We start from the raw sequence: 57671 nt of genomic DNA, 5'->3' as shown, positions 1-57671 counted from the left end.
AACGGAAAATACGGCTTTATTGATGGCAGCTTAGCCAATTATTCTCTCACTCCTTGGTTGGGTTTGTCGGGTAACCTGCGTTTTGCCGAAGTGTCGGACGATTTTGATGACATTCCCCGCGGCATCAAAAACCGTGATGGTAATGCCGATCTTGGTATCACCGTGGGTACGGTTGGCGCACGTCTCACCTACCTACAAGATGTCACCAATGTTCACGACGGTTATGAGATTCAACTCCACCTTGGTCGCGCTTTTGATACCCCGTTTGATCAGTGGGTGCTCTCCCCTTATGTTGAAGTGGATTACCGATCCAAAAAACTCTCGCAGCATCTTTACAACGTCTCTGCGCAAGAATCTGCCGCGTCTGGTTTAGCGCAATTTGATGCTGATGAGACTTGGGTTTACAAGGCAGGTTTGATTTCACTCTACGACATCACCGAGCAGTGGCTAGCCATTGCCAAAGTGGAGTTTGAACACCACGATTCGAATAGCCCGCTGATTCAAAACGACCTTGCTTGGCAAATCAGCTTAGGCGGGGCGTATAAGTTTTAATAACTCAAATTCCCACAAAACTCCCCTCTAGGGAATAACCAAAGCGCTCGAACAACGAGCGCTTTTTATTTTCAACGAACAGCAATAAGTAAGAATAAGCGAGCCAAATCAAACACAAGCATTAATTAACATATACGTATGAGTTCACGTTTATACTGCAGTGAGTACAGACGCCCTATTGTAAGATCCTCTCTTTATCCACAAGCCTTTTAACAAGGCCTTGACCTTTTTGAGTTTTAGGTGACTTACATGTTTAGACCATTGATTAGCCTCGCTTTTCTAGCAACATTAACAGGCTGTGTTTCCACGCCTTATGTTGAACCCACTGGAGAAAATGTCTCTACCATCAAGTTTCACAACCAAGGTCGCGGCAACGCGGAAGTTTTTATCTACAAAGAAGCGGCTCAGTGCACTGGCAAACAAAAGGCTGCTGAGGTAGAAAAAATGGCCTACAAAAACGTCACCGTGTTATCAGACACTCCACAAAGTTTCTCATTTGGTTTTGGCTTCTCCGACTATGTGAGTCAAAAATCCTGTTCAATCACAGGTACGTTCACACCAAAGGCCAAAACGGATTACGAAGTGCTTATAGTCTCCTCTTATGGCGGATGTGTCGTCTACTTGTATGAAATACAAAATGGCCAAAAAGTACCCGCACAAGGAGAACAGCGAGAATATTCCGCACCAGTTGCGGGGGACAGCTGGTGTGAGTAGTAAAGCGCGTGTATCAATAAGCGATGGGGAGAAAACATGATCAAACTTTGGCAAATCGTGCTAGCCGCACTCGCGTTAACCGGCTGTGCTGCAACCGGCACTACTCCGCAAGATACCACCACGGAAAACAACGCGCCTTCAGATGCAGCACCTGTAGAAAGCTCACCTGTAACCGAGGAAACCGATGCCTATTTCGTTCTGGGTAACGTCACGAGTATTTACGACATCAAACTCTCCCTTGGCAGCGTTGATTTCGAGACCGGACGTTTTACAGAGGATTGGTTTTCTTCGTTGTGGTATCGCTACACGGAAGACAGGCGTTATATCGTGGGTAAAGCGAAGCCGGGCAGTTTCATTGCCATCACTTCGACAAAAGCCACCGATGCATCGGGCACACATTTGGGCACCTTTACCCCTTGTAACCAAACCTTGGTCTTTCGCTTACCTTATTTGGGTCCTGATTTCTACGTCATTGATGTCAACTACCATTGGCACAATACCTCCATTTCTCCCGTCTATTCTGATGGGATAGAAGAGGCGAAAAAAGCTTTCGGTGTTCAGTATCTAGAGCAAGCCCCTTACCGCCAGTTAGATGCCGATTTATACAAAGACTGTGAAACGCTTAGTGCAGACCCGACAATTTTGACTCGACCATTTTAACCCGTTCACTTATGCACTTTTCTGTCGAAAACCCAACTTCATGTTGGGTTTTGTATTTTTAGTTCAAACGCTTAGACTTGAAGGAAACGTGAAACTCATTTTTTCAGGAGCGAATTGTGAGAAAAATTCTACTGTTGGCACTTTCAATCACGCTGAGTGGCTGCCTTGGTATGCCAGAAACCGTTAAACCCGTCGACGAGTTCAACCTACAAAATTATTTGGGGAAATGGTACGAAATCGCCCGCCTCGACCACTCTTTTGAAGAAGGCTTAACTCAAGTTACCGCCGAATACACCTTAAAAGACGATGGCGGTGTCGCAGTTCTTAACAAAGGCTTTTTGGCCGATGAAAACCAATGGAAAGAAGCCGAAGGAAAAGCCTACTTCGTCAATACCGATTCTGAAGGTTACTTGAAAGTTTCGTTCTTTGGCCCGTTTTACGGATCTTACGTGGTGTTTGCACTCGACAAAACCGACTACCAGTACGCCTTTGTCTCTGGCCCTAACACCGACTATTTATGGCTTTTAGCACGAACCCCAACCGTCGACCAATCGCTCATCGATACTTTCGTCTCCATGACCAAAGAACGGGGATTTGATACCGAGCGCCTAATCTTTGTTGAGCAAAAATAACGCCAGAGATAAGAACGCTTAACGATCACGCTTTCTCTAGGAGGCGCTCTTCAAGCTCGTCATTCTGGACAGCGAGGTACGAGCGTGATGCAGAATCCATTGCGCAGAGCGCGCTGGAAATTCATTGAGAAAACCGCAGCTCTAGCGCTCGTCGACAAATGGATTCCTAGTCACGCCTAGGCTTGCTGGAATGACAGGCGGTGAGCTCTGTGTTTATCGGCCTCTTCACAGACAACAGCTGCTTAAAGTGCTCCCCCCAAACACCGCTCTCTACGCTCGTCATTCTGGATAGCGAGGTACGAGCGTGATGCAGAATCCATCCCGCAGAGTGCGCCGGAAGTTTGTTGAGAAAACCATAGTGTCAGCGCTCATTACAAGACGGTCTAAACCTCCAGTCATTTATAAATTTTTCCTCTATATATCAAACCATTAACTAGCAATAAAAGTGTGACAATAACCACTTAAAGCGTAATGACTTTATTGAGTATTATGCTAGTATTTGCGCATTAAGTTAGCATTCATTGTGAAACCTAAAACACAATTGCAAAGGTTAGATAAACACAGTGATTGCTAGAAGTAATTATGTTCTCGCTGCCAAACATTGAGGTCGACCGAGTTTTACGTATTTTGGTGCTCTAAGCATTGCGCATTGTTTCATAATACTTCCTTCCGTACGGAGGACATATGGATCAAATCAAAGTTACCAATGCGATTGTTACATTTCTTCTAGGTCTCGTTATTGCGGTAACGGTTTCAGGAGGAGCCTTTCTTACTACAGCCATTAAGTATCCTTTTGACTTTATATTTATTGGATTAGGTGGCTTTTTAGCGTTTGGAGTATCTCATTTCTCGGTCAAATATATGCAGAGAGGCTTTTGGAAAGAGTCTGTATTGATGTACTTACTCTACTATTATGGCTCGTTTGGCTTATTTTCGGATGGCCATGCTGCAGGGTGGGCCCACAGCGAAGGGATCTTAGAAAAGTTAGTGATGTCACAAATGTATATTTTGATATCAGTATTTTCGTTGTTTATTCCACTTTTGTTTATTGCTTTGACAATTACTCATACCTTTTGGCTTTACTCTGAAGTGAAAAAAGCGCGAACATAACGAGGCGTTTAAGTGGGATTCATGCCGCGTGGCATTTTTTGTATGCGGTTGGTTTTGGTGGTGAAAGTGGTCTGCGGAAGGTTGGTTTAGGCGGCATTCACCCCCTTAACGCAGGGTTAGAATATTTCATTAACATTCGTTGCTTATAAAACTAAAAATTCTCGCTGATGATTTTTTGACGTTAGTCGAGATTTGTTGAAAAAGTATGCTTTTATATTGAAAAACTCACTGACCATATAAAAATAACTGCTATTAAATCGTAATTTTTGGAGTTGGCGTGAGGTTTAAATTAATTATTTTTATCTGTTTCCCATTTATTCTTCTAGGGTGTGACAATCACCTATTTTCACAGTTTTTCCGCAATCCGCACATTGTAGACATGTTTAGCACAAAGAAAATTAAATCTGTGGAGTGGTCAAAATTTAATGTTGATGTTACTTCTTTGAATCGAAATCAAATGATAAGGTTGATTTTTGACGGAAGTGAACCAGAGAATTTAACTTTTTCAACAGAAATGATTGCATCAGATTCAGCGTATGATAAGGATGTATTTGTATCGTCTAAATGGCCAAATTTTGAAATTGAAATCGAAATAGTAGCTACCTCTAATGAGGGAAAAAAATACCAATTTCGGCCAAAGGGACAATCTACGGGTATATTGTTCTTTCCTGAAAGCGACATAGATTTAATGGGCCTAAAATTTACCACAATTGATATTAGGTCTAATGTCTCGTTGGATAATGTCAATGCTACATGGATCTCGTATACATCTAAGTAGGGGAATAAAATGTCAACTAAAGTTATCACACTTGGGCAACTCCAAAAAGGTGATGTCATCCTATCGACAACAAATGAAGCAGTTTCAAAGGTCGTAAAATTGGCAACAATTTCAAATTACAGTCATGCTCGACTTTATGTGGGTGGTGAGCATATTATTGAAGCTATTGATCCCGAAGTAGTCAAAGTCAAATTAGTCGATGTTATGAAAGGCGATCTTTATACAATCGTATATAGATACCCTGGCCTATCTGAAGCTCAAAAAAATAAGATTATGACCTATGCCAGAAAACAAATTGGTAAAAAATACAATCTTTCAGGTGCTATTGGTTCGAGTGGTGCTGGTAGAGCAGCAGTGGGAGTGCTACCAACAATGGCTAACCTAATTTCACCAGAGAGCGACTTTTATTGTTCTGAGCTAGTAGCATTTTCTTATAAAAAGGCAGGAGTACCATTGGAGTGGTTTTCAAGCCAAACAACACCGAAAGATCTAGCAAATAACTCCAAGCTCATATATGTAGGCCATCTCAAAGTGTCAGGTATGAATGCTCCCTAAAGGCAAGGAGTGATTCGCAACGCTTGGCAGTTTCGCTTCGCCCCCCCCTTAACGTGGCGTTATGCGAAATGTCTCTCAAGTTTTAGATATACTACTGCCGTAGGTATATATAATCTTGATACTCTAATGGTACATATTTGTTTGAGATGAACATAACTGACGATAAGGAATAATCAATGCCATTGGCAGAAAATGTAAAACAAGAGGTTTCTAAGAAAATAGAGCAATATGAAGGGCGCTCTAATCACTTATACTTGGATACAAAAGGAAAAGTCACAGTTGGTGTGGGGCACCTTATTTCGAGCCGAAATGCTATAGCAACAGTAAGACTATATAAAACCAAAAACAACTTGCCTTCTCAAATTGCAACTATGGTTGAAAAACAAGTAGAATACGATAATGTCACCAAACTCCCATATGGCATGAGATATGGAGCGAGCAGTTTTAAATCTCATACAACATTAGTTATGAAAGAGATTGATATCAATAGTCAGAGAGATAATCACATTAATATCTTTTACTCTGAACTAAGCAGTATTTATAAAAAATCCAATGGTTATACAGCTGACTTTGATAATTTGCATAAAAATATACAATTAGCTTTGTTTGATATGATTTTTAATCTTGGTGCAACTAAGCTTGTTAATGTTTTTAAAAAATTCAACAGTGCGTTAAAAGATGGAGATTGGCAAAAAGCAGCAGCTGAATCTAATCGGCCAGATGTAAATTCAGCACGCAATCAGTACGTTAAACAGTTACTGAATTCTGTGCCCGTGCCAAAAACTAAACCTTTAGAAGCTCCCAAGTCTACGTCCTGATTATTATGAAATCATTATTAACTATTTCTTTGTTTTCTATGTCTTTGTTAGCATGCACGACTAATACAAACATGTTTGAAAAATACTTTTTCATGAGTATTTCCCAGGTTTTTTGTTTTCAAAAACATCAGATACAGTTATTGGTTTGAATGGTTATGAGTATGCATTACTTACAAATGAAAATTTAGTAGTGAAAACATGCGAGCAGGCAGGACAAATTGATATTGCTACTGTTGCTGACTATGATTATTATCGGTTCAAACTTCTTTTGACTTCATGTATCGCAATAGATAAATTTTCTACTGCTGTAGCCTCTCAAGGCAATAATTTCCCTCAAGATATTGATTCTGAATTCATCTACCAACTTCCAGCGACTATTACGCCATTTGTTAATTATAGTGATTTTTTAAGAAAGCAAGGTGAATCATTTCTTTCTTATGATGAAAAACTAAAGTTACTATAGAAAATGAGAATACTTTCAAATTATTGACGGCACGGGATGAAGTGTATCTTACCTTGCTCGCTCGTGGAGATTTTACTCAGGATGGCTATGAAGATTTACTTATTCAGTCAGAATGGTATGCACGAGATGCTTATGGAAAACATGTTGATCTAGTTATACTCAGTAAGAAAAACATTTATGGTTATGTTGAGATTGCTTGGAGACTCAATGAGTTATAGTATTTTTAATACTCTTCATAAGATGCATATTGAATACAAGATGTATCTTAACAATTCACACGCAAACAGGAGACTATGGTGTCAGCCACGACATCGAGACACAAGCACCATTTTTAATAGAAGCTATTATCAGCACTCCTTATTCGGCGGTTGTTATACACACTAATGTCGACGTTATCAACGCATCTGACACTGGCTCTATAACCCAGTTTGTTTATGAAGCTGAAGTTATTGAGACGCTTCGCGGCAAACAACATAAACAGATTCGATATACACTCTATGTTGAACAAGATGAGGATGTGATTTTAGATACCACTCCCATCATCATTACCCTGTGTTCTGACAATGATGAATATTACTGGCCAGGAGTAGATGCACAATTTAGCGGTGCCAGCTCCTTCGTTCAGGCAGCCAAAAACAATGCGTCACAAGTGGACAAGCATCAATCTCATTTTGCTTTCTGTGGCGTCAACTGATGGTTTTCGCCTTTATAAATACAAAAAGCGCCCCTTTCGGAGCGCTTTCGTTGTTTTTGGCTAGAGCCGATTATTCCCAATCAAGAATCACTTTGCCTGACATGCCGCTGCGCATTATGTCGAAGCCTTGCTGGAAGTCATCCACTTTGAAGTGGTGAGTGATGATTGGTGTTAGGTCAAGGCCAGATTGAATCAAGCTTGCCATCTTGTACCAAGTTTCAAACATTTCACGGCCATAGATACCTTTGATCACCAAGCCTTTGAAAATCACTTGGTTCCAATCGATACCCATGTCTGATGGTGGAATGCCAAGCAGTGCAATGCGGCCACCGTGGTTCATGGTTTTCAGCATTGAGTTGAATGCGGATGGGTTGCCCGACATCTCTAGGCCCACATCGAAGCCTTCTGTCATACCTAGCTCTGCCATCACATCGTCAAGCTTCTGCTCGGCAACGTTCACCGCGCGAGTCACGCCCATTTTGCGTGCTAGGTCGAGACGGTATTCGTTCACATCGGTGATCACGACGTGGCGCGCACCAACGTGCTTCGCAACCGCTGCCGCCATGATGCCGATTGGGCCAGCGCCGGTGATCAGTACATCTTCACCAACCAGATCGAACGACAGCGCAGTGTGTACTGCGTTGCCAAACGGGTCGAAGATAGACGCAAGATCATCAGAGATGTTTGCTGGGATCTTAAAGGCGTTGAACGCAGGGATCACAAGGTATTCAGAGAAACAACCTGTGCGGTTTACGCCCACACCAATGGTGTTGCGGCACAAGTGCGTGCGGCCGCCACGGCAGTTACGACAGTGGCCACACGTGATGTGACCTTCGCCAGAAACGCGGTCGCCGATTTCAAAACCACGGACTTCTTGGCCAATACCAACCACTTCACCCACGTATTCATGACCAACCACCATAGGAACTGGGATGGTTTTTTGTGACCATTCGTCCCAGTTGTAGATGTGTACGTCGGTACCACAAATCGCGGTTTTCTTAATTTTGATCAGCAGATCGTTGTGGCCAAGAACAGGCTTGTCCACTTCGGTCATCCAAATGCCTTCTTCTGGCTTTAGCTTTGATAGTGCTTTGATTTTCATAATTTAGCCTTAAATAAAGGTACTAGGTACTAGGTACTAGGTACTAGGTACTAGGTACTAGGTACTAGGTACTAGGTACTAGGTACTAGGTACTAGGTACTAGAATCCTAGATGATACCCATGTCTTTGCCCACTTCGATGAAGGCATCAATCGCGCGGTCTAGTTGCTCGCGTGAGTGCGCTGCAGACATTTGCGTACGAATACGCGCTTGGCCTTTTGGCACTACAGGGAAAGAGAAACCAATGACGTAGATGCCTTTTGCAAGCGCACGCTCAGCAAACTCTGCGGCCACTTTGGCATCGCCTAGCATGATTGGAATAATGGCGTGATCGGCACCACCCATGGTGAAGCCAGCCGCTTCCATACGGGTGCGGAAGTGCGCTGCGTTTTCCCATAGGCGCTCACGTAGATCGCCACTTTCTTGTAGCAAATCCAATACGCGAATTGAGGCTGCAACAATCGCTGGTGCCACTGAGTTTGAGAATAGGTATGGACGAGAACGCTGACGTAGCCAGTCGATCACTTCTGCTTTTGCGGATGTGTAACCGCCTGATGCGCCACCCATTGCTTTACCAAGTGTGCCAGTGATGATGTCGATGCGATCCATCACGTTATGGTACTCGTGCGTACCAGCGCCGTTTTTGCCCATAAAGCCGACCGCGTGAGAGTCATCTACCATCACAAGCGCGTTGTATTTATCCGCAAGGTCACAAATTGCTGGTAGGTTCGCAACCACACCATCCATTGAGAACACGCCGTCGGTGACGATCAACTTGTGGCGAGCGCCAGCCGCATCTGCTGCGATCAATTGCTCTTCTAGCTCAGCCATGTTGTTGTTTGAGTAGCGGAAACGCATTGCTTTACATAGGCGTACACCATCGATGATAGAAGCGTGGTTCAGTGCGTCAGAGATGATTGCGTCTTCTTTGTCCAGCAAGGTTTCAAATAGGCCCGCGTTGGCATCGAAACAAGAGGTGTATAGGATGGTGTCTTCTTTACCTAGGAACTGAGAAAGCTTTTGCTCTAGCTCTTTGTGGATGTCTTGTGTACCACAGATAAAGCGCACAGACGCCATACCAAAACCGTGGCCGTCCATGCCCTCTTTTGCCGCTTCAATCAGCGCAGGGTGGTTCGCCAAACCTAGGTAGTTGTTGGCACAGAAGTTCAGCACTTCTTCGCCACTGGCAATCTTAACGGCTGCTTGCTGGTGAGAAGTAATAATACGTTCAGATTTGTAGAGACCTTCCGCTTTCACATCTTCAAGTTGATCGCGAATTTGCTGGTAAAATGCAGACGACATGGAGAATTTCCTTCCAGTTTGATTGGCCAACCTTGAGGTCGGCTGATTATAGGGCAGCCTTTATGTGACAAGGGTCACAGGCGAATACGCGTTATTACTTTCAAGTGTAATCCATGGCAGAGAAAACGATTATCCCAGTATTTGGAAAAGCATTAGTGAATTTCAAGCACAAATGAAATTTATCCCCCTCCCCCATTCCATCCTAAAAAGAAAACGGAAGCACTTGGCTTCCGTTTTCATTGTTAACGCTAAGAGATGTTAGGCTCTGTTGACCTAAAAATTAAAGCGTTGCATGCCTGCTCCTGGTGCGAGCATTTTCTCGGCGATGTACTTGTGCACTGCCGTGGTGGGATGCGTCACGCCCCAGAACACGTATTTGTCTGAGCTGTGAGTGGCACAATCGTTGGTCAAGCTGTGGCTGTATAGGTAATCTGCAGAAGAGGCACGATTGATGTTCAAACAGGCGTCGCTGGCATTTACAAAACCATGTTGCTGTGGGTTTTGCGTCAGTTGTTCAAACAGGCCATGTGTATCGTAGAGGGTAATGTTGTAACCCTGAATGATGTAGAAGGCTGCTTGCGCTTTGATGAACTCATTAAACTCGACGATCTTCGCGCGCACTTTCTCTATTTCCGCTTGGGTGGAGTACTTGAACTGTGGCGCTTTGGTTGCGTCGGGTAAGGTCATCAGCATGATGTTCTTCGCCCCTGCGTCAGTGAGTTTGATTAGCGCGGTGCTGAAATCGGTTTTCACATCCACCACTTCGCGGTTGTAGTTCATGAAGTCGTTCAAGCCAAATTCCAGAGTGAACAAGGTGTTTTCTGGCTTGTAGTTTTTCGCCATTTTGGCGTACGTGAGGTAAGAAAGTACCTGATCTTTCACGCCAGTTAGCGCCACGTATTGGTTGGAACCAGCCGCGCCGCCCACAGCCCAGTTATAAAGAGGCAGTTTCTTCGCCTGCGCGATGTATTCCGTCCAAACAAAACCGTTAGAGAAATGGCCAAGGAACCAGGTATCTGGGTTGGGGAAGCGCCACTGCGCCGCGTTGAAGATGTTGCCGGTATCAGAAAGGCTGTCACCGAATGCGACAATCTTGTTGATTTGATCGGCTTGCATCACCGGATCATTGGTCCAAATGGTGTGGTTGTATGACCAACGGTTGTCCGCAGCAAAATAGGTGATGTCTGCGGCATCGTGCGTGACTCCTAGCGTCTCTTCACAACGTTGCTTAATCACGTTTTGTGATGTGTTGGTGTAGAACATGTTTTTCAGACGAACCGAGCTCCACCAGTAACCGTCGATGGTAAAGTAGCTGCCGTCCGGATTTTCCGCCCATTCCCAATCGGTCGCCGATTCGTCATGAGAGTTACCCGTTCGATACCAACAACGTACATAAGTATACGTTTCTTTGCTTTGCGTACTGAACACCTGTGCTGAAGTGATCGCTTCAGGAGAGAGAGCTGGCTCATCCGCCACTGCAGATGTGAAGGGCAACAGAGCACCCAACAGAATAGTTATCTTCTTCATAGAACTATCTTCTTATGTTTTGATTATTAATCACCAGTTGAGAGCATTTCTCACTGGGAACCTTCTCATTTTGAGTACAAACTCTATCAAGTCAACTAACTAAGTATTCAATTTTACAAAACTGGTACCAAAGTCAAAAAGCATTCATGGGATTTATAGCGCCATAATTTATAAATTTAGAATAATTACTCACTCACAATAGTTTAACATTCACTCTTTAGTAATTAAGCTTTTGCTTTATAAGAGTTTTAATCGAGCAAACCATGTTCACTCGTTCTGTTTAATCGGTGACAACCTGTTCATTATCTGTTCTATATGATGCATTTTTTTGGCATTTTATAATCAAGCGTTATAGCTAAGTAACGCAATTGAAAACACATGAAGTGACTTTTCATTGCGTATTTACGCATAAATAACCAGCTCAAAAGGAATAGAGCAAATGCATTACACAACAACAAAAGCTTCCGGGATTTTATCCCTCACTGCCCTTGCTGCAGCCATCATGACGTCCACATCGGCGCACGCAGTTCCGCCGATGGCCTTCGACGAAAGTGATCTTCCCACCAAATACATCGTGAAATTTAAGGAAGGCAGTAACGCTCGCTCAGCAATGACTCATAACCGCTTCTTTGCGCCAAACATGGTTCGTGAAGCGGTGTTGGATAAAGTCAAAGCGCGAAAAGTCGAAAGGCTTGGCAATCAAGCCATTTATAGCGTTGAAATCGACAACTCAGAACTCGGTGAACTGAGAAACCACACGGATGTGGAATATGTCGAAGTGGATCCACCACGCTATTTACTCAGTGAAACGACGCCTTGGGGTTATGGCGCGGTCAACGCCCAATTGTTGATGGACAGTGACGCTGGCAATCGCACCGTTTGTATCATCGATTCTGGCTACGATTTAAGCCACAACGACTTAAGCGGTAACCGCGTCAATGGCAGCAACGACAGTGGCACAGGATCATGGAGCGATCCGGGTAACAACAACGCCCACGGCACCCACGTTGCTGGCACCATCGCAGCGATTGCCAACAATGAAGGCGTGAAAGGCATTATGCCGAATCAAAACGTCAATCTGCACATTGTGAAGGTGTTTAACGAATCAGGCTGGGGATACTCTTCGAGCTTGGTGAAGGCGATTCAAACTTGTGCTGACAACGGCGCGAATGTTGTGAACATGAGCCTTGGTGGTAGCCAATCTAGCCGCACGGAAGAAAATGCCCTGAAGACGATTTACGATCAAGGCGTGTTATTGATTGCTGCGGCAGGTAACTCGGGCAATACCGCTCACAGCTACCCGGCTTCTTACGATTCTGTCATGTCCGTTGCGGCGGTGGACAGCAACAACGACCACGCAGCGTTTTCTCAAGCCACTAACCAAGTAGAAATTGCCGCGCCAGGTGTGGCGATTCTTTCAACTGTCACCGTGGGTGAAGGGGTGCTTTCCGATATCTCACTCAATGGCAGCAGCTACTTTGACCGTGGTGTGGTGCCACATAATCGCCTGATTGTTAGCGGCAGCAATTATGTGCCAGCACCCGTGGCAGGTAATGTTACCGCAGCGCTCGCCTCTTGTGACGTCTCTTCCGGCCAATATGTGTGTGACGATATGAGTGGCAAAATCTGTTTGACTGAGCGTATCGACAATCAAACCGCCTCCGCTCGTCCAGAAATCAACGCGGTGAAAGCGTGTCACGATGCCGGAGCCAGCGCGGCGATTGTCTACAGTAATTCTGCACTGCCGGGCTTGCAGAATCCATTTGTGCTCGATAACAACGACAGCTACCGCATGGTTTCAATGACGGTTGATCGCACATTGGGTCTGGAGCTGGCGAACGTAGTTGGTCAAACGGTGACGGTTTCCACCACCACAGGTCGCGATTACGAGTACTACAATGGCACGTCAATGGCGACGCCACACGTGACCGGCGTCGCGGGCTTAGTTTGGAGCTTCCACCCAACTTGTACTGCGCAACAAGTGCGTAAGGCGTTAACCGCAACGGCAACCGATATCGATGTTGCAGGACGTGACAACCGTACAGGCTATGGCTTGATCAATGCTGACGCTGCCAAAGCGTACTTAGATGCCGGTTGTAATGGCCCAGTAGGTACGGGTGGAGATACGTACACCAACAGCAATGTGGTGTCGATCCCTGATAATTCACGTGCGGGTGTGATCAGCGTTTTGGATGTAGCGCGCTCTGGCGACGCTGGTGTGGTTAGCATCGATTTAGATATCAGCCACACTTACATTGGCGATCTTAAGGTCACACTCACCTCACCAACTGGTGGAGAAGTGGTGCTGCACAACAACACTGGCGGTTCAGCGAATGACATTCGTCAAAGCTACCAAGTGGATTTCAGCGGTTTTGAATCTCAAGGTGTTTGGGAACTAAAAGCCGTAGACAGTGCCAGAAGAGACACAGGGACGATTAATAGCTGGACATTAACCTTCCAGTAAGGAGTCATGATGAAGAAGTTCACCGCAAAAACGACCGCGATGACGACAACGATTCTCGCCCTCACCATTGCCGCGGGGTATTCCTTCGCCAATAACAAAGGGTTTCCTGTCGATGGTCAAAACGAAGCGTTCGCCACTCAACAACCGGCAAGATACTTTGTTAAGTATCAAGCAGGCAAAGAGAGCGAGGTCCGTGAGCTTCTTCGCTCGCTCAAGATCGAAGTGGTGGATGCCTTGGTCAAACAACGTGTGTTGGTGGTCTCCGGTAGCCAAGAGCAAATGGATCAACTGGCTCAAAGCGAATGGATAGACTACACCGAACAAGAGCCTGTTAGGCAACTGTACACCCAGTAATCGAGCGCATTGAGCCAAGCAAAAACGCCCCAGCATGTTGGGGCGTTTCGTCTATTGTTGGCCACTGTTTAGGGTTCGCGGCCATTTATTATGCCTATCATATTTGTACCCGTCATAGAGGGTCACTGCGCGATGGCTTGTTCTCTTTCCACATTATCTTGGCTGTTTTCGGCAAGCCAGTAGAGCCAAATCATCATTAGGCATAGAGCGAAACAGAGCCCAAATAGCCAGTTTGAGTTGAGCGAATCGATCACCATACCGCCGACCAATGGTGACACTGCAAAGCCCAACGAATAAAGCGCCGATGCGCCAAAATAGGAGCCGCGCAAATGCGCCGGTGCCAAGCGGTCAATCTGCACATTCAAGGTTGGGAAAGCAATCACTTCGCCTAAGCTCATGACAAAACAAGCCAGAGCCCAGCCCCAAGGTAAATCCGCTGGCGTGAGCATAAATCCGATTTGTGCCAACGCCATCAACATCATGCCAATACGCGTACGCAAAAAGAGTGGCACGTGCTCAAGCCATTTCAGCATCGGGAACTGGAAAATAATGATGGTCAACGTGTTCACCAGCACCAATCCGGCCACCAGCGTAGCTGCATCGGTAATATCTGAACGCACGATGACCTGTGGGATCGACGATTCCAACTGGGCATAGATAAACATCATCAAGAAGTTGGCAATCATCAATTTCACAAAGATGGCATCGCGGCTAATCACCTTCATCGTGGCACGGAAGTTAGGCAACAAAGAGGGATCGGGCTTGGTAAAGGTCTGTTTGCGTTCAATGCCAAAAAACAACCACACGGTGTAAAGCAAATACGTCACACCGGTGATGTAGAAAAGATGTTGCGGTGAGCTCAAACCAATCGTCACCCCCAACAGCGGGCCAATCGCGCCACCCAAGTTGAGCAAAAAGTAACGAATATTCAGCGCCAGTTCGCGGTCTTTCACGTTGGCAAGATTATCGCCAATCACCGCTTTGGCGGGCGCTTCGATCATCGGACGCATTAGGCCCGTCACCAGCATCAGAAAGTAGAAGTGCCACAGTTGATCCGCCAAGGCGATGCCTGTGTACGCCGCAGACGCCACCAAACTGCCGCTCACCATCACCCACTTGCGGCCAAACTTATCGGACAAATAGCCCGAATAGAGCCCCGTCACCGCGCCAACAATCGCCGAGCCAGCCAGCATGCCGCCGATTTGCGCCGCACTGGCGTTGTAATCTTGGTATAGGAAAACAATTAAAAATGGCCACGCCATGAAATAACTGGTGCGCGCCAGTAAAGTCCCACTGAGCACCGTCCAGATGGAAAAATTGAAACGCCTTATTCTCTCTCTTTGAAATAAACTTTCTCTCTCCATACGCCTAGCCTCTCTCATCCGTTTTTTCTGTTTTTTTCTTTTTTAAGTTTGTGTCAACGTGCCCATCGCAGTACCCATCGCAAGCGTTGAAAGCGCTCTCTTTAGCAATCGGTTGCTGATCACAATTTGGCCAGTATAGAGAGCCAAGTCACAATATGTAACCCCATTGTTAAAATTAATTTTCTCTCTTATACCGCGAGCTAACGTACTGCCTGAAATGTGTTTTTTGAACCAAACAAACGTGAGCGGTTGCGCGCGAAAACAGGCGGATTTCTGTTACACTGCCAAGCCAAATAATGTTGTACAAGAAGCGCATTCTCATGGTTAACCCGAAACTCATCGCCCTCCTGCCCGATCTTGCCAGTTTTATCTTGGTGGTGAATGAGGGCAGTTTTACCGCCGCAGCAAAAAAGCTCGATGTGACCCCTTCCGCGTTAAGCAAGTTGATCACCCGCTTAGAACAGGCATTGCAGGTGAAATTGTTTGAGCGCACCACGCGCAAATTGCTCATCACTCAGGCGGGGCAAAAAGTGTATGACCAAAGCATTGCGATGGTGAATGCCGCTCAGCAAGCAATTGAGATTTCTGCCTCTGACCACAGTGAGCCGGCTGGCGCCTTAACCGTAGCGGCGCCAGAAGCGTTTTTGAACTCCGTACTGCAACCTTTTGTGGTGCCCTTTTTACAGCAGTACCCGAATATCCAACTCAAACTGCGCGCCGCAGACGGCCAGATTGATCTGTTTCGCGACAATATTGACGTGGCGTTTAAACTGACCGACAAACCAGATGAAAATTTGGTGCTCAAAGAGCTCAGTAAAACCCATCTGGTTTTGTGCGCCTCTCCGGATTACCTCACGCAGCGTGGCATGCCCAGCCACCCGACCGAACTCACCGAGCATGACTGCTTATATTTGGCAGAAAACGACAAAGACAACCTGTGGTCATTCTTTAAAGACGAGGCGTTTTATTCGGTGGCTGTTTCGGGTCGCTATGCCGTTAACCATTCCCAAATGCGTCTGAACGGCGTCAAACAAGGGCTCGGCATCGGCATCTTCCATGATTTTGTGATTCGCGAGGCGCTTGAACGCGGTGAAGTGGTCAAGGTGTTGGACGATTGGATGATCAAAAGTAATTATCATGGCGCGATTGCCATGCAATATCCGCAAACCAAATACATGCCCGCTCGTTTGCGCGTGTTTATCGATTTTATTAACCAGAAGTTGGTGTTGTGATGCTGAAAACCATTCATCATGTCGCGATTATTTGCTCCGACTACCCTCGCTCAAAGCAGTTCTACAGTGAACTGTTAGGGCTGACGATCATTGCAGAAAATTACCGCGAAGCACGAGATTCTTATAAGCTCGATCTGGCGCTGCCTTGTGGTACGCAGATCGAACTGTTTAGTTTTCCCAAAGCACCTGAACGGCCCAGTTTCCCAGAGGCGCAAGGGTTAAGACATTTGGCGTTTGTGGTGGAAGACATTGTGCAGATGAAACACTATTTAGAAAGCCACGATGTGCTGGTCGAGCCGATTCGGATCGACGAGTTTACCGGTAAGCAGTACACCTTTTTCGCCGACCCCGATGGCCTGCCGTTGGAGCTGTACCAACAGTAGCTTTACCAACGATAGCTTTACCAGCGATAGCGTTATCACGCTAACCAAGGTGATTTGGGTGAGAGTACCCAAATCACCTTAGAACGCGTTCTGCGATCTCTTCAAAACGCGCATTTAAACCTCTCTATTTAAACCTCTCTATTTAAAAAATGGCTCGATTCAAATCGCTGAGCTTAACGCCTAGCTAAACACGGTTTTCAAACGTTCAACACGATTAAAAAGCAACCAATCGAGCAGCAGCGCTACCACTATGCTTGCACCCGCCAGCGGGAAGAGCACGCCGATCACCACGAGCGTCACCAACGCTGTTTTCCACACGCCATCGCTGGCAAATTTTGCGGGCACGCCCAGCTTACCCTGACCAACAGGACGACGAAGCCACCACATGATTCCCCCTGTCACGGCAATCACCACAAAGGCCAAACACAATAGCGCATTGGCCACTTTATTGAACACACTGATGTCTCCTTGGTGCAGCGCAATCCCTGCCGCCATGGCTTTGGCGACGAGGTTGTAATCTTTCCATGTCACATCGGCCAATAGCGCACCGCTGTATTGATCAAAATGGCTGGTGCGATCCTGCGTCGGGTCGATAATGTCGCCGCTCATGGTGTTGGCAGAAAGGGTAAAGACGCCTGTTTCTGAGCGAGGAAAATTGAGTTTGTAATGGGTAAAACCTAACTCACGCGCTTTGTTCACCATGGCATCAATGCCGATGTTTTCCATCATGGAGTGATGCGCTGAATCTGCCATTTTGCTGTGATCGTGAGAGACAGGCAGTGGCGTTTGTTCCAAATTCCACGGCATTTCTTCTTCACTGCCATGGTTAAGATCTTGGTGTGTGAGGGTAGAAAGCGGCACATCGTCCCATTTCTGCGCGGGGAAGCTACTCCAAGGTTGCACAAACTTGCCTCCCCAAATCCCTGCCCACGCCAAGCCTGAAAGCAAGAAAAAGAGCAGAATAATGCTGGTTAGCCCACCTAGATTGGCGTGCAGATCTCGCATCATCACGCGCTTGCCTGAGTGCAAACGCACGCGCAAAAAGCCCGCACGGCTAGCGTTATCTCGTGGCCACCACAAGTAAATCCCCGTCACCAGCAACAAAGTCGACAAACTGGCCGCCACTTCGATGAGGTAATCGCCATACTCACCCATCAGCAGCTCGCCGTGAATATCATTCGCCAATTGGTACCAACTGTCGCTGCGGTCAATCGTGCCAAGCACTGCGCCAGTGTAGGGATCCACCGTAACAAAACGTGAGGTGCCGTCGGCAAACTTGACGTTAAAACGGTTGGCTAAATCGGCCTGTTTCGCTGGCACAAATTGGCTAATGGTGCCCTCTGGATAACGCGCTTGCACATTGGCCAACTGAACCGATGGCAATACCTCATGATGTTGAGGCGTGACTTGAAGAATGGATTGATAGCGAGCCAATTCGATTTCATCATCAAACAGCATCACAAGCCCAGTGACACTGAGCATCAGCATAAAGGGGATAACAAATAGCCCGGCATAAAAATGCCAACGCCAGGTGAGGAAGTAACGAGATTTTGCACGCGAGCTGGGCTTGGCGGTCTTAGAGTGATCGCTCAACATTTTATAAATTCCTTTTGCAAACGCTAAAAAACACCGTGTCCGAAGCGGAAACAGTGCGCTTTGAGCGTGTTGACTTTACTTAAATGAGTGTTGTTTTAGGTTTTGTATTAAGTCAGCGTCGTGAAAGGGGGCGCGCGCGGAACTTGTCTTTCAAATCGCACACTTAGAGCCAAAAAAGTGTAGCGGTCTGAAATAACCAAGCTCTGTCGTGTAAGAACAAGTGCAGTTGGAAGCGAATCTTGATGGAAGGTAGAAAAATGGCTAAAGGGACAAGGCTTACCACTGTGAGTGGGCACCTCTTCGCCTTCTTCTATTTGAACCAGTTCAAAGCCATTAACGGTACAAAGCGTCGCCCATACGCCTGCGCTGCTACCATGAGCATTGATAACAGGCATTAACGTGACTAATACCCAGCTTAACGCGGTTGCCACGAGCATTGAACGATGGAAAGAAGATAAACGCATCATAACCGTTATGTAACAATTTGCTCGAAATGTTATAGCAAAGCGTTAATCCTTGCAAAAGGGAGGTGAATAAGTGATTCGTTTATCACAAGAAATCACGCATTGGGTTACGATTCTCATCACGATGCTCCTCCCTTTTAAGTTTGATCTTGCTTCCATAACAGCTAAGCAATTGGATTTACATCGTTTTTAGCTATTAAATCTATCGATAATTCCCATTAAACAAATGCGGTTTATAGGGATATATTTCCCGTGGGCAGAAAAGAGCTTTTGATAACCAACTTGGCATAAATAGACAAGTAAGTTGGTGCAACGCATTGGAGAGCAACCATGCATATGTCAAAAAGCTTTTTATTAATTTCGATGGGTTTGGCGAGTATTTCGGTACACGCTCAAACGCTTACTCGTGACAATGGTGCACCTGTTGGTGACAACCAGAATTCGATAACCGCAGGGGAAAACGGCAGCGTACTGCTGCAAGACGTTCACCTAATCCAAAAACTTCAGCGTTTTGCCAGAGAACGTATTCCTGAGCGAGTGGTGCATGCTCGCGGTACAGGTGCGCATGGTGAATTCGTCGCATCTGGTGATTTCAGCGATTTAACTCTTTCTTCTCCTTTTGCTCAATCAGGAAAAGTAACCCCTGTATTTGTGCGTTTTTCTACAGTGGTTCACTCTAAAGGTTCACCAGAAACTCTGCGTGACCCGCGTGGATTTGCGACCAAATTTTATACCGACCAAGGCAACTGGGATCTTGTTGGCAACAACCTACCCGTCTTTTTTATTCGTGACTCGATCAAGTTTCCTGACATGGTGCATTCATTAAAACCGTCTCCGGTCACCAATCTTCAAGATCCGAATCGTTTTTTTGATTTTTTCAGTAGCCAGCCAAGCGCAACCAACATGCTGACTTGGGTTTACACCAATTTAGGCACCCCTGCGAGCTACCGCACGATGGATGGCTTTGGTGTGCACGCGTACAAATGGATCAACCAAAAAGGTGAAGTGAACTACGTTAAGTTTCACTGGAAGAGCCAACAAGGTGTGAAGAGCTTACGCCCGGCGGAAGTGACCAGAGTGCAAGGGGAAGATTTCAATCACCTGACTAATGATCTCTATACGCAGATTAACGCGGGGAACTTTCCGAAGTGGGATCTTTACGTCAAAGTGCTTTCTCCAAAAGCGTTGTCAAAACTCGATTACAACGGTCTAGACGCCACCAAAGTTTGGTTGGATGTGCCTGAGAAAAAAGTTGGCACCATGACGCTCAATCGTGTCCCCGATAATTTCTTTTTAGAGACAGAACAATCTGCCTTTGCGCCATCCAACATTATTCCTGGTATTGAGCCTTCGGAAGATCGTCTGCTTCAAGGCCGCTTGTTTGCTTATGCCGATACGCAGTTGTATCGCCTCGGTGCCAACTTATTCCAGCTGCCCGTCAACAGCCCGAAAAGCCCAGTGGCCAATCACAACCAAGATGGCCCAAGCAACAACTCTACGGGTTTAAGCGATGCGACGGGTTTAAGCAATGCGAACAGCTTAGACGTGAATTACGAGCCAAGCCGTTTGGTTAATCTGACCGTGGATAAACAAGCGAGAGCAGTAGAAACACCACTTTCTGGCCATGTTCAACAGCAGGCAATCCGCAATCCGCGAGATTTCTTCCAAGCTGGCGTGCTTTACCGCAGCTTGAGCGAACAAGACAAGGCGGACTTAATTCACAACCTCTCTGGCGATTTAAACAAGGTTAATGATGCCGAAGTCAAAGCCATCATGGTGAGCTACTTCTACCGTGCAGACAAAGAGTATGGCACTCGTCTCGCCAAAGCGACTGACGTCAATCTAAAACAAGTCACTAAACTGGCGTCGATGTAAAAAGTTTTGGCCCATAGAAGAAAATTCTGCTCTTTTCTGCCCCGAAAAACAGGGCTTCTATGGGCCAAATTTGCTCAATGGAGAGACCACCAATGAAGCGATTTACTCACATTATTTTGTTTTGCTCAGTGACGATTTATTCCATCTTTGCGATTTCGAGCGAAACTGACACAGTTCAAGAAGATCTTTATCAATCCCTCATCGGTTTATTTTTTGATGCCACTAGAATAGGTAATGGCGAAGTCATCAATGAGTTTTTGGATGCCGGTTTTCCGATTAACGAAAGGAATTACCAAAGCTATACCGCCTTGATGGTCGCAGCCTATCAGGGCCAACGAGAGATTGTTCAACTGTTGTTGGCAAGGGGTGCCAATGCTTGTTTACAGGATAAGAGAGGCAATACTGCGCTGATGGGGGCGTTACTCAAACGTGAAATTGGTATTGCTAAGGATCTTTATCAAGCAGACTGCCCCAGCGATTTGCTCAACAAAGCGGGACTGGATTTGAAACAATTTGCCGAAATATACGGTCAATCTGAAGTACTAAAATCGCTAGCGAAACAACAACCTATAACATCTATTTCCTCTGGAGGAAAATAATGAATAAACACACCTTACTTGCTGCCGTTTTGCTTTATTCGACCTCTTCATTTGCGCAGAGTTTGAGCGTTGAGATGAAGGACTTATCCAGCAATCAAACACTCGGCACCGTGACCATCACTTCAAGTGACTACGGAACGGTGTTGACTCCTAATCTCAAAGGGCTACCTAGTGGCCTGCACGGTTTTCACCTCCACGCCAATGGAAGCTGTGAGAGCAGCAACAAAGACGGCAAAGTGGTATTAGGAGGGGCGGCTGGTGGGCACTATGACCCGCAGAATAGTGGCAAACACGGCTATCCATGGACTGAAGACAATCACCTTGGCGATCTACCTGCACTGTTTGTTGATGCATCAGGTAACGCGTCACAGCCGGTGCTTGCCCCTCGTGTTGCGTTAAAAGATGTCCAGGGCCGCGCTCTGATGATCCATGCAGGGGCTGACAATCACTCAGATCACCCAATGCCGCTGGGCGGCGGCGGTGCGAGAATTGTGTGTGGTGTGATCAACTAACCCAGCCTTAGCCTCCCAACATGGCTCTTCGATTCTTCTAGGCTCAGGGAATCTTAGGAGCCAAAACAACAAAGCCGCCTTTGAGTAGTCAGGCGGCTTTTATTGCCAAAACGAGTTCACATTATTGTAAGCGCTGTGCTTACTTACTCAGTATCGAGATTGGCAGATTGGCTTAACCAAACAATTTGCCCCAAATGCTGGTTTTCTTCTTCTCGTGGTACTCTTTACGCAACTCATCCACTTCAACCAGAGCTTGCTTGGCAGCCTCAAGATTTCCCTGTTCAAGCTCACCATTCACTTTATCAAGTGCCACTGTCAGCTTGTTAAAGCCTTCATGATACAAGTCGTTTTTCTCCGGTGCGTATTCGCCGGTTTTTGAGTTTGCCACCAGCGAGCGCAATTGGTTGACAGCCGCTTGCATAGACTCAATATCCTGAGCTTCCGCAGCTTGACGAAATTCCAACTTCATCTCTTTCATGTTGGCTTTTAAATCCACTTTGCTTTCTTGGTTGGCAAGCCCGGTAAAAGAGACCATCACCAATGCTGAGCCTAACAATACTTTACTTAACTTCATTACTTCTCCGAGTTTTGTTGTCTTTATTTTTCCGCAGCAAGTGTACTCTATGAAGTCTGAAAATAGGGTAAAGAAATTGTAAAGATCACTGACGTAATGACGCCAACTCGTCGATAGGCCCCCTGCCCCTTAACTCAAGAAAATCGAGAAATTGCGATGGGCTATGTGTAATCACACGATGTGAATCAATGCCGACAGAGTCCAGTAGCTCGCTAGCAAGATCTAACTTGCCAACATCCTGACAGAAATGAGCATCACTGCCCGTTGTAAAATAGACGCCAAGTGCTTTGCCTACACGTGCAATCTCGTAGCAACGCTCCACACTGCCGACTCGGCTGTGCCCTTTCAGAGTGGAGTTATTGATCTCGATGGCCACGTTATGCTCTTTGGCACAGTGAAGTACGGCATGGAAATCAAAGTCAAAATGAGGGTTACCTAAATGCCCCAACGCATCGATTCGGCCACCTTGAATCACATTGAGCAATGCTTGGGTGTGCGCTTCTTTGTTGGATGGCGCAAAAACAGGCTCGTGGAAACTGGCGATCGCCCAATCCAAGTTGGGGTCTACGCTAAGAGGGAGGTCAATCTCGCCTTCGGTATTGAGAATATTGGCTTCCACGCCACGTAAAATCGCCACGCCTTCGAGGAAACGAGGCAATACACGCTGGTTGGCGAAAAACCAATAGTGAGGCGCGCCTGGCATGGATTCTGCGTGGTCAGTGGTACAAAACATGGCCAAGCCGTTTTCTTTTGCGCTACGCGCATTTTCAATCAGCGTGCTATAGGCGTGGCCACTCGCATAAGTATGACTGTGCGTGTCGATCTTCAGTTCCATTTCACCTCTCTAATTCACTTAATCGGATTGACATCGACATTGTACGACACTTCGTAGTGCAACGATCTGATGTGAAATAAGTTTACTCTTCACTCAGCGCTTTTATCAGGGGCAGCGCCTTTTCCCAACCATGATTGAACATGGAAACAAAATCGCTGTGCGTGGTGATCGTCACCATCAACAGCAGTTTTCCATCTTTAGGGCGAAGTTGGTAGCTTTCCGTTGAGCCAATCCATTTCATGGCAACATCGCTGTCTATGTCTTGAACATGTTCTGGGTTAAAGATGGCAACATGATGAAGTTCGATCCGCTGCTGCGGTTCAATCGCGTCAATCACCGCACGCGTGCCTCCCATGTCTGGGTCAAAGAACTTGATGTCTTCCCCTTCTTGCCAGACGCCGTCAAATTGCGAGTGAGGAGAAAACGCTTTTGCCCACTGTTTATACAGTTCCAGATCCGTCAGCACTTGCCACACTTTCTCCGGTGTCGCGTCGATTTCAACATGATAATTCAATGTCAGCATACTCTAGCCTCCCTGCTTGTTTAGTTAACACGCTAGCCTATACAGGCTAAAAATCAACCAGTTATTTTTTGGCAAGCGGCATAATTTCGACAATACTTATCCAAAGTAGGCGCGATCTCTCGATTTCGCCCACAACACCGAGTAGTTGTTTGGTGACAAGGATTGAAACGAAGACGCGAACCTGGAGCGCTCATGAAGAAACAACGTTACCCGCTGAGTATTCATATCACGAGTCTGTTTTTAGTGCTGACAACGGTTGTTGGTATTGTTCTGATCACCATCAGCTACAACCACTCGCAAACCTTGTTGAGCAAAAGTGCCGAAGGGTTGAGTAACGAGCACGCTCACAAACTGGAATCGGCGTTTCAAACCTCTGTTGGTCCAATTTTAACCACGTTGGATTTTATGGCTGTGAGTGCTTTTCTTGATGAATACAACAATGAGAACAAGCTAAAACCGTGGTTAAGCGCTCTGGCCCATATTTTTGAAGAAAATCCCAATTTGGTTGCACTGTATCACGCATCTGAAAGCGGGACTTTCACCCAATATCGTATGCTGAATTCGCCCACCATCCGCCAAAGTTTTTCCGCTCCAGCGAACGCGCTTTTCCTGATTAACAATACCCATGTGGATGGCACCAACGAGTTCATCTTTCTCGACAGCCAGTTTGAACGAATGGACTACAAAAAGACCAATGACAACACATTTGATCCTCGAGTGAGACCTTGGTTTATCAACGCCGAAATGGACGGCGAGATCAGACTGACAGAGCCATATTTTTTTTACTTTCTAAAAACCAACGGGGTGACGCTTTCTCGACGCTCGGTGAATGGGCAATACGTGGTGGGAGCCGACTTCACTTTGGCCACCTTATCAAACCAGCTTGAACAGCTCGCTTATTCAGATCGAACTCGCCTTGCCTTGCTCGATAAAGAGGGACGTTTACTGGCGCAGCACCAAGTTGGCCTAGACATTCAAGCCGATGTCAGCGAACAGCAACAAGCGCTTAAAACCAGTATTTTTGCCTCGCTGCTCGCAAAGGTTGGCTACCCGACCACCCTATTTGAAACCGCCACCTTCAACGGCTTGGATTGGTCAATCACCATGACGCCGGTTTTTCTCACTGACAAAGTGCAGCTTTCACTGGCGGAAGCCTCACCCACCGATGAGATCTTGGCGGATCTGCTCTCGATGCGTGACAAACAAGTGCTCACGGCGATTCTTCTACTTGCCATCTGTTTTTGTGTGGTGTGGCTAGTGGCCAATCGGCTTTCAAAGCCCCTTATCAATCTTGTGTATCTGACAGACAACATCGCACGCTTTAACTTTAAGAAAACACGTTATCCTCAGAGCATGATCAAAGAGGTCTCTAACCTCACCAGCTCCATTGAATTGATGGAACACACACTGCACGATTTATTGCGATTATTGCGTGATACCGCTGGTAACCAAGAGTTTGAAGTGTTGGCCAAAACCATTGCGCACCAAGCGTATTTGGTGACCAAAGCTGAAACCATCTTGCTCTACATTCAGTCGGAAGAAGAGAAAAAGCTGATTTTGGCCGCCAATCACGCCATCATTCCATTCAAGGTCGACATCAATGATTTCGTTAATGAAACCCCTTGGTTGATGGCACAACTCAAGGAGGGCGATACCATCCACCTTGATCGCTCCACCAATGCGTTAAAACGTCATCAGGACACGATTTTTAACTCAGATATTTTTCTTTTTCCGCTCCTTAATCGTGAAAAACAATTGGTCGGCATTGTCACTGTGGGCTATGAGCGCCCACCCAGTGAAACCGAGCTCGCCAAGCACGCATTCTTGCGTGAGCTACTCAGTTTTGCCGAAATCGCCAAAGACAATATTGACCAAATGCAGCAACAAAAAGAGATGCTCAACGCCTTCATCGAGCTCATTGCCTCTGCGATCGATACCAAATCGCCCTACACTGGCGGGCATTGTCAACGCGTTCCACAGTTAGTGACTTGGCTGACGGAAGTGGTGGAGAAAGACAACAAATACTTCCCTAGCTTTAAAGTGAATGCCAAACAATGGGAAGAAATCAGGCTCGCGGCATGGATGCACGACTGTGGCAAGGTCACCACACCAGAATACGTGGTGGATAAAGCAACAAAACTGGAAACCATTTACGATCGCATTCATGAAGTTCGTATGCGTTTTGAATTACTCAAACTGCAAGGGGAAGTGGACTATTGGCGTGCACGCAGCCAAGGGGAAGATCCCGATGCGGCAAAAGCACACCTCACCATGCTCCATCGTCAGTTGGATGACGAATTTGCTTTTGTGGCACGCTGTAATGCGGGGGGTGAGTCAATGGCCGAAGCGGACATTGAAAAACTCAACACAATTGCCAATCGCCAGTGGAAGCGAACGCTTGATGATCAACTGGGTGTTTCTTGGATTGAACAGCAACGGCACCGCAACACACCTGAATTACCCGTGATGGAGCCATTGCTGGCAGATAAAGATGTGCACAAAGTGCCATGGGAAGCAGGATTCCACCCAAGCCAACACTGGCAGCAAGCGTATGTACTCAAGCCGGGAGCGTACAAGTACGATCGTGGCGAGCTGCATAACCTGACGGTTCGCTACGGCACGCTCACGGATGAAGAGCGCTTTATCATTAATGATCACATCATCCAGACGCAAATTATGCTTAATCGCCTACCTTACCCTGAGCATTTAAAAAACATCCCTGAAATCGCCGGGGGGCACCATGAGCGAATGGATGGTAAAGGCTACCCACTCGGTCTTCATGAGGAAGAGCTCTCCGTACCCGCACGTATTATGGCCATTGCGGATGTCTTTGAAGCGCTCACCTCTGCGGATCGCCCTTACAAGAAAGGCAAGACATTAGCAGAATCGCTGGAGATCATGACCAATATGGCAACATCAGGGCATATTGATCCTAAGATCTATCTCTTGTTCTTAATCCAAAAAGTGGACCAGAAATACGCCAGCGCATTTGTTAACCGCAGCCAGTTGTCTGAGATAGACCGAGAGTCGCACATTGAGCGGGTGAAAAACTACATGCGCAACCAGTTCTGATATTACGCCTGCCTCTGTTTTAGAAACGGAGGACGCGACATGATCATCGGCCAAAGTACGTTGAGCATGGTGGCGAAAATGATCAATCCCAAACCGGTGATTTGCCAAAGAGAAAACGACTCATCAAAAAACAGCCATTGCCAAGCCGAGGTAAACAGTAAATTGGTAAAAATCAATGGGGCTAACTGAGAGCCGCTGTTCGCTAGCCGGTACGCTTTAGCTCTGTTCACTTGGGTATTGATGATCAAACAAGAAATCGCCAGCAAAGCGATAGCCACGGGCAAACTGAGCCAAGTTTGCAACGTTGCTGTTGCCTCTGACGCTGCGATATCGACAAACACCAAAACAGGCAGGAGCAACAAGGCGGCCAAGCTGAATGTCCAGAAGTTAATCTCCTTGGGTGACAGCGCACTCTTACTGGCTCGATAGAGCGTCAGTTGAGATCCCGAGTTGAACACTCCCCCTGCCAAACCCGCCAGCAATTCGAGCCTTAATGAGAACTCCCCTTCTTTCCCGGCCAATAATATTACGCCGACAAACGTCGCCACCAACGCCGCTATCGTCAATTTCGACACACTGGTTTTGAAAAAGAGACGCTCAAGCAACGGCATAAACAATGGGCCAGTAGCAAAGAGCACCACGCTTTCCACCAAACTCAGATGTTGAAGCGACCAAAGGAAAAAGAGTTGGCAGAGGGCGATACACAGCGCGCGGCCGAGCAAGGGTTTCATTTCCGCCTTATTGGGTATTTTTATTTTAGTTATTCTTAATAGAGCCAATAGTAAAACGGCTGGCAAGGCAAAGCGTAAAAAGCTAAACCATTCGATAGGAACAATATCGACTAAATATTTGGAAATCAGACCTGTCACCGATAAACTCAATGTCGACAGGAGCATATACAAGATAGATTTGTCTAATGTGTGCATTTCACTACTCCTCAGTACCCGCTCATTTTAGGCGGATATGCGGGGTGAAAATAGCGAGTAATACTGACCATATCTGTAAGGTAAACTAACATGAGAAAACAAGTACCACTCAAATCTCTCTATGCTTTTGTCGCGGTGGCAGAAACGGGCAGTATGACCGAAGCGGCCAGTCTGCTTCATGTTAGCCATTCTGCAATCAGCCAAGCGGTCAAATCACTAGAAACTCAGGTCAATCGGCCACTGTTTGAAAGAGTGGGCCGACACGTTCGCTTAAACAATCATGGTAAGAAATATTACAAACAAGTCGCGCCAGCACTAGAACAGATTGTTAAAGCAACCGAAGAGTTGGCCCAATCCAATGACATTGGACGAATAACCCTCAACATGGTGAACTCCCTCGCTCTGCACTGGTGGATCCCACGTTTGGATGACTTACAACAATTTGCGCCAAACCTGGATGTTCGGCTCTCCAATTTGACGGGTATTTTTCATCTTGAGCAACAAGGAGTCGACGTAGCACTGGTCCATGGTAGCCCTGATGAATGGCAAGATTACTACTGTGAAAAACTCAGTGACGATGAACTGATTCTGGTTTGCAGCCCAGAGTTACTTGCTCATCAGCCTTCTGTGCCCGAGCTGCTGACCCAATCGCGCATCATCACCGTAACGAATGAGCGGAGAAAAAACGATTGGGATATTTGGTGCCAGGCGCAGCAGTTCCCACTACCTAAAACCGATAAGCACTTGCAGTTTTTAGTTTCGGTTCAGGCGGTTCAAGCAACCATACGACGACTGGGTGTACTAGTGACCCATAAACTGTTCGTCAAAGATGACATTGATGCCGGGCTGCTCACGCAAGTCGGCCCGAGTGTGGTGAATCCTGATCTCGCTTTCTATTGGGTGTGCCATCCTAGCAAACTCAAAAACGAAAGTGTTTTAACGCTGCGCAATTGGATCAGGAATGACTTCATACCAAAATGAGAAAAATTCATGCTTGCCATGCGTCAAGACGCAAGTTAGATTAAATCCATTCCCTCAGTGAATACTTTACATTGCATTTTTAACCAAAAGAGGGTGACCAATATGATCGTAACAACGACTCAACATATCGAAGGCAAAAAAATCATCGCTTACAAAGGCGTTATTGCAGGAGAAGCCATTTTGGGTGCGAACCTGTTTAAAGATCTCTTCGCCGGAATTCGAGACATGGTTGGTGGACGTTCTGGTACATATGAACGCGAGTTGGAAAGAGCAAGAACCATTGCTTTTCAAGAGCTGGAACAAAAAGCACGCGAGTTGGGTGCCAATGCGATCGTCGGTGTTGATATCGACTATGAAGTCTTGGGACAGAGCAATGGCATGCTGATGGTTTCAGCCAGTGGTACGGCCGTCGTTATAGAATAGAAATTCATAATAGCGCATCCAATGCGCTATTTTTATGCATAAGAACTAAGACTTTAGTTCAGGAAATATGAAATTATTATGAAAGCTTGTCTTAAAGTATTTACACCTAAAGAAAAAAGCTTTTAAATTGCATGCATATCCAATGTGATGCAGATTTACGACGCTTTCGCTTGCGCGTCTGGAATTGGCCGAGTTCAACTGAACTCGGCCTTTTTACTTTTTTAACCTAAGATTTTCTTACCTAAGAACTACGGACGTGTTGGATTAATCGTCAGTGGCTCCAATGTCACCACCGCATTGACCCCGGCACCTGGGTGATCGACGTATGAAGTGTCTTGCATGAGCGTATAGTACACGTCAACAAAGTCGTCATCGTTGGTTAAAACGCCATCAGGGATCGCATCAATAATTTTATTGGTGATCTGCGGGATGATCGCGTACGCCTGAACTTCTGGATCCGGAATCGCTTTCAACACTTCTTCTGCCACCTGAACCAGCAACTTAGCTAGCTGTTTGTAGTCCGTGCCATCATCTTGTTCCATCAGCACCATATCCGCGGCCCCCCAGCGATAGCGGGACCAATGGATCACAATTTGATTAGGGTAATAATCTTTGTTGTCGTAATCCAGGTAAGGCATTTCCACAAGATCCAATGCTGGCTCATCTCGACTCGGATTCACCCCCGTCACAATGGCATAGATCTCTGCTTTGCCTGAGATCCAAGGTTCTTGGTCATCAGATAAGCGGATTTTCTTCAGTTGTGTGGTTTGGATTGGCGCGGTCGTTTCTGCCGAAAGGCTATATTGCGGTGCCATGCGAGGGGCTGCATTGCGTTCTTTTTCCACCACATAAGGCTGGATCTGCGTTGGTTGGCCTAAGCGTTTCATCTCCGCCTGCATGGCTTGTAGGCCTGCTTTAAGCTCTTTTGTACTGTTGTTATCGACAACAATGACTGGCACATCAGGCATGTTGTAAACATCCAATTGGTGGATCTGACCGTTGACATCAAAAGCTTCAATGTACTGCCAAAGCTCATCATCACCACTTGGTTCAAAAGCGAACAATGGTGAAACATCCCCTTTCTGCCAAGCCGCGAGCATCGCTTCATTGGCAAGGCGAACTTCAAGCAGTTCGTCGGTGTACTCACTCACGCCTTTCCAAGTTCGAATTTGCTCATCGGCTTGAACGAAACGTCGGCTCATTTGCGCCTGTGGTTTCTGCTCAACCAAAGTGGAAATGGGAACATTGAGTTGCTGAGCGTTGATGTTTTGACGAAGCGTGGATTCAACCGAGCTGTAGTTTTCACCCAGTTGCTTGGCAAGCTCACGTTTGGTATTGACGATATCTTCCGCTTTCTCATTAGAGATGTTGGTCACTTTTGTCTCTTCAGACTGGCAGCCAACAAGCGCTAAAGTACAGAGTGCGGACAGTATTATTTTCTTTTTCATCTGGTGTCCTTCTATGATTTGATTGGATACAAATAGAGCTATTGCTCCATTCATGTCCAAAATACCACCGAACACCATTCATTCAATTCGCTTTTATAAAATTGTATAAACTCTGCCCACAGGATCAAATTTCACATAAGGAATTGATAAAGTAGATTTATCTAAATCAACATAAATTGTTAGCTTAAACAGTGAGTTCGTCTTGCAAACAGCAATATTGGTTTTTACCAAGTCGCTTAGCGACATACATCGCTTCGTCTGCATGATGTATCCGCTCCTCAAGAGAAACACCATCTTTGACTGCCCAATGGCTCACGCCAATGCTCGCGGTGACATCACATAAACATCCATCAATGCTGATTGGCTGTTGTAGCTGCTTTAAAATGCGTTCCACCACAGGCACGTAAGTATGCGCATCTCGAATACCAATCAAGAATTCATCGCCCGCCAAACGAGCCACCAAGTCGCGATTAAACACGCTGTTCTTTAGCCGTTTTGCGACCACTCGCAACAGATCGTCCCCAATAGCGTGACCAAACTGATCATTGACGGCTTTAAAACCGTCCAAATCCAAAAAGAGCAGATATTGATCTTTGCCTTGGTCATGCTCACTTTGCAAAGATTGAAAAGCGTGAGAGCGATTGGCTAAACCCGTCAACGGATCGTGATTCGCCACATAATTTAAACGCTTAAGCTCTCTTTCTACCGATAGATCACTTAGCGTCACCACGAATGCTTCTACACGACCGGAGGTGCTTTTGAGCACCCTGAGTTTCAGTTGACAAGGTAACAGGCTGCCACCTTGGCACTTCACTTCCATGGCTCGAATCAAACCACCGCTTTTCATCAATGCCTTGAGTTCTGCTTGAGTAAACTGTAAAGAGTCGTAGTCGTGAATCTCTTCTAATCGGTGCACTTCGCCAAACCAACGCAGACTGGTGAGGTTTTGTGTTTCAACCGAGAACGTGCGTGAGAGCACCAAAATCGCGTCTTGGTTTTGTTCAAACATCAAGTCAATCAGTTTGCGGCGCTGCTCGGCTAAATAAGCTTCTGAGATATCTTCGAACTGAACCAGTGTCTCTTTGCCTTCCGACATTGGGTGACAGGTAACTCGGTATCTTCGTTCCCCATCACGGGCACGCAGTTCCACCGCTTTGCCTTTGCAACCATTGACGATCGAGTGCATTAACGTATCCACCGCCATTTTAGGCTCATAATAAGCCTCGAGTCGCTGCGCGATGTTTTCTCCTTCGTTTTCAATCTTCAGCTCTTTTTGCGCCGCTGGATTGAAATAGCTGATGGTTTTGTTTTCAGACACAACCAATACCCCTCGACGCATGGCACCCAGCGCTCGTTGGATATAGCGGTTGCGCGCTTCCAAGTCATTGAGCACGTTTTGCAGATCGCTTTCTCGATCTCGCAGACTGATCACCATCTCGTTAAAGCAGTGAGTCAGCTTGCCCAATTCATCATCGTGGTAAATCGGCAGCTCTTTTTTCAACACGCCAAAACACGACATCTGCTCCATAGAGCGATGCAATGAGGTCAGTGGCATAACAAAGACATTGTGCAGCACGCGAGCAAACCACCACACCATAAATGATAAGGTCACGGCGATCACCCCAAGCGTGAGCCACATTCTGCGTTTTCGTTCAAAGTAGGCTTCCAATGAGACCCACACTTCCAATTCACCCAGCACTTCACTGCCCAAGACGATCTCTTGACTTAAGCTCATGATCTCTTGGTTGCGGCACAGCACATTGAGTTCATCCCAGTAACAGTCCTGTGGTAGACGATGGATCGCGGCCTTGGTCAGCAAGTCGGTACTTTTGACTTGTGCCGCGATGATGTCGGGGTCAAAGGTCAAAATGTTCAGCTGCTCTTTTGCCGTTGCTGCGTCAGCGAAAGTCAATGCGGCTTGTAAAGTGCTGGCCACCCCTTGCGAAAGGATCTTAATCCGCCCATGCAAGCCGTCGTAGTGAGACAAGGAGATCACCTTGATGGCCGCCCCACCAACGCAGATAAATATCACGGTAAACAGCAACCATGTCGGCAGTGTCATCTTATAGCGCAGTGGTAAACGGGCAAAGCGTTTGGTCATCATTGAGTGGGCTCCTCAAACAACTGAGCAATACTCAACAATTGGGCTCTCAAGCGAATCTGGCTTGGTTCAACATGCTTACGAGAGATCAATGGCAGGATACGATTATTCACTTTAATAAAGGCGATCATCCCACCGAGGCGGACAAACTCCTCACCATTTCCCACCAGCAAAGCGTGAGGGTAGCGCAGCTTGAGTGTCGGCAATGCCGTCTGAGGATTGGACTCGACAAACACCAAATGGCAGGACTCTTGCGGGTCCACCTCCTCTAAGTATGAGAAAGTCGCCGCCTCTGGCTGAGTTTCCACTATGGCTTTTAAGCGTTCTGCGATGACGCTATTGAACTCACCACAATAGCGTGTCTTCTGCTGCGCTAAAGGCGTCGATTGCCAATCGGCCAGTGAGGCAAAACGATACAAATACACCGCTTTCAAATCTTCATCGCTGTATTTAGGCCATGCGGGGACGGCAAGGCAATACACCCCAAAAAAAAGTGCGATTCGACAAAGCAATTTCGTGCTTAGCCTACGCTGCCTCATAGGGCACTGCCCTGCTCCATGGAAGGAGACCAAGCTAACATCAGCCAATACTGCACCCCATTTTGATAGGGGGAAAACGCTTGTGGAAACTCTGTACTTTGGTCTGCCCCAAGGTTTTCAACCACGGCCGTCAACCTCGGATAGGCCTTACTGTGCTGCCAGCTCAATGCAATATCCACACTGAATACTTCCGGCCATTGGTAACGCTCATCGGAGGTATAGTCCGAGTGCATCTGTGACTCTGAAATGTATTGAAGTGTACTGCTCGCCCACCATTGCGGAGTGATGTCCCACATTAACTGCGCGTTGACAAAATGGTTAGGCTGGTTCTCTAACTCTCGTTTCACGGCTTGGTTTGAGCCACAAATCGCCCCTTCACAATGACCAATAATGCGCTTGTAGCTGTAATTCATGTTGAGCTGTACAGCATCAATCGGTGCCCACTTGAAGGCTAATTCGCCACCCACGGTTTCTGACCAAAGGGGATCCACCATCTGTGAAACATACTGCTCGATCACAGTTCCGACCGTGCCAGGTGAGGAGTTACCAGGAAGCACAATTTGGCTTGAAGAAACACCTGCATACGCTCGAATATTGTGGTGCTTACTGTAATAAGTGCCTGCGCTGAACTGCCACACTTCATCAGACCAAATTCGATAGCCCAGTTCGTAAGTTTCCACGTTTTCTACACGTAAATCTTCACTTCCTTGATAAATGAAGGAATAGAAATAGTCGTATCGATTCCCGTCACTAAATAGTGCACCTTCAATGTAATTGTTACTTTGCAGCGAAGTGGTTAACTCAAGACGAGATGGCGTAACAATCGCCTTACCCCAGCCTGCCCATATGCGCTGATTGTCAGCAAGTTCATAGCTGGCGCGCACCTGTGGTTGTGCATCTATCTCTTTGGTCAGGTTATTGTATTGCCAGCGACTGCCTAAAATGAGATCGGTTTTCTCCGTCACTTCTAGATCCCAGTTGACATACACACCATAGCTTTGGCTGAAAAAATCCGCTTGTTGAGCAATACGCAAGTAAGGCATGGAGAAATGTTCTTGCGGCGAATAGGTACCAAACTCTTCGTCAATGAGGCGGACATTGCCCCCAATCGTCAATTGGCTACCAAACCAATCTTGCACCACAATATGAGAATCGAGATCAAGACGAGTGAATCGGGCATTTCTGTCCGTACTGTCGTTAGCACTGTATGTTAGCCACGCTTCGTTATGCCATCGATTCCCTGAATGGTGGTCATAGATGTGTTGCACGCCAGCAAAGTACTCTTCCATCGTCATTTTGGTGTCGTAGAACTCGATATCGGCTTTGTCTGGGAAGAGAAAATAGGGATTAAGCGTCCCCCACTGGTAATCTTCTTTTGAACGAATCCCACCCACTTGTGCACTAACCGTGTTGGCCAAATATTGGTAATCCAAACGTGCACCAAAACGCTCGGTATACACCGCATAATCTTGATGCGGTTGCACGCGCGCTTCTTCGCTGGTCCAAGGTTTATGTTCGACAAACTCCAGATAACCGCTGACATAAGCATATTCACCAAGCGGTGCTGCATGCCGCATTTGATACTCTTGATAGTCAAAGTTACCCACTTGCGCGGTCACTGTCGCCTTATCGGCCTCTTCTGGATCTTTGGTAATGATGTTCACCACACCAGTCACCGCATTGCCACCCCAGATAGTACCCACTGGACCAAGGACGATCTCAATTTGCGCGATATTGGCTAGACTGACGGGAATAAGATCCCAGTCAACACCCGAAAACATCGGGTTAAACACACTGCGTCCATCAACCATCACCAATAGGGTATTGCTTAGAGGCTGATTACTCCCACGTGCAGTAATACCCCAATCATAATTAGAAAATTTAGCCACATGCAGTCCGGGCGCTAACGCGAGCACATCGGCCACCGAGCGAGCGCCCGAGCGGTTAATTTCTTTAGCGGTGATAACGTAAACCGAGGCGGGGGTATCAGCCAGGCTTTGTGATGTTTTGGTTGCGGACACCACTTTTGTTTCAGCCAAAGAAGACAGTGGCATATCTAACAAGCTGAGAAGATCCTCACTTGCCACACTGGATGGCAAGATAAGAATGGATGGCAATAAAACGGAATAGAACGGTATTGAACGCATGTTGTCTGCTACTTGTGGCGACGACGAATCGAGCTAAACACTCATTGTGTCACTTTATCAAAATAATCAGAACAATGTACCAATAAAGAGGTGCGCAAACATCAAAACACAGCTCATATTTCTATTTTTGTGAGCCACTAAGACAAAACTTATATCGCCAACGAAAACCTTCAATAATCCATTTTTATCAATTACTTAAATTCATTTATTTTAATGATTAAAATGAACTTTCTCGGGAAAATAAAAAAGGAGCGCATTGCGCTCCTTAGGTATAAAACGTGCTTATTGTGTTCTTAAACGCTGCCAGTATTTCTCATAAATGGCGAGCGCTTCTGGACCCACATCATTAATAAACTCCCCTTTCTTCACATCAGCATCAGCCGGGAAAATCGTTGGGTTGTTTTTTAGCTCATCAGGCAACAGCGCTCTACCCGCGTTTGTAGCCGACGCATAGCCTAAGCTATTAACGATTTCCGCTTGATGCTCAGGCTGGTACATAAAGTTGATGAACTTATGTGCGAGCTCTTTGTGCTTGCTGCCTGACGGAATAGTAAAGTTATCCATCCACATAACCGCGCCTTCTTCAGGCATGACAAACTTAAGCTCTGGCATTTCAACTTGACCTTGGTAAGCATTGCCATTCCATTGCATGCCAACCGACGTTTCTCCAGAGACGTAAGGCACTTGAGGTGCGTCTGAGTTATAAAGCAGGACATTGTTCTTCAGCGCAACCAATGACTCGTAGGCTTTTTTGATCTCATCTTCATTCTTCGTATTGATGCTGTAGCCATTTAGCTTCAGTGCCATGCCAAATACGTCGCGAATATCGTCAATGAGCATAACTTGTTGTGCGTATTTCTTGTCCCACAGGTCAGCCCAACGTGTCACTGGCGCATCAACCATGCTTTCGTTGTAACTGATGCCCGTAATGCCCCAAATGTAAGGCAAAGAGTAATCGTTGTTTGGATCGTGAGCTTGGCCTAATAGGCCATCCATGGTGTCTTGCATGTTTGGAATTTTGCTATGATCTAGCTTCGTCAGCAGCCCTTCACGTCCCATCTTTTCAATGAAATAGGCCGAAGCGAAAACCACGTCGTAACCCGTCCCTTTCAGCAGCTTGAGCTTAGTGTACATCGATTCATTATTTTCAAAAGTTGAATAATTAATCGTGACACCTTCTTGTTTTTCGAAAGCCTTTAATGACGCTTCAGGTAAGTAACTTCCCCAAGCATAAACGTTTAGCACTTCATTCTCTGCCTGAGAAAGAGAGCTAAATGAGAGCGCGCTCAGAACCAATCCTTTGATGAACATATTCATAGTTTGCAATCCAAACAGTACCAGCACCATGCTGGGGGTCACGCGCATAATTAGGCAATTGTTAATGATTTGAAAGAAAAATAAATTTGTCGTTACGAGTCAACAGATTTGTCGTTTTATTCATCACTTGGAGGTTGGTTGCCAGAGTCGTCGAGGGGGCTTTTTTCGAGGTTAATTCATGGGTTATAAACAAAAATCGCCTGTATAAATCAGGCGATTTTGCATCGGTAGCTTTACGCTTTTAGCCCCGTCACTTGGGCCACTTCATTCACAACGGCGGTGACATTCTCCGCAATCCGCGCTAACGTTGCGAGCTCTTCGTCGCTAAAAGGGTGCATCAAGACTTTTTCTGCACCTTGCTTACCCACCACCGTTGGTAAGCTCATGAGCACATTGTCGAGCCCATATTGCCCGGACAACATAGTTCCTATAGGCAGAACGGATTTCTCGTTGATCATAATGGCTTGGATGATACGAAACACGCTGGCAGAGATGCCATGAGTGGTGTTGTGCTTTCGCTTGAAAATCTCATAACCCGCTTGTTTGACTGACTCAAGTAACTCATCAGCATCAATGCGCTTGATATGATTGGTATCGCAGTAATAATCGGCAGATTGCCCTGCAATAGAAATCAAACTTTTCGGTGTGAAGCAGTGACTACCATGTTCTCCCAATACGTAACCGAAGACATTTTTGGGGTCAAGTTGAACACGGTTGGCAACGATGGTCATCAGGCGCGCGGTATCAATCACACAACCACTACTGATCACCTTGTTTGGTTTAAAGGTAGTGTTACTAACGATAAAATGACTCACCAAATCACATGGGTTCGAAACAACGATTAAGATAGCGTTAGGTGCAACTCGCTCCACTTGGCGCGCAATATCAACCCCAATTTTGGCGTTAATTTCTGCAATATCAATTCGAGTTTGTCCTTGTTTGATCTGTGCGCCTGCGGTGATCACCACAATGTCGGCTGCGAGCAGATCGAGATAATCTTTGGTAGGAATAATATGGGTGTTTTTCGAAAAGGTCAGCGCCGCGGTATGGCGAAAATCAAACACTTCCCCTTCCGCACGCTCCAAGTTCTGGTCCAATAGCACCAACTCGCTGACGCTTCCCATCGTGAGAAGGTAGTTACAAATGCCCACGCCCACAGATCCAGCGCCAATTACCCCTATTTTCATCATTCATTCCCTGACATAGTACAACTTAGATCACAATTTTATGCTTATTACGCTACCTACTTCCATTTTATTTGGTCAATAAGACATAATTAAGTTGAAACGTCTAACCACTTTTCTCTTCACGATATATGCGTCGATAAGGTGGCGATTTTTCGTCCTCTCTATACAGATTTTCGACTCTTCACTAACAAGCTTAGCTTACCGTCTGTCCGATACAAAATCAGTGAGAATAAGATCAGACCGCAACCAACAAGCTTGTTGGTCGAAAGAGATTCGCTGTACCACAGCACACTCAGTATCACTGTCCAAACCGGTTCGAGGATCATGATAAGCGCCGCATTGCCAGGATTGATCTGCTTTTGGGCCATTGTCTGCATCACGTATCGCAATGCGGTAGCGAGAATGGTACTCGCCGCAAACCAAGCCCAGATCGTTGGCTCTATATGAGTTGGCACGCTTTCGAAGAACAAACTGGCCGACAAACCAATTACCCCCGTCACAAACAATTGAATACAGGTTAAAACCAAAATGGGTAGTGTTTGCGAATATTTGCTGTTGATATTGAAGTGCAAAGCCAAAACGACCGCATTAAACAAAAACCACAACTGACTGACCGAACTCTGCCAACCATCCGCCAAAGAGAGGAAAGCCAACCCCGATGCGGCAATCGGCAAGGAGCCCCAGAAAATGCGTTTGGGTCTTTGCTTAAACAGCACCCAAGCAACAAATGGCACCATCAACATGGAAAGGCTGAGAATAAATGCCCCTTCACCCAAGGTATCGCTGATGGAAATCGCATGAATCCAACTCATCAGGGCCGTAGCTAAGAGTAATCCCACTAACGCTGCGGAGCGAATATCCCTCCAACTGGCTTTAAACAGAGAACGATAGCAAAAGGGGAGTAAGCAGAGAGAGGCGAGTAAAAAGCGCAGACCGACAAAACCAAATGGCGGCAGCCCTTGTATGGTCTCTTTAGAAAAAATCCACCCAAAGGCAGAAAGGATTGTCGCAAGAATTAAAATGCTGGCAGCTTTACGTTCAGAATTCAAAAGTTTTACTCTTTTGCTTGTTCGAAGATGAATCTCTTCGTTGGTTATTATTTCCCGACATAAGCAGGATATTTATTGAGCAAAAACATAATGCCAAAACGCAACCGATATCGCGACACGTTGGGCGAGTAAATTCTCACTCAGTGAGAATTACTTAACCATTAATTAAAAAGAAAACGAACTGTTGTCGATGGATTGAAAAGATCACACGAGAAACATTCGTAACCCGCATAGCCGAAGGAGATAAATTACCACTCAATATGGATCGGGGTGCCCATCTTCACTAAACGGATAAACTCATCCATCTCTTGATTGGTAAGCGCAATACACCCGTTTGTCCAATCAAAGCTTTGCACAAATCGCGGATCTCGCTGTTCACCATCACGCAGGCCATGCACCTTGATATCACCGCCAGGAGAGATCCCTCTTTCCTTTGCCAGTAAGTTATCAACCGGATTCGGGTAACTGATGTGTACAGAGCGATAAAAGGCAGACTCTTCTGTCACATAATCCAGCGTGTAAATCCCTTCAGGGGTACGTTGATCCCCTTCTTGAACCTTATGCCCTTTTGGTTGTTTGCCCAATGCGATTCGATATTCTCGTATCACTTCCTCACCCGACATGAGGTAAAGTCGCCGTTTTGATTTATCCACTTTCACCCAGTCAACTTGCTCGCTTGCAAAGCAGCCAGAGCCCGTGCTGAGTATCAATAGCATCAACAGTAATCGCATCATTCACCGTTTAAGAAAAGCGTTTCCCACACTATACCGGACGAGGAAAATAACAGACAACTCTCCCCTCGGGCTAATTTGAGTTTGGCACAAGCTTCGAGGAAGCGGCGAGCTTAGTTTGGCAGCAGATCAATAGAATCAGTGCCAAAGAAACACCCAATAAGCTTACGTAAAAACTGTTGTAGTAGTTAAATAGCTCGCCAACAATACCAACCGACAAACTCGAAACCAGCATGCTTAGCTGTAACATATTAGAAAACAGAGTTGAAGCGGTGCCCAATTTGTCTTTCATCATATCCTGCATGACCACCATCCCCAGCGTTGCACAGGTCCCGATAAAAATGCCATTAAGTATTTGAGCAACAATAAGGTGCGTGTAGTTGGTAGCCACTAACATCACGCTGTAGAAAAGCACACCTGAAGCAATACCGACTTTCATAATGGTCAATGCACTCCATCTCCTGGCCAACTTTCCAGCCCACAACATCACTGGAATCTCGCACAGTGCAGCCACACCAAACAACACGCCAAGCCAGTTTGCATCGACTTTCAATTCTTGAGACAAGTACAACGGCATCGAAACGATGTAGAGATTGTTTGCGGCAAACGCGAGCACGATAATTAGGCAATAAATAAACACCAACGGATTCACTGAAGATACCCAGCCCCCATTCGCCCTACTCGGCTCTTTTTCTACACGAAGGTTGCGTTCTACATTAGGGATACCACGAAATATCACTAAAATTGACAGAGCAATAACGATGGCTGCGACAGTAAATGACGCTTCAAAGCCATAAGCCGCTTTGAGCAGAAAAGCTAATGGAGGACCAAATACCCAAGCGATTGCTATCCCCGCTCGCATAGTGGAAACAAAGCTCGCGCTGTCGGTCACATACTTGTCGCCATACTCTCGTCCCAGAGCAAAAAGTTGCCCAAATGCCGCGCCACTGATGCTACCCAATAACGCAACCACGGCAATCGCAATCCAGTACTCACGGATAAAAATAAAGCTCACTACGGTCACAAGCTGACAACTGACCGAAATCAACAAGATCGTCTTACGTTGCCACCCTCTGTCTGATTTGCCTGCAATCACTTGCGAAACTGACACAGAGCTTATTACCGCAACCACCATATAAAGACTCAGCATCATTGGTGAGGCATTTAACTGTTCAACCAAAAACAAGCTGGTGAGTGGATAAAAAAAAGCACCACACAAGCCGATAATGGTGGCGGTAATCACAAATAAAATAGCGGTACGATCTTGCAACATACTCATTTCCGACTGACTTCATAAATGCTGAATATATCGGCTAGTTTATTCTCATGAACCCGCGTAAAGTGATGCCATTCCATCGTTAACTAATATCATTCCGTCACTTTTCATTAATTAGGTGACCGAAATAGCCTAGCAACATGAAACCTTTCGTCGAAAACGTACTGCTTGAAGAGAGTTTTAATTGGTTAGTAAAAAGGTATCACTGTGAGGTTCCATTAGAAGAGTTCGCATGCCCATGGCATTACCACACCGAGTATGAACTGGTTTTCTACCTCGACTCAGATGGCATCTTTGAAGGGAAATATTTTGCGGGTGATGCCATAGGAACCACATCTCACAATACCTTGCTGCTCTATGGGCCAGGACTGCCACATATGGTTGCAGGCCAGTCGACCAGTCACGTAGCCAAACCCCTAGAGACCGTGATCATATGGTTCAGTCATCGGTGGATACTGGATGTTGTAAGTACGATTCCAGACGCACAAAGCATCGTAGCTCTTTTAGAGGAATCAAAGTACGGCTTGCTCTTCTCTCCAAGCATCGTCAACGAACTATCCGCATGCCTAATCGGATTAGAGCAGAAGCAGCGAAAGTACCAAGCTCTTGATATCATTCATATCCTAATGTGCCTATCAGACGACAAGGCAGCGCAGAGAGTCTCTTATACCCCTTATCAGCTAAAAGCGGTGAATGAACAAGGTGCAACCAATAAAAGGCTGCAACTCGCCAGAGCATTCATCGAAAGCCATTACTCTAAAAACATTCGAATGGAAGATTTTTGCCGTGCTTTACATCTTAGTGAAAGTTCTGCCTATCGCCTCTTTGATAAACACTACGGTTGCAGTTTCTCAGAGCATTTGAAGCAATATCGAATCGGCAAAGCGTGCGAAAAACTCACCCGGACGGACCTACCCATTCAATTAATTGCGGAGCAAACTGGTTTTCAGAATCTCTCTAACTTTAACCGTCACTTTAAATCCTTGAAACAGATGACACCGAAACAATTCAGGATACAGTTTCGCTGATGTTCATTACCTACGCTTAAGCACTTGTTAACCGCACTCTCTTTATAGCGAGTCTTTTTATCAATGTGATATACTTCACGACCATTTATCACAGAGAACACACCCATGAGCTTAAAAACTGATATTCAACAGCTGCACAACCGTCTTGATGCTTGCCAGCGTAAACTAGACGCAGCCCGTTCTCGTGGCGATCATGAAATGATCAGCAAATTTACCGATGAAGTGGACCAAGTTAGCAAGAAACTCTCTCAGCTCAAGCACAAGCAAAGCTACGAGCGTAACAAAGAGCGCAAGAGTATTCTCGACTTACCCTTCTCTCGTGAGATCACCAAAGCAGAACAAGCCGATATAGGTAAACTGAAAAAAAGCGTCAAAGGACTAGTGATCGTCCACCCAATGACCAAAATGGGTAAAGAACTGCGTTTGGAAGTCATGACTGGCTTTGCACCTAAACCATTTTAAGTTGCTCTACATATATGACTGTAGATAAGGCCTGAGATGATTCTCAGGCTTTTTATTTGTCTGTTACTTTTCAGTGACTATAACGCCACTCACTCATCTCGATAGCCCAAAATTTAGAGCTTAGATTGCCATCATGCTAAGTGCACTTAACGCAGAGATTAGGGATTCTTTGAAGTTACGATAATCTGTCTTCAATGTGGCAACTCAGTTCAGAACGAGACACAAAGTCATTTTAAGCCAACATTCAAACGTCAGAAATGACGAAAGCCTGCAAATTACTTTGCAGGCTTTCTATGTAGTGGCGGAGAGATAGGGATTTGAACCCCATCTCTTTGAAAACCTATATATATCAAGCTCTTGAATTTTCTAGCTTTCTACGTTCATCAATCAAATGTCACGTTGACGAATGTTAATCACAATCAGTATACGAAAACAATCGAACTTAGCAAGAGCTTCAAGCATATAAGCCAAAATATTTTCTAGTATCCTTACCCAGTCAACTAAACCTCTTAATCTCAGCTATGACTGATTACCCCTGTACGGGGGTAAAATTAACTTTAACCCCCTCAGGGGTTAAAGTGCTAATATCCCCTACAGGGGTTAATTTAGATTGGAGGCAGATATGCTCATAACAAGTCCTAAGCAACTGGGGATATACTTGCGTGATGTACGCAGGAATCAAAGGCGCAACCAAACCAAAGTCGGAGATATTGTTGGTCTAAAACAGACAACAGTATCGAAACTTGAACGTGATCCTGCCTCGTCCAGTATCGAAAGCCTGATGCGCCTGCTGTCATCACTAGATCTTGAGCTACATATTCAAGATAAAGCTATAAGCCGTGAACAGGCAAAGCTTCGTGATCCTGATGATTGGTAAAATCCTATACAACTAAACCAACGCTATAACCAAGTTGTTTTCTCACAATCATCATCGAATTAGCAAATCGATGATTGCCAGACCAGCTCTTATTTCTGCTCATTTCCGTGATAGCGAGTTTTTTGACAGTTCAACTGTCCATAATTTACTTAACGCATCTAATTGCGCGTATGATCAAAAAAGCCCCATAATTTTAATTAATGGGGCAAACTGATTGATGATTAAAGACTTTCAATATGGTTTAGAACAGCGTTAAGCTTCTCCCGACTCCACATTAACTTTTTACAGTCTTCTCGAGAGACGTTCAATTGTTGACCAGGATTCATTCTTACCAACTTCCTAGTGGTACTGACTACTGTTGCTTGGTGTACTCTCGCAGCGATTATTTCATCACGTTTTCTCAAAGTTTCTTTTGTGAAAACATGGACTTCAGCTTTACCTGTCATTTCAATTTTTCCTTATCTCCCATCACACCAAGAACTAACTTCGGTGCACTGAGCTATTGTATCTACATGAAGATCAACACACGTCCTTGTGATTGGCCTGAGCTAATGCATGGGCGCATGCATCAGCAATGATATTTCCCATTCCTCCACGACGGCTGATACGAACGTTTCTCGCCGCCCCTCCTGAGACTATAGAACCGTTATCTGCTTCTATTGGAGCACACCAACCATCAGAGTTTTCAATGGATGTGTTATTGTTTTTTTGTTGAAAATATATAATATTATTAGCCATTTAAGCCTCCACTTGCTGTTTTTTAGACTGTCTCAAAGAATCTTCCATTGCTGTAATCGAGGCATTATCAAAATTAAAAAACACAGCTTTATCGAATTGATTAACCTGTTCGAAGTTATAGCCTTGATGAAAGGCAGCAACGATGAATGCTCCATGAAACAAGTAATGTTCGCGGAAGACCTCATGGCCTTGTGTTCGAAAATAGGCTTCAGCGAGATGCTTTAGCTTATAACTATCGTAGTTAGTGTTTATCTGTTTAGCGGGTTGAAGGAGTTTAATAAAACGTATAGCTCGATTTATTGACTTGAGCATGTCATGACTAAATAGTGAATCATGACAGCTTGATTCACTATGCTTATAGAAAGTGTCAAAATCCACGTCCTTCGTCGTTAACTCATAGTCCCTATAAGCAATATTTCCACACATTGCGGCTCCCCAAACTCCTAACCGAGGAAACCGATTTTTGATAAAGAGCAACTGATTAAAAGTGATTTTATGAGGAGCGTTATTTGGTCTTTTAACAATCGCAACTTGGAGTTCATCCCAAGATGTATAGCGATCATTTGTGTGTGTTTTTATTACATAGTTGAGCCGTTCGGTGTGCGTATCGAGCGAAACTGCACCTTTTAAAGAACGTTTGAGCTTTTTGGCTTGTTTTTTTAGATTAGAAATAGAACACGAATCAGTGTTGCTACGACCGCGTACCAACTGTCGGTCTATAGATCTTAGGTAGGACTTTGACATAGTCGCCTCCAACATGGATACGCTAGCCAGCAAACGTATCTCTACTGGATACGAGCGATCTAGAGTAATTTATACTCTAGATCAATAATATAATGCTTGTCCTTCACAGACTTCGCCAACTTAAAGCTGCTGGCTAGACAGGCTCAGCATGGAACCCTTCATTTGAGACTAAACAAAACAGCCTCTGTATACAAGTTCTTTTTTAAACCAATGGAGAGTTCTAGTAAACCTACCGTGCTCAATCAAACTCATTGCAAAGCATATGAGTATTCCTGCCAACGCGCTTCAAATCTCGAATCGCCGCAGACTCCGTGGCGATTCTCAAAGGCCTATCAGAAAGAATTGTATTGTTCAGAATATCGATATCGCAGCGATCAGTGTGTGTAAATTCGATCACCCCGTATGGAGTCTTGAATACACCTTTTCGACCAGTAGTCATTACTGTCAGACGATCAATAGGAATCTGAGAAATTACACCATATTCTGAAAGAGCAGATTCAAGCGAGATGTAATTGTATTCACCACGACGTAGACTTTTAGCCACATATTCAATGGTATAACCACCTCTGTAGCGACTTAAAGCAAACACGTAAACGCCTCGGCAAGCTCGTTCTAGTATCCCAAACTTGATTAAACGCGGTAAACTTTGCTTAAAAGCTTCTTCACTGTCATCAAAAAATACTCTTCGCAAGTTGCGCTTGGTATATACGTAAATGCGTTGCCCATCAAATTTATGCAGACGTTCTAACGCCGTTTGAATATCCATATTGTTAAGTTTACTAAGTAGACGACATGAGTAACCATAGCATACTTTAGTGTCCACTTGATGAGTCATTGACAGCATCACAAATGGAGTCAGTTTCTTCTAAAAAGTACGTAAGCTGCTTTTCAAGTTCATGATTTGCAAGCTTAAGTTCTGAGATATTGGATTGAGACTCATGTAACTTACTCTCTAAGATTCGATAATTTACTGAAAGATCGGTATATTCATCCTGGACAGTGCTTAACTTATGTTCAGAATTGTCCAGTGCCTCTGTCATTGACTGTAGTTTAGACGAACTTTCAGTTAGTTTGATACAAGTGCTCTCATAGCGTTCTGAGAGTTCAGTCAGCTGAGACTCAAGCCTTTCCACATCGTTAAGTGCGTATTCTCGTTGTACTGTTAGTGCTGAATGCGCTTTCTCGACTTTTGATAGATTGGCTTGGAGACCATAAATGGTATCTTGCTGGTTTTCTAACCTGTCATTTGCTTGATTGAGTGAACTCGTAAGTTGACTGATATTTTTTAATAACTCAGATTTCTCGTTTTGTGATTCGACTAGCTCAGATTGCAGAGCTTCAATTTTCTCCTCTAGTTCATCATTTGCATCTGTAGCCCTTTGGAGAGTCTGTTCAATATCCAAAGCTTCTCCCTCTGACTGCTCTTTTTGTTTGATCGCGTGTTGGCTGATTGCCTCTGCTTCTCTAATGCGTGTGTAAGTAATTGACTCAAAATGGGTATGAATACTGTCATTCATAGCAATAACAATATCTCGAAGTGATGTAGAGATATCGTATTCCTTTCTTTCGAGAAGATCCTGAATTTCCGCTGGTAGCTCATATGAGGTTCTTACTTGAGTTGTTGCTGATGGGGTGTCATTTTGAGCTTCTGGAATCCTACCGTCAGCAATGAGCCTTTCCAAATCAGCTTGAATCGAAGAGCTTTTTCCTCTTTGTAAATACTCTCTAATTCGCCACCCGCTAGGCTTCTTTCCTCTGCTAATCAGCTCATTAGCGGCTTGGATGAGGTCTTCATCAGTGTAAGTTTTCGGCCTTGCCATGCTGTTCACCATTATTATTGTTTTTTTAATGAAAGTTAGTAAGTTAGTAAGTTAAGAACTTAACTAACTTACCTTTCAAACGTATCGCTTTCAGACTTTTGGTCGGTCTTATTGCGCTCAAGATTCCTTTTGCGCAGTTCTACTGATTCCAACAACAGCTTTGCTTTTACCTGCATGCTGGGTGGCAGGTTCAACATATCTTTCATGGCGTTATCCAAGAATGACTCAACCATCCGTGATTGACCTGATTCTTTAGCTTTCAAGCCCAAGAAAACTGACTGGCAGAACTGGCTTAAAGGACGGATGATGTCATCTTTTAAGTTTTGAACTAATTTTTCTAAAGCGTGCTTTTCAGCACGCAATTGAACGATTTCTTTTTTCTCAGCAGAAATATCTCGGCTATTTTGCCTTTTTAGTTCATTGAACATTTCATTTTCGCCTGTAGAAATAGCAACTTGCGTTTTAATGTCGTCTAGTTCACTTCTTCCAGCTTCAATATCACTCGTGAGTTCCTTGCGTTGTATTGCTTGTCTTTTGAGCAAGTAATTATTTAAGTTGTTTTTTCTCTGGCTTTTCGGAAGTTTTGCTTGCTGATCCATTTCTTTACGCTGCTTTGATCTCCTTTCTGTTTCAGTAGAAAACTCAACTAACAACCTCTTTGAACGACACAAATGTTCATTCGCAAAATCCTGAACCATTCGTTGAAAGTAATGCCCAAGGTCTTGCGTCTCTTTACGGGTCAACTTTGAGTTACTAGGAAAGAAATCCTTTACCCCTGTAACTTTTTCTATGTATTCGCTCACAACTTGTATTTGGCGTTTGTGAAGATCAAATTTGTTGGTTTTCTGATTCAACGCAGATAAAAAATAATGTGTGTGGCACCCTGTGTTTTGGTTTTTATCCCTTTCATCGTCATGGCAAATAATTGTTTTAATTTCATAGTCTGGGAAATAATGAACAAGGAATAGCCGAGTGAACTCGATATAATCCGAAGCATTCACCAGATCACTACCAACCTCCCATCTGTGAGGGATCTTAAAAATCCCTTCTTGGATGAATATGTTATTAGTCGGCGCTCTGTGTTGTAGCTGATTGTGAGCGTTCAGATAAGTCTCTAGCATCTTGAGACGCTGTTTCTTGCGCTGCATTGTCAGAAGAGAAAACTTCTGAATAGATGAGTACGAAACATGACCATCAGTTTCTAAAATACTCTGCAAAAACTTAGCAGCATCCTTGTTGCCATTTTTGATTTCACTATCTATTGCGTTTTTCATTTTACGGCGATATTGGCGCTGCTGTGTTTGAAGCCTTAATTGGTTGTGAACACGTGGCTCTGGAACAATCTTATACAAGAGTTCAAGCCGCTCAGCTTCAGTCCAAGAATCTAATGGAGAAATATGGTTGTTTATCCAGATGAAATTGTGTTGGCTTAGCTCCTCATTCCACTCAAGTTTCTTGGATATTTTTGCATTAGTTGGAGGAGCAATCCTCAGAGAATGCGCAAGAGAGTGTTCGCATTTCACACGACTTTCTGTAGTTGAAGAGTAATTCATTCGTCGGTGGAATAATCTGATTGTTCTCATTCTCGACCTCCAAGAGGTCGAGTTAGAGAGTCAAGAGAGCCTTCTCTTGCCCGCAGCTTCCGTGCATCTTTTGCGGAGCAAAAGTGTGACGGAAGCATAGCGGGTTGCCATGTCGTCACATTTTCAAAATGTACGACTTTATGTTTGTTCTCAATGGTCACCGTGCTCATCTGTCGCTCTCCAGCATGCCTTCAAGAAGTTGAATGAGCTGTGGTTTGGACTGAAGTTTTTTCAACAACACTAACGAAGAGTGAGGAACTGCAGGTAAAGTCACTGTTGGCTTTATTTGCGGTAGGCCGAATATCTCCTGAAGGTGTTGCGCAGCCTCTCTTGCGTAGTTTGGTGAATCTTCACGAATCCATCGACCGTAGTGTTTGTCGATCATTGTTGTGCTTTTATGCCCCATTTGAACAGCGAGCCAGTCTTTGCTGATCCCCGCGGTTAAGCACTGGGAAGCGAATGTATGACGTAGCTGACCAACACCTCTGTCAGCCACACCCGCTTGTTCTAGAAATTTAATGAAGAATCGTTCAGTGAATTCTTTAGCATCAGTAAAAGGTTGATTCGTTTTCGTATTTAAGAAAATGAAACTGACAGAGTCTTTCGTGAATGTTTTATTGTCGCATTCAAGAATGTTGATTGTTTGTGGGCGGCGCTTTCCTGTCAGTTTCAGCTGCTTTTTCAATAGCTTTAAAGCAAGTGGATTTAAATCAACTTCACGTACCGAGCCTCTAGTTTTTGGGCATTTATAAATGTTCAATACACAAGCGCGACGGACATAGAGCACTTCGCGTTCCCAGTTTATATCTTGCCAAGACAATGCTATTAGTTCACTGATACGAAGACCTGTCAGCAGATTCAGCATTACGGCATTCTGTCCTTGGGTACAGACATTCTTGCACTCATACATCCGTGCTAATTCCTTTTTTGTGAAAGGGTTTGGCTCCAGTTCTACCGTTTTGTAGTTCTGTACGCCTTTCATTGGATTTCGGGCAATTACGCCATCACGTACCGCTTTCAAAAAAATACGACGCAAGATTGTCAGATGTTCGTTGATGGTTTTGTTGCTAAAGCGCTCGTGCCAACTTACTAGAAGCGTATTAATCTGAGAGTGGCTAACTGCATTGATGGCGAACTCTCCCAATGCCTCGTTTATATTCTTTGTTCTGCTGAGATCGGAGGCTAATGTCGAGGGAGCTGAACAATATTTTCTCTCTATGAGATATGCGTCGATGTAGTCTTTTACAGTTGGTAACTTTGTAGTTGTAATAGTTTTCATAATATTTTCCGTTTTTTATCGAATGCAAGTCATTCGTCAAAACGGAAAGTACGGCCAAAAATCACAGTCGTCAATGGTGTAAGGTATTGAAAATTAACAATAAAATATTTACTTTTGACATTATTTGTCTATACGTAGAAAGAATCGACGTCGAATTTGAGATTATTTATCAAACCTATACGCATTGAGTTTATCGAGATTTTTGAGCTAGAAAATTTTTTGAAAAAAATGCTCTGTTCGGTCAAAAAATAACCACTGGATTGGTTGGTAGGGGAAGATTGTGGAAAGTAGCAATCTCTAAAATGCTAAGACGATTGGGTTTGGCTTAATGGACTGAAAGACATGTTGGGTGAACTTTAGTCACTTCCCGAAGAGGGAGCCAAAGTTTAGATATCATAGTGTATGGACTAGTTTTCTTTTATCCCCATCACGTTGTCTCCCATGAAGAAGTAGTCCTCAGCCAACTATTTTGCCTTACATGATCTTGTGGATAGACAAAATACAGAACTGGACTCCATTTTGTTTCACGTAGACGAGTAACTTTCAATTTCTTGATGAACAACTCTTATATGCAACTACATCCGTGCTACATTGTTGAAAAATCTGTTGAGTAAGAAAATTCATGAAAATTAACGTATTGAAAATCAAGAAAGATAACATTTTTACTGACGCATATTTAGATTTGACGCAGAACAACGAACTAGATTTTGAAAGTAAGAAAGTATGTGTCCTGTATGGCCCTAACGGTACTGGAAAAACAAGTTTATCAAAGGTTTTAAATCAAGATAAAGGCGTAGAATATACACTGAATATTGATGGTACTGAATTTACCGAAAGTGGTGCTCTTATAGCCCATGTAATCTCAGACCAAAATGACAGAAACGTAATTCAGGGTGAAACTCAGGATTTCATCCTCGGTGAAAATATTAAAAAGGAATACGAACTTAAAGAAAAGTTAAACAACAGTTTTTCTTTTCTGTTTGAAAAAGAACTTGTTGGCCTCCTCAAGAAAAACTATCAGATTTCGAAAATGAACACACATTTTGATGAGCTAATTTTAGATGGAGATATACGAGGTTATATTTCAGATATAGCAAACAGCCGCTCTAGGGGAAAAAAAATTGATCGTGAAAAATTCATTGATACAGTGTATGGATATGAACTACCTGAAAAGCCAGACTATGAAGAGTTAAAATTGAGGTTTTTCATAGAGGATTTTGCTAGAGATGACTCTATCATTCGAGCTTTATCGAATTACAATTTTCAGCTCAATGGAAAAGAGCAAAGCATAGTCAAGCTAGAAGAACAAAGCGAAGCTGTAGCAATCCTCAATAAGTTTAATTACATAGACGAGTGCTTAGTCTGCGATCACCCTATTGATGCGGTAGCTAAATTAGCTCAGAAAAATAAACAATTTGATCAAACATCCAAGACGATGGATGAAAAAGAAAAGGAGATTGCAGAGAAAATTATCAAAAACTTATCTCAGCCTGACTCGTTTAATATCAAAGATCGAGTTAGAACTGCTATAAAGAAATCTGACAAGTCTTTCATTGAGGATTTAATTACTGAATTCAACAACTATAAATCAGTCTATTGGCAACTACTCAAGCATGACTTTATCACAGCTTCAACAAATCACATGCTGCAAGAAGATAATGAAGCCTATCAAGCCTTACTCAAGAATAAACCCACATTTGGAAGTGAAGATATATTATTCATCGAACAATTTCTAAATGAGTCCCTTGAGCGTGAAATTTCACTAGAGCGCGATGCTAATAATAACATCAGACTTATGCTTGGTGGGAAAGATTTTCTAAACAAAAATCGACAAGACCTTGAGCTGAGCAATGGTGAACAGAACTTTCTTTCACTAGCATTTGAACTACTAAAAGCAAAAAACTCGACATGTGATTTAATTGTACTTGACGACCCGATATCGAGTTTTGATTCCATATACAAAAACAAACTAGCCTATGCGATCTTAAGCTTCTTATTTTCTAAAAAGACGCTAATCCTCACCCATAACACAGATTTAATCAAACTCTTAGAACATCAAGCGAAGCAGTGCCTAAACTTGTATTACTTCAACAATATTGAGGGTGAGAGCAACGGGTTTACACCAATAAACCAACAAGAAATGTCGATTCTTTTGTATATCCATGAATTTCTAAACCTATTAAGAGAGGATATAAAAGACGAAATTCATGACGAAAAGCAGTTTCTGATATCTCTAGTCCCATTTATGCGCGGTTTCTGTCAAATTCTAGGTTTAAACGAAGAAAAAAACAAACTAAATCAGTTAATGCACGGTTATTGTGATGAAATAATTAATGTTACAGAAATTTATGAGAAGCTATTTTCAGATAGAGTTCTAAGTGCAGTTTATCATGTATCGGCGAAGGATATTATTAGTTGGGACTATACAAAATTCAATCCATTAAAGAATGAGGCTTACCCTCTACTTTCAAAAACACTAAGGCATACACTCACGTACCTGTATTTAAGACTAAATGTTGAAAAAGTTTTAGTTGATAAATACAACATCAATACAAAGAAACACGATATGCTGTCTAATATCATCTTCGCTTCATTTAAGGGAAGTGAACGAGAAAAAATACAACATCGTGTTTTCTTCATGTCTAAGAAAACCCTTCTAAATGAGTTTAATCACTTTGAAATGGATATGAATATCTTTCAACCAGCCATAGACATCACAGATAAGGCTCTTAAAAAAGAGCGAGAGCAGATACTCAAAAGATTAAGAGAACTTTAACTTTGTTAGTAGGCACCTAAAAATGGTGCTTACTTTTCAATGAAGTATACTAGTCATTCAATGGGTTTTAGACATGAGTTAACCTTCACGATTGAAGAGGGATACTCTCAATTGGATTGGAAACTACGTCTGTAGGCTCGTGTTGACACCAAGGCGTGGGTCGCAACGATATGGAATAATGTTAAGAATGAGTAACTTAGATAACTTATCACCTATTGACTTCGAAGAATTGTGTAGAGATATTGCATCACAGAAAATGGGAGTCAGCTTCTCTGCATTCGGCCCAGGCCCAGACGGTGGAATTGATGGACGCCATTCGACAGCGGAAGGTGACATTATTATGCAGTGTAAGCACTACTCGAAGACCTCCTTTTCAGGCTTAAAAAAAAATGCAGAAAAAGAGAAAAGAAAGTTAGATATACTAGAACCCAAACAATATCTGTTCTTCACATCTCACTCACTTACTCCAAATAAAACTGCTCAATTAACGCAGGTACTGTCCCCACATATTCTGAATAGCAATGACCTTATAGGTAAGGAGGATATTGAAGCTGCACTTCGAGATTTTCCCAATATTGAAAAGAAACATATGAAGTTATGGCTATCAAGTTCTGCTGTATTAGAGCGAATTTTACAGTCTGGACTGGAGGCCTACACACAAGCGACTAAAGAAGAGATTCTCGAAGAACTGGCAGTCTATGTAGTGAACCCCAGCTTACATCAAGCAATTGAACAATTAGAAAAGGAAAAAGTCCTTGTTATATCGGGACAACCAGGTGTTGGCAAAACAACGTTAGCAAAAATGGTTTCTTATCACTATCTAGAAGAAGGCTGGGAGTTTGTTTCAATAAACTCTTTAGAGGATGGTTTTTCCAAGCTTAACAATGAGCAGAAAACTGTGTTTTTCTTTGATGATTTTTTAGGGAGAATTGAGTTAGATCGGCAGACTCTCCTTCAGAAAGACAATGCTTTATCACTCTTTGTAAAGAGAGTGGTTAAAGCTCCCAACGCAAGATTTATCCTAACTACTCGTGCACATATATTTGAAGAGGCTAAGTTGATATCTGATCGAGTAGACAGTACGAAGTTTCAACTAGCTAAATATCTTTTAGATGTTGGTAAATATACGCGTAAAGTTCGAGCAGAAATTTTGTTCAACCATTTGTTTATTTCGTGTTTGAAACCGAAATACGTAGAATCTCTTATTAAAGGTGATTTACTTTGTCATATCATAGATCATCGAAACTATAATCCTCGCGTGATAGCTTTTGTGTCCAGTGAGTTTAATGAACACATTTCTCCAACTGATTACCCTAGCTTCATATTGAATGCGTTAGACAACCCTGAAATGATTTGGAGTAAACCTTTCCGTTCTCTAAGTTCTAGCTCCAAACACTTACTGATAACACTATTTTTTCAACAAGCTTTTTTGGGGGTCAGAATAGAAGAACTCAGGAGTCAGTTTTCAAGATTGCATAGACATGTTTGTGCGTTCTATGGCCAACCCACATCACAGGGAGACTTTAACTCGTCACTAAAGAGTCTTGAGTCTGGTTTTATCTCCATTTCAGGCGGCAAAGTTGATTTTGTAAACCCTTCTGTTCAAGATTTTCTAAAGTCGTACCTTAACGACAAAGAGTTTCTAGGACTTCTACCATCCGTTGCAATAAAAGCAAAGTGGGCAAAAAATCTATGGGCGCATATGAAGAAAGTTTTTACGGAGCCAGAAGATTTGCAGTATTGCGCTCAAACATTTTCAGGCTTTGCAACTAAAATCCAATGCTCACCAACTCAGTCAAAAACGCCATATGCGGGTTTATTTAACGGATATGCCATAACTTTTACAGATTTATCTTTGTCGGAAAGGGTCGAATTTTTATTCGATTTATGGTCTTTTAGTGATTGTTCGAACTTTCTTGATCAGGCACTAGAATTACTGGAGTCTTCTAATCTAGATATTGATGGGGGAAGAGATGGGCGAGACTTACCAGAGCTTCATTGCTGGGTGAGAGACTATATTGAAGAAAACTCTTCAGTATCACAGAATCTATTAAGAGCAATAGAAGAAAAAATAAGAGGTATATTAAAACAAGGCGTTCATATCGAAGATTTGAATATGATAATTGAGAATGTTAATTATTATATACCTAATAGTAAAGAACTTGGTATTCAAAACCTTATAGAACACTGGGTAGACTTCGAGCTTTCTTGCACTTCCGAGTCTATTGCTCAGCTTGATTTAGAAAGCGATTTGTCAGACCACATTGGATTTTTGGATGAATTATCTAAACTTACGAATCGTGATGCAGAAGAGGCAAAGAATACGGTATATGCTCGAATAAGTGAATTAGATGAACACGAAGATGTTTCCTTTGAATCAATATCCAAACCGTCCAAAGAAAGCGAAAAAGACGTTCTGTTCAGTGATGCAGATATCAAAAGCCTATTTGCGAACCTTCTGGTATAAGATGTACAGTCGCATAGTGAATTTGAGCACTTGATTGAAGGTTTGCAAAACATAAAATTATCCTTGAGATGCTAACTTAAAAAATTTTACTGACGCGTTTATATCCAACTTATTCTTAAAGCGGCTCGCTAAAAGCCGCCTTTATCTCGGGTTTGAAAACCTTGTCAGTTGTTGTTAGTTGACTCAGTAGCTATGACTCTTAGAACTTTAGCGGTAATACGCATAGCTTTTATGCCAGTGGGTATATCAAGCTTATCTGAATACTGCACCCATACTTCACCATCTTTCGCAATACGTATCATGGCAAATGTATCATTGAGATATGATTTGTTGACGCCTAACTGTTCATGAATATCACTCATACTAAAGTTCCTTTTTAGCTTAGATTTATTGCAATAGAGTACGGTGTATTACGGCGGTCTATACTGAGTTGCATTTTGTTTTCAGCTAGAAATTGCATAAGAAATATAAGCTTATCTTCCCGCTCTATTTCTTGGGTATCAACTTCGTATCCAAGAGCCTCCTTCACTGAATAGAAGGACTCAACATTCGAGTAAATTTGTTCAATAAACAAGGGATAATCGAAGATAGTTTTAGAAGGGTCACGCAGCAAAGCTGATCTGAGTCTATATACTGCCCTAATCTGTTCTATTGATACCCCGCAAGTTAATAGATTGAAAAAGTCATAGCTATTTGTAAACTCAGCATGTTCAATAGCTTCTAGAATCGCTTTAAGTTCAAAATTTGCTAGTTTACGCATACTTCACCTCCACTGCTGGAAATTTATTAACTGCTTCATGCAATTGGTGAACTTTCGCTTGTTTTCCGTATCGTCCGAAGGTGATGTTAGGATGAGCATGCCCAACGATTTCAGCCACTATGTGCTCTGGTATATCAGCAATCTTTAACTCATCGATAAAAGTATGTCGGAATGAGTATGCCGTTGGTCGCGCATTCGGCTTCATTCCAATTGCTGTTTGCAGCTTCCCTAAGTTAGTGCGATATCGAAATGACCAATCTTTGTTGTCTCCATGCGGCTTGTAATCAAAAAGCTGTTTTTGCTTTTGCTCTCGGCGTCCTTGCACATACTCAAGAAACCCTTCGTTTATCAATTGATTATGCAAGGGGACAATACGCAAAGCATTGGAAGTTTTGAGCCGTTGATCCGCTTCGGAGTCTGAAATAGTAATGCATGGGACACCTTCAATTATTTGAATGTCACTGGTCGTTAACTGGCAAACTTCGGAAGGGCGGCAACCGTGGTATAGCTGTATCTTGGTTGTCCAATTAAATTGGACGTCTTTTTTACGATATTCGGAACTAGAAAATAACTTTTTAAGCTCTTTTAACTGCCAGCGGTCACGCTGTTGTGATGCTTTAGCTACACGACTTTTCGGCGCTTTAATCGCTTTGAAGACATTTTTCTCAATGAGTTCAATTCGTTCACAGTAATCAAAGAACTGCTTATTGGCTGCAATGTATTCTTTTACTGTCTTTGCACTTAATCCTTTTTCAATTAAGTGATCTCTGTAAGTGTTGGCAGCTTTCGCAGATAAGCAGATCTCCTGTTTGGCTAGATAGCTCAAGAAGTTAGTACACCGTTGATTTAATTGAGTTAGAGTCAAAGGCGTTACTTGTTCCAGACGTTTACTACGAATAAAGTTATTTAACTCTGTGGTAAGTTCTTGTGCTCCAATCAAACGACTGTTTACGCTTTCTTCAGGAGCAGGAGCAGGAGCAGGCATGGCTCGGGTCTCTATACTCATTGACGTACATTTTGACTGTGGGTTGTCTACATGCGGAAGATTAGAGCAGAACTGTTGGCGAATCTCCGCCACCTTTGTAGATAAGCTAATCTTAAAATCTGTATAAGGGATGTTTTCTGCTAAAGCTTGTTCATGTAGCGTGTGGATCGCACTAGCAAGCTGAGCATTTCGTTTGGTCGCTAATCGACGATATTTAGTAAAAAGAGAGAGACGAATCTCTCTCGGATAACCCAGAGAAGTTTGCAGAATAGCTGGAGTGGAAATACGTGTATAAAACACGTTATTGCTCAATTTAATCAAATACATATGTATCACCTACTTGTATTAGGTGACATTTGATCGTCTTAAAACGAGAAAAGCCCTTGATAAATCAAGGGCTTGAATGTGGCGGAGAGATAGGGATTTGAACCCTAGGTACGCTATTAACGTACGCCGGTTTTCAAGACCGGTGCTTTCAACCACTCAGCCATCTCTCCGCAAATTGTCCTAAAACTTAGTCTTACTTAAATAATGCTAGGTTTTAGTTTTGCTCTTAGACTTTAACAATCTAAAAGCGGTAAGTAAGCCTGGCGATGTTCTACTCTCACATGGGGAAACCCCACACTACCATCGACGCTATTTCGTTTCACTTCTGAGTTCGGAATGGGTTCAGGTGGGTCCAAAACGCTATGGTCGCCAAGCAAATTCTTGCTTTTACTTTCAGCTTTTTCTAAAAACTGAAGGCAAAAAATCTGGAAAGCTGTTTGCGTTCTCTACACATTCAATTCGTTCTTGCTTTGAGTCCATCAAAACCCTTTGGGTGTTGTATGGTTAAGCCTCACGGGCAATTAGTACAGGTTAGCTCAACGCCTCACAGCGCTTACACACCCTGCCTATCAACGTTCTAGTCTCGAACAACCCTTTAGGATACTTAAAGTATCAGGGAAGACTCATCTCAGGGCTCGCTTCCCGCTTAGATGCTTTCAGCGGTTATCGATTCCGAACTTAGCTACCGGGCAATGCGTCTGGCGACACAACCCGAACACCAGAGGTTCGTCCACTCCGGTCCTCTCGTACTAGGAGCAGCCCCCTTCAATCTTCCAACGCCCACGGCAGATAGGGACCGAACTGTCTCACGACGTTCTAAACCCAGCTCGCGTACCACTTTAAATGGCGAACAGCCATACCCTTGGGACCGACTTCAGCCCCAGGATGTGATGAGCCGACATCGAGGTGCCAAACACCGCCGTCGATATGAACTCTTGGGCGGTATC

At 44.3% G+C, this 57671-nt stretch carries 54 protein-coding genes, 1 tRNA gene and 2 rRNA genes (1 of these 57 running past the window's edge); 26 read left to right on the top strand and 31 right to left on the bottom strand.

Annotation, left to right across the window (positions count from 1 at the left end; genetic code table 11):
• From CIK04_RS06400 to CIK04_RS06350, 11 genes are all read left to right on the top strand, one after another.
• Positions 1-552: the 3' portion of a MipA/OmpV family protein gene (locus tag CIK04_RS06400; protein ID WP_038969856.1), read on the top strand. It extends 177 nt beyond the left edge of the window; 552 of the gene's 729 nt are visible here — the last part of the coding sequence; the start codon falls outside the window, past its left edge; the stop codon is at positions 550-552.
• A gap of 249 nt (positions 553-801) precedes the next feature.
• On the top strand, positions 802-1266 hold the full coding sequence (locus CIK04_RS06395) for a hypothetical protein (protein ID WP_097352905.1): 465 nt from the start codon (positions 802-804) through the stop codon (positions 1264-1266).
• A 36-nt stretch (positions 1267-1302) separates the two neighbouring features.
• Positions 1303-1926, top strand: coding sequence for a hypothetical protein (locus tag CIK04_RS06390; RefSeq protein WP_097352906.1), 624 nt, complete (start codon positions 1303-1305; stop codon positions 1924-1926).
• Positions 1927-2042: 116 nt separating this feature from the next.
• Entirely contained in the window at positions 2043-2558 is a 516-nt protein-coding gene (locus CIK04_RS06385; RefSeq protein WP_097352907.1) for a lipocalin family protein, read from the top strand.
• A 684-nt stretch (positions 2559-3242) separates the two neighbouring features.
• The gene (locus CIK04_RS06380; protein ID WP_017420108.1) at positions 3243-3668 is read left to right on the top strand and encodes a hypothetical protein; all 426 of its coding nucleotides are present in this window, start codon (positions 3243-3245) and stop codon (positions 3666-3668) included.
• Positions 3665-3817: a DUF3265 domain-containing protein gene (locus CIK04_RS06375; RefSeq protein WP_080533586.1), complete on the top strand. Its 153-nt coding sequence runs from the start codon at positions 3665-3667 to the stop codon at positions 3815-3817. The genes CIK04_RS06380 and CIK04_RS06375 overlap by 4 nt, the downstream gene beginning before the upstream one ends.
• Before the next feature lie 257 nt (positions 3818-4074).
• A complete protein-coding gene (locus tag CIK04_RS06370; protein WP_128824602.1) occupies positions 4075-4446 on the top strand; it encodes a hypothetical protein in 372 nt (123 codons plus the stop codon).
• A 9-nt stretch (positions 4447-4455) separates the two neighbouring features.
• Positions 4456-5001, top strand: coding sequence for a YiiX/YebB-like N1pC/P60 family cysteine hydrolase (locus CIK04_RS33190; protein WP_232708667.1), 546 nt, complete (start codon positions 4456-4458; stop codon positions 4999-5001).
• 176 nt (positions 5002-5177) lie between these two features.
• Positions 5178-5819: a hypothetical protein gene (locus CIK04_RS06360; RefSeq protein ID WP_097352909.1), complete on the top strand. Its 642-nt coding sequence runs from the start codon at positions 5178-5180 to the stop codon at positions 5817-5819.
• Positions 5820-5931: 112 nt separating this feature from the next.
• Positions 5932-6282: a hypothetical protein gene (locus CIK04_RS06355; protein WP_128824601.1), complete on the top strand. Its 351-nt coding sequence runs from the start codon at positions 5932-5934 to the stop codon at positions 6280-6282.
• Positions 6283-6529: 247 nt separating this feature from the next.
• On the top strand, positions 6530-6976 hold the full coding sequence (locus tag CIK04_RS06350) for a hypothetical protein (protein ID WP_232708668.1): 447 nt from the start codon (positions 6530-6532) through the stop codon (positions 6974-6976).
• A 70-nt stretch (positions 6977-7046) separates the two neighbouring features.
• On the opposite strand, the gene tdh is transcribed toward CIK04_RS06350, so the two are convergent.
• From tdh to CIK04_RS06335, 3 genes are all read right to left on the bottom strand, one after another.
• On the bottom strand, positions 7047-8078 hold the full coding sequence (tdh, locus tag CIK04_RS06345) for an L-threonine 3-dehydrogenase (protein WP_011082342.1): 1032 nt from the start codon (positions 8076-8078) through the stop codon (positions 7047-7049).
• Between the two features lie 107 nt (positions 8079-8185).
• Positions 8186-9379: a glycine C-acetyltransferase gene (locus CIK04_RS06340; RefSeq protein WP_011082341.1), complete on the bottom strand. Its 1194-nt coding sequence runs from the start codon at positions 9377-9379 to the stop codon at positions 8186-8188.
• Between the two features lie 273 nt (positions 9380-9652).
• Positions 9653-10906, bottom strand: coding sequence for an SGNH/GDSL hydrolase family protein (locus CIK04_RS06335; protein WP_015727532.1), 1254 nt, complete (start codon positions 10904-10906; stop codon positions 9653-9655).
• A gap of 439 nt (positions 10907-11345) precedes the next feature.
• Here CIK04_RS06335 and CIK04_RS06330 point away from each other — a divergent pair, with 439 nt between their 5' ends.
• Both CIK04_RS06330 and CIK04_RS06325 read left to right on the top strand, forming a co-directional pair.
• The gene (locus CIK04_RS06330; RefSeq protein ID WP_097352911.1) at positions 11346-13370 is read left to right on the top strand and encodes a S8 family serine peptidase; all 2025 of its coding nucleotides are present in this window, start codon (positions 11346-11348) and stop codon (positions 13368-13370) included.
• Positions 13371-13376: 6 nt separating this feature from the next.
• The gene (locus tag CIK04_RS06325) at positions 13377-13724 is read left to right on the top strand and encodes a hypothetical protein (RefSeq protein ID WP_017420100.1); all 348 of its coding nucleotides are present in this window, start codon (positions 13377-13379) and stop codon (positions 13722-13724) included.
• A 122-nt stretch (positions 13725-13846) separates the two neighbouring features.
• Here the strand turns inward: CIK04_RS06325 and CIK04_RS06320 are convergent, their stop codons facing one another.
• Entirely contained in the window at positions 13847-15088 is a 1242-nt protein-coding gene (locus CIK04_RS06320) for an MFS transporter (RefSeq protein ID WP_097352912.1), read from the bottom strand.
• A 320-nt stretch (positions 15089-15408) separates the two neighbouring features.
• Between CIK04_RS06320 and CIK04_RS06315 the strand changes: the two genes are divergently transcribed.
• Complete coding sequence (locus CIK04_RS06315; RefSeq protein WP_097352913.1) at positions 15409-16320, top strand: LysR family transcriptional regulator; 912 nt, start codon at positions 15409-15411, stop codon at positions 16318-16320.
• Entirely contained in the window at positions 16320-16703 is a 384-nt protein-coding gene (locus tag CIK04_RS06310) for a VOC family protein (RefSeq protein WP_097352914.1), read from the top strand. Before CIK04_RS06315 ends, CIK04_RS06310 begins: the two co-directional genes overlap by 1 nt.
• Positions 16704-16883: 180 nt before the next feature.
• Here CIK04_RS06310 and CIK04_RS06305 read toward each other — a convergent pair whose 3' ends face one another.
• Both CIK04_RS06305 and CIK04_RS06300 read right to left on the bottom strand, forming a co-directional pair.
• Entirely contained in the window at positions 16884-18299 is a 1416-nt protein-coding gene (locus CIK04_RS06305; protein ID WP_097352915.1) for a PepSY domain-containing protein, read from the bottom strand.
• A 107-nt stretch (positions 18300-18406) separates the two neighbouring features.
• Positions 18407-18763 carry a hypothetical protein gene (locus tag CIK04_RS06300; RefSeq protein WP_170937710.1) on the bottom strand — a complete coding sequence of 119 codons (357 nt, stop codon included), beginning with the start codon at positions 18761-18763 and terminating at the stop codon, positions 18407-18409.
• A 330-nt stretch (positions 18764-19093) separates the two neighbouring features.
• Between CIK04_RS06300 and CIK04_RS06290 the strand changes: the two genes are divergently transcribed.
• The 3 genes from CIK04_RS06290 (at position 19094) to sodC (ending at position 21749) form a co-directional block, all read left to right on the top strand.
• The gene (locus tag CIK04_RS06290; protein ID WP_039562194.1) at positions 19094-20638 is read left to right on the top strand and encodes a catalase; all 1545 of its coding nucleotides are present in this window, start codon (positions 19094-19096) and stop codon (positions 20636-20638) included.
• A gap of 92 nt (positions 20639-20730) precedes the next feature.
• Entirely contained in the window at positions 20731-21237 is a 507-nt protein-coding gene (locus CIK04_RS06285; RefSeq protein WP_097352916.1) for an ankyrin repeat domain-containing protein, read from the top strand.
• Complete coding sequence (gene sodC, locus CIK04_RS06280; RefSeq protein WP_045589699.1) at positions 21237-21749, top strand: superoxide dismutase family protein; 513 nt, start codon at positions 21237-21239, stop codon at positions 21747-21749. Before CIK04_RS06285 ends, sodC begins: the two co-directional genes overlap by 1 nt.
• A 172-nt stretch (positions 21750-21921) precedes the next feature.
• Here sodC and CIK04_RS06275 read toward each other — a convergent pair whose 3' ends face one another.
• The 3 genes from CIK04_RS06275 to CIK04_RS06265 all read right to left on the bottom strand — a co-directional run bounded on the left by CIK04_RS06275 (position 21922) and on the right by CIK04_RS06265 (position 23681).
• Positions 21922-22323: a cytochrome b562 gene (locus CIK04_RS06275; protein ID WP_038963683.1), complete on the bottom strand. Its 402-nt coding sequence runs from the start codon at positions 22321-22323 to the stop codon at positions 21922-21924.
• Between the two features lie 85 nt (positions 22324-22408).
• Positions 22409-23158 (bottom strand): phosphatase, encoded by a 750-nt coding sequence (locus CIK04_RS06270; protein WP_011151697.1) that lies wholly within the window; start codon positions 23156-23158, stop codon positions 22409-22411.
• An 82-nt stretch (positions 23159-23240) separates the two neighbouring features.
• Positions 23241-23681 carry an SRPBCC domain-containing protein gene (locus CIK04_RS06265; RefSeq protein ID WP_017420088.1) on the bottom strand — a complete coding sequence of 147 codons (441 nt, stop codon included), beginning with the start codon at positions 23679-23681 and terminating at the stop codon, positions 23241-23243.
• Positions 23682-23873: 192 nt separating this feature from the next.
• On the opposite strand from CIK04_RS06265, the gene CIK04_RS06260 reads away from it, so the two are divergent.
• On the top strand, positions 23874-26753 hold the full coding sequence (locus CIK04_RS06260) for an HD domain-containing phosphohydrolase (protein ID WP_097352917.1): 2880 nt from the start codon (positions 23874-23876) through the stop codon (positions 26751-26753).
• A gap of 2 nt (positions 26754-26755) precedes the next feature.
• On the opposite strand, the gene CIK04_RS06255 is transcribed toward CIK04_RS06260, so the two are convergent.
• Positions 26756-27679, bottom strand: coding sequence for a DMT family transporter (locus CIK04_RS06255; RefSeq protein ID WP_097352918.1), 924 nt, complete (start codon positions 27677-27679; stop codon positions 26756-26758).
• A gap of 90 nt (positions 27680-27769) precedes the next feature.
• Here CIK04_RS06255 and CIK04_RS06250 point away from each other — a divergent pair, with 90 nt between their 5' ends.
• Both CIK04_RS06250 and CIK04_RS06245 read left to right on the top strand, forming a co-directional pair.
• A complete protein-coding gene (locus tag CIK04_RS06250) occupies positions 27770-28660 on the top strand; it encodes a LysR substrate-binding domain-containing protein (protein ID WP_045589702.1) in 891 nt (296 codons plus the stop codon).
• Positions 28661-28762: 102 nt separating this feature from the next.
• Positions 28763-29083: a heavy metal-binding domain-containing protein gene (locus CIK04_RS06245; RefSeq protein ID WP_011082323.1), complete on the top strand. Its 321-nt coding sequence runs from the start codon at positions 28763-28765 to the stop codon at positions 29081-29083.
• Positions 29084-29331: 248 nt separating this feature from the next.
• Here the strand turns inward: CIK04_RS06245 and CIK04_RS06240 are convergent, their stop codons facing one another.
• The 9 genes from CIK04_RS06240 to CIK04_RS06200 form a co-directional block, all read right to left on the bottom strand.
• Entirely contained in the window at positions 29332-30531 is a 1200-nt protein-coding gene (locus tag CIK04_RS06240; protein ID WP_170861626.1) for a DUF3103 domain-containing protein, read from the bottom strand.
• Positions 30532-30715: 184 nt separating this feature from the next.
• A complete protein-coding gene (locus CIK04_RS06235; protein ID WP_097352919.1) occupies positions 30716-32635 on the bottom strand; it encodes a diguanylate cyclase in 1920 nt (639 codons plus the stop codon).
• The gene (locus tag CIK04_RS06230; protein ID WP_097352920.1) at positions 32632-33171 is read right to left on the bottom strand and encodes a YfiR family protein; all 540 of its coding nucleotides are present in this window, start codon (positions 33169-33171) and stop codon (positions 32632-32634) included. Before CIK04_RS06230 ends, CIK04_RS06235 begins: the two co-directional genes overlap by 4 nt.
• Positions 33168-35318 (bottom strand): TonB-dependent siderophore receptor, encoded by a 2151-nt coding sequence (locus CIK04_RS06225; RefSeq protein WP_097352921.1) that lies wholly within the window; start codon positions 35316-35318, stop codon positions 33168-33170. The genes CIK04_RS06230 and CIK04_RS06225 overlap by 4 nt, the downstream gene beginning before the upstream one ends.
• A gap of 282 nt (positions 35319-35600) precedes the next feature.
• Complete coding sequence (locus CIK04_RS06220) at positions 35601-36635, bottom strand: PotD/PotF family extracellular solute-binding protein (RefSeq protein ID WP_045613345.1); 1035 nt, start codon at positions 36633-36635, stop codon at positions 35601-35603.
• 233 nt (positions 36636-36868) lie between these two features.
• The gene (locus CIK04_RS06215) at positions 36869-37822 is read right to left on the bottom strand and encodes an L-lactate dehydrogenase (protein ID WP_086017390.1); all 954 of its coding nucleotides are present in this window, start codon (positions 37820-37822) and stop codon (positions 36869-36871) included.
• A 161-nt stretch (positions 37823-37983) separates the two neighbouring features.
• On the bottom strand, positions 37984-38871 hold the full coding sequence (locus CIK04_RS06210) for a DMT family transporter (RefSeq protein WP_097352922.1): 888 nt from the start codon (positions 38869-38871) through the stop codon (positions 37984-37986).
• Positions 38872-39119: 248 nt separating this feature from the next.
• Positions 39120-39602, bottom strand: coding sequence for a murein L,D-transpeptidase family protein (locus tag CIK04_RS06205; protein ID WP_232708671.1), 483 nt, complete (start codon positions 39600-39602; stop codon positions 39120-39122).
• Positions 39603-39675: 73 nt separating this feature from the next.
• A complete protein-coding gene (locus tag CIK04_RS06200) occupies positions 39676-40875 on the bottom strand; it encodes a sugar efflux transporter (RefSeq protein ID WP_325205698.1) in 1200 nt (399 codons plus the stop codon).
• A 143-nt stretch (positions 40876-41018) separates the two neighbouring features.
• Between CIK04_RS06200 and CIK04_RS06195 the strand changes: the two genes are divergently transcribed.
• From CIK04_RS06195 to CIK04_RS06185, 3 genes are all read left to right on the top strand, one after another.
• Positions 41019-41906, top strand: coding sequence for an AraC family transcriptional regulator (locus CIK04_RS06195; RefSeq protein ID WP_038939919.1), 888 nt, complete (start codon positions 41019-41021; stop codon positions 41904-41906).
• A 105-nt stretch (positions 41907-42011) separates the two neighbouring features.
• Positions 42012-42368 carry a YibL family ribosome-associated protein gene (locus CIK04_RS06190; RefSeq protein WP_011082311.1) on the top strand — a complete coding sequence of 119 codons (357 nt, stop codon included), beginning with the start codon at positions 42012-42014 and terminating at the stop codon, positions 42366-42368.
• A 622-nt stretch (positions 42369-42990) separates the two neighbouring features.
• The gene (locus tag CIK04_RS06185) at positions 42991-43245 is read left to right on the top strand and encodes a helix-turn-helix domain-containing protein (protein WP_065969975.1); all 255 of its coding nucleotides are present in this window, start codon (positions 42991-42993) and stop codon (positions 43243-43245) included.
• Between the two features lie 519 nt (positions 43246-43764).
• On the opposite strand, the gene CIK04_RS06180 is transcribed toward CIK04_RS06185, so the two are convergent.
• The 6 genes from CIK04_RS06180 to CIK04_RS06155 form a co-directional block, all read right to left on the bottom strand.
• A complete protein-coding gene (locus CIK04_RS06180) occupies positions 43765-43983 on the bottom strand; it encodes a hypothetical protein (protein WP_097352925.1) in 219 nt (72 codons plus the stop codon).
• Positions 43984-44727 carry a hypothetical protein gene (locus CIK04_RS06175; RefSeq protein WP_097352926.1) on the bottom strand — a complete coding sequence of 248 codons (744 nt, stop codon included), beginning with the start codon at positions 44725-44727 and terminating at the stop codon, positions 43984-43986. It lies immediately after the preceding gene.
• Positions 44728-44965: 238 nt separating this feature from the next.
• Positions 44966-45493: a type IV toxin-antitoxin system AbiEi family antitoxin gene (locus CIK04_RS06170; protein ID WP_176463292.1), complete on the bottom strand. Its 528-nt coding sequence runs from the start codon at positions 45491-45493 to the stop codon at positions 44966-44968.
• Between the two features lie 46 nt (positions 45494-45539).
• Positions 45540-46547, bottom strand: coding sequence for a DNA-binding protein (locus CIK04_RS06165; RefSeq protein ID WP_176463291.1), 1008 nt, complete (start codon positions 46545-46547; stop codon positions 45540-45542).
• 68 nt (positions 46548-46615) lie between these two features.
• Positions 46616-48130, bottom strand: coding sequence for a hypothetical protein (locus CIK04_RS06160; protein ID WP_069499179.1), 1515 nt, complete (start codon positions 48128-48130; stop codon positions 46616-46618).
• A gap of 166 nt (positions 48131-48296) precedes the next feature.
• Positions 48297-49409, bottom strand: coding sequence for a tyrosine-type recombinase/integrase (locus CIK04_RS06155; protein ID WP_097352929.1), 1113 nt, complete (start codon positions 49407-49409; stop codon positions 48297-48299).
• A 622-nt stretch (positions 49410-50031) separates the two neighbouring features.
• Between CIK04_RS06155 and CIK04_RS06150 the strand changes: the two genes are divergently transcribed.
• On the top strand, positions 50032-52185 hold the full coding sequence (locus CIK04_RS06150; RefSeq protein ID WP_031815178.1) for an AAA family ATPase: 2154 nt from the start codon (positions 50032-50034) through the stop codon (positions 52183-52185).
• A gap of 187 nt (positions 52186-52372) precedes the next feature.
• Complete coding sequence (locus CIK04_RS06145) at positions 52373-54652, top strand: ATP-binding protein (protein WP_031815177.1); 2280 nt, start codon at positions 52373-52375, stop codon at positions 54650-54652.
• A 164-nt stretch (positions 54653-54816) separates the two neighbouring features.
• On the opposite strand, the gene CIK04_RS06140 is transcribed toward CIK04_RS06145, so the two are convergent.
• The 6 genes from CIK04_RS06140 to CIK04_RS06115 form a co-directional block, all read right to left on the bottom strand.
• Positions 54817-55014 carry a hypothetical protein gene (locus tag CIK04_RS06140; RefSeq protein WP_031815176.1) on the bottom strand — a complete coding sequence of 66 codons (198 nt, stop codon included), beginning with the start codon at positions 55012-55014 and terminating at the stop codon, positions 54817-54819.
• 14 nt (positions 55015-55028) lie between these two features.
• Positions 55029-55412: a hypothetical protein gene (locus CIK04_RS06135; protein WP_097352930.1), complete on the bottom strand. Its 384-nt coding sequence runs from the start codon at positions 55410-55412 to the stop codon at positions 55029-55031.
• Positions 55405-56724, bottom strand: a complete 1320-nt coding sequence (locus CIK04_RS06130; protein ID WP_097352931.1) for a tyrosine-type recombinase/integrase — start codon at positions 56722-56724, stop codon at positions 55405-55407. Before CIK04_RS06130 ends, CIK04_RS06135 begins: the two co-directional genes overlap by 8 nt.
• A 79-nt stretch (positions 56725-56803) precedes the next feature.
• Positions 56804-56894 (bottom strand) — tRNA-Ser (locus tag CIK04_RS06125).
• Between the two features lie 88 nt (positions 56895-56982).
• Positions 56983-57098, bottom strand: a 5S ribosomal RNA gene (gene rrf / locus CIK04_RS06120).
• 126 nt (positions 57099-57224) lie between these two features.
• Positions 57225-57671: ribosomal RNA gene (locus CIK04_RS06115) — 23S ribosomal RNA — on the bottom strand; the annotation flags it as partial.

It is taken from the genome of Vibrio sp. 03_296, from assembly GCF_002265885.1.
The sequence above is the reverse complement of the archived record's forward strand: the minus strand, read 5'-3'. Positions and strand labels throughout refer to the sequence as shown.

Excerpts from the sequence above, each read along its gene's own strand:
- CIK04_RS06130 (WP_097352931.1), bottom strand. The coding sequence starts at position 56,724 with ATGTATTTGATTAAATTGAGCAATAACGTGTTTTATACACGTATTTCC.
- CIK04_RS06250 (WP_045589702.1), top strand. The coding sequence starts at position 27,770 with ATGAGAAAACAAGTACCACTCAAATCTCTCTATGCTTTTGTCGCGGTG.
- CIK04_RS06390 (WP_097352906.1), top strand. The coding sequence starts at position 1,303 with ATGATCAAACTTTGGCAAATCGTGCTAGCCGCACTCGCGTTAACCGGC.
- sodC (WP_045589699.1), top strand. The coding sequence starts at position 21,237 with ATGAATAAACACACCTTACTTGCTGCCGTTTTGCTTTATTCGACCTCT.
- CIK04_RS06215 (WP_086017390.1), bottom strand. The coding sequence starts at position 37,822 with ATGAAAATAGGGGTAATTGGCGCTGGATCTGTGGGCGTGGGCATTTGT.
- CIK04_RS06200 (WP_325205698.1), bottom strand. The coding sequence starts at position 40,875 with ATGTTGCAAGATCGTACCGCTATTTTATTTGTGATTACCGCCACCATT.
- CIK04_RS06235 (WP_097352919.1), bottom strand. The coding sequence starts at position 32,635 with ATGATGACCAAACGCTTTGCCCGTTTACCACTGCGCTATAAGATGACA.
- CIK04_RS06325 (WP_017420100.1), top strand. The coding sequence starts at position 13,377 with ATGATGAAGAAGTTCACCGCAAAAACGACCGCGATGACGACAACGATT.
- CIK04_RS33190 (WP_232708667.1), top strand. The coding sequence starts at position 4,456 with ATGTCAACTAAAGTTATCACACTTGGGCAACTCCAAAAAGGTGATGTC.
- tdh (WP_011082342.1), bottom strand. The coding sequence starts at position 8,078 with ATGAAAATCAAAGCACTATCAAAGCTAAAGCCAGAAGAAGGCATTTGG.
- CIK04_RS06310 (WP_097352914.1), top strand. The coding sequence starts at position 16,320 with ATGCTGAAAACCATTCATCATGTCGCGATTATTTGCTCCGACTACCCT.
- CIK04_RS06290 (WP_039562194.1), top strand. The coding sequence starts at position 19,094 with ATGCATATGTCAAAAAGCTTTTTATTAATTTCGATGGGTTTGGCGAGT.
- CIK04_RS06150 (WP_031815178.1), top strand. The coding sequence starts at position 50,032 with ATGAAAATTAACGTATTGAAAATCAAGAAAGATAACATTTTTACTGAC.
- CIK04_RS06255 (WP_097352918.1), bottom strand. The coding sequence starts at position 27,679 with ATGCACACATTAGACAAATCTATCTTGTATATGCTCCTGTCGACATTG.
- CIK04_RS06165 (WP_176463291.1), bottom strand. The coding sequence starts at position 46,547 with ATGGCAAGGCCGAAAACTTACACTGATGAAGACCTCATCCAAGCCGCT.
- CIK04_RS06395 (WP_097352905.1), top strand. The coding sequence starts at position 802 with ATGTTTAGACCATTGATTAGCCTCGCTTTTCTAGCAACATTAACAGGC.
- CIK04_RS06220 (WP_045613345.1), bottom strand. The coding sequence starts at position 36,635 with ATGAATATGTTCATCAAAGGATTGGTTCTGAGCGCGCTCTCATTTAGC.
- CIK04_RS06205 (WP_232708671.1), bottom strand. The coding sequence starts at position 39,602 with ATGCGATTACTGTTGATGCTATTGATACTCAGCACGGGCTCTGGCTGC.
- CIK04_RS06230 (WP_097352920.1), bottom strand. The coding sequence starts at position 33,171 with ATGAGGCAGCGTAGGCTAAGCACGAAATTGCTTTGTCGAATCGCACTT.
- CIK04_RS06245 (WP_011082323.1), top strand. The coding sequence starts at position 28,763 with ATGATCGTAACAACGACTCAACATATCGAAGGCAAAAAAATCATCGCT.
- CIK04_RS06380 (WP_017420108.1), top strand. The coding sequence starts at position 3,243 with ATGGATCAAATCAAAGTTACCAATGCGATTGTTACATTTCTTCTAGGT.
- CIK04_RS06135 (WP_097352930.1), bottom strand. The coding sequence starts at position 55,412 with ATGCGTAAACTAGCAAATTTTGAACTTAAAGCGATTCTAGAAGCTATT.
- CIK04_RS06330 (WP_097352911.1), top strand. The coding sequence starts at position 11,346 with ATGCATTACACAACAACAAAAGCTTCCGGGATTTTATCCCTCACTGCC.
- CIK04_RS06180 (WP_097352925.1), bottom strand. The coding sequence starts at position 43,983 with ATGGCTAATAATATTATATATTTTCAACAAAAAAACAATAACACATCC.
- CIK04_RS06170 (WP_176463292.1), bottom strand. The coding sequence starts at position 45,493 with ATGGATATTCAAACGGCGTTAGAACGTCTGCATAAATTTGATGGGCAA.
- CIK04_RS06185 (WP_065969975.1), top strand. The coding sequence starts at position 42,991 with ATGCTCATAACAAGTCCTAAGCAACTGGGGATATACTTGCGTGATGTA.
- CIK04_RS06195 (WP_038939919.1), top strand. The coding sequence starts at position 41,019 with ATGAAACCTTTCGTCGAAAACGTACTGCTTGAAGAGAGTTTTAATTGG.
- CIK04_RS06160 (WP_069499179.1), bottom strand. The coding sequence starts at position 48,130 with ATGAGAACAATCAGATTATTCCACCGACGAATGAATTACTCTTCAACT.
- CIK04_RS06335 (WP_015727532.1), bottom strand. The coding sequence starts at position 10,906 with ATGAAGAAGATAACTATTCTGTTGGGTGCTCTGTTGCCCTTCACATCT.
- CIK04_RS06300 (WP_170937710.1), bottom strand. The coding sequence starts at position 18,763 with ATGCGTTTATCTTCTTTCCATCGTTCAATGCTCGTGGCAACCGCGTTA.
- CIK04_RS06265 (WP_017420088.1), bottom strand. The coding sequence starts at position 23,681 with ATGCTGACATTGAATTATCATGTTGAAATCGACGCGACACCGGAGAAA.
- CIK04_RS06260 (WP_097352917.1), top strand. The coding sequence starts at position 23,874 with ATGAAGAAACAACGTTACCCGCTGAGTATTCATATCACGAGTCTGTTT.
- CIK04_RS06175 (WP_097352926.1), bottom strand. The coding sequence starts at position 44,727 with ATGTCAAAGTCCTACCTAAGATCTATAGACCGACAGTTGGTACGCGGT.
- CIK04_RS06360 (WP_097352909.1), top strand. The coding sequence starts at position 5,178 with ATGCCATTGGCAGAAAATGTAAAACAAGAGGTTTCTAAGAAAATAGAG.
- CIK04_RS06285 (WP_097352916.1), top strand. The coding sequence starts at position 20,731 with ATGAAGCGATTTACTCACATTATTTTGTTTTGCTCAGTGACGATTTAT.
- CIK04_RS06315 (WP_097352913.1), top strand. The coding sequence starts at position 15,409 with ATGGTTAACCCGAAACTCATCGCCCTCCTGCCCGATCTTGCCAGTTTT.
- CIK04_RS06320 (WP_097352912.1), bottom strand. The coding sequence starts at position 15,088 with ATGGAGAGAGAAAGTTTATTTCAAAGAGAGAGAATAAGGCGTTTCAAT.
- CIK04_RS06225 (WP_097352921.1), bottom strand. The coding sequence starts at position 35,318 with ATGCGTTCAATACCGTTCTATTCCGTTTTATTGCCATCCATTCTTATC.
- CIK04_RS06270 (WP_011151697.1), bottom strand. The coding sequence starts at position 23,158 with ATGGAACTGAAGATCGACACGCACAGTCATACTTATGCGAGTGGCCAC.
- CIK04_RS06145 (WP_031815177.1), top strand. The coding sequence starts at position 52,373 with ATGAGTAACTTAGATAACTTATCACCTATTGACTTCGAAGAATTGTGT.
- CIK04_RS06140 (WP_031815176.1), bottom strand. The coding sequence starts at position 55,014 with ATGAGTGATATTCATGAACAGTTAGGCGTCAACAAATCATATCTCAAT.
- CIK04_RS06190 (WP_011082311.1), top strand. The coding sequence starts at position 42,012 with ATGAGCTTAAAAACTGATATTCAACAGCTGCACAACCGTCTTGATGCT.
- CIK04_RS06340 (WP_011082341.1), bottom strand. The coding sequence starts at position 9,379 with ATGTCGTCTGCATTTTACCAGCAAATTCGCGATCAACTTGAAGATGTG.
- CIK04_RS06275 (WP_038963683.1), bottom strand. The coding sequence starts at position 22,323 with ATGAAGTTAAGTAAAGTATTGTTAGGCTCAGCATTGGTGATGGTCTCT.
- CIK04_RS06240 (WP_170861626.1), bottom strand. The coding sequence starts at position 30,531 with ATGAAAAAGAAAATAATACTGTCCGCACTCTGTACTTTAGCGCTTGTT.
- CIK04_RS06305 (WP_097352915.1), bottom strand. The coding sequence starts at position 18,299 with ATGTTGAGCGATCACTCTAAGACCGCCAAGCCCAGCTCGCGTGCAAAA.
- CIK04_RS06155 (WP_097352929.1), bottom strand. The coding sequence starts at position 49,409 with ATGAAAACTATTACAACTACAAAGTTACCAACTGTAAAAGACTACATC.